This is a genomic window from Pseudonocardia sp. D17 (genome assembly GCF_036984265.1).
Taxonomy (GTDB): Bacteria; Actinomycetota; Actinomycetes; order Mycobacteriales; family Pseudonocardiaceae; genus Pseudonocardia; species Pseudonocardia benzenivorans.
Map to the genome: position 1 here is coordinate 1 of NZ_BPRG01000080.1, position 51418 is coordinate 51418.

The 51418-nt window shown below is 74.3% G+C and carries 40 protein-coding genes, 1 other RNA gene and 1 pseudogene; 27 read left to right on the forward strand and 15 right to left on the reverse strand.

The window, feature by feature from the left end; genetic code table 11:
• The first annotated feature begins 41 nt into the window (after positions 1–41).
• Genes cobC through PSD17_RS14495 form a run of 4 tightly spaced genes read left to right on the forward strand, consistent with a single transcriptional unit; the run spans position 42 to position 3707 of the window.
• Positions 42–1139, forward strand: coding sequence for an Rv2231c family pyridoxal phosphate-dependent protein CobC (cobC, locus tag PSD17_RS14480; protein ID WP_013675054.1), 1098 nt, complete (start codon positions 42–44; stop codon positions 1137–1139).
• Positions 1136–2287, forward strand: coding sequence for a Nif3-like dinuclear metal center hexameric protein (locus PSD17_RS14485; RefSeq protein ID WP_339122947.1), 1152 nt, complete (start codon positions 1136–1138; stop codon positions 2285–2287). The genes cobC and PSD17_RS14485 overlap by 4 nt, the downstream gene beginning before the upstream one ends.
• Positions 2284–3024 (forward strand): zinc ribbon domain-containing protein, encoded by a 741-nt coding sequence (locus PSD17_RS14490; protein WP_103384191.1) that lies wholly within the window; start codon positions 2284–2286, stop codon positions 3022–3024. Before PSD17_RS14485 ends, PSD17_RS14490 begins: the two co-directional genes overlap by 4 nt.
• Positions 3021–3707: a histidine phosphatase family protein gene (locus tag PSD17_RS14495; protein WP_013675057.1), complete on the forward strand. Its 687-nt coding sequence runs from the start codon at positions 3021–3023 to the stop codon at positions 3705–3707. Before PSD17_RS14490 ends, PSD17_RS14495 begins: the two co-directional genes overlap by 4 nt.
• 22 nt (positions 3708–3729) lie before the next feature.
• Here PSD17_RS14495 and PSD17_RS14500 read toward each other — a convergent pair whose 3' ends face one another.
• On the reverse strand, positions 3730–5124 hold the full coding sequence (locus PSD17_RS14500) for an ArsB/NhaD family transporter (RefSeq protein ID WP_339122948.1): 1395 nt from the start codon (positions 5122–5124) through the stop codon (positions 3730–3732).
• Positions 5121–5885 (reverse strand): sulfite exporter TauE/SafE family protein, encoded by a 765-nt coding sequence (locus PSD17_RS14505; RefSeq protein WP_013675059.1) that lies wholly within the window; start codon positions 5883–5885, stop codon positions 5121–5123. The genes PSD17_RS14500 and PSD17_RS14505 overlap by 4 nt, the downstream gene beginning before the upstream one ends.
• A 91-nt stretch (positions 5886–5976) precedes the next feature.
• Here PSD17_RS14505 and rnpB point away from each other — a divergent pair.
• The 3 genes from rnpB (at position 5977) to PSD17_RS14520 (ending at position 9901) form a co-directional block, all read left to right on the forward strand.
• Positions 5977–6377: RNase P RNA component class A (gene rnpB, locus PSD17_RS14510), an RNA gene on the forward strand.
• 574 nt (positions 6378–6951) lie between these two features.
• Entirely contained in the window at positions 6952–8280 is a 1329-nt protein-coding gene (locus PSD17_RS14515) for an HNH endonuclease (RefSeq protein WP_339122949.1), read from the forward strand.
• A gap of 382 nt (positions 8281–8662) precedes the next feature.
• Positions 8663–9901 carry a reverse transcriptase family protein gene (locus PSD17_RS14520; protein ID WP_339122950.1) on the forward strand — a complete coding sequence of 413 codons (1239 nt, stop codon included), beginning with the start codon at positions 8663–8665 and terminating at the stop codon, positions 9899–9901.
• 192 nt (positions 9902–10093) lie between these two features.
• On the opposite strand, the gene PSD17_RS14525 is transcribed toward PSD17_RS14520, so the two are convergent.
• Both PSD17_RS14525 and PSD17_RS14530 read right to left on the reverse strand, forming a co-directional pair.
• A complete protein-coding gene (locus PSD17_RS14525) occupies positions 10094–10822 on the reverse strand; it encodes a hypothetical protein (protein ID WP_339122951.1) in 729 nt (242 codons plus the stop codon).
• Between the two features lie 74 nt (positions 10823–10896).
• Positions 10897–11547 (reverse strand): HAD-IA family hydrolase, encoded by a 651-nt coding sequence (locus PSD17_RS14530; RefSeq protein WP_013675063.1) that lies wholly within the window; start codon positions 11545–11547, stop codon positions 10897–10899.
• A gap of 943 nt (positions 11548–12490) precedes the next feature.
• Here PSD17_RS14530 and PSD17_RS14535 point away from each other — a divergent pair.
• Positions 12491–12946 carry a MarR family winged helix-turn-helix transcriptional regulator gene (locus tag PSD17_RS14535; RefSeq protein ID WP_158511313.1) on the forward strand — a complete coding sequence of 152 codons (456 nt, stop codon included), beginning with the start codon at positions 12491–12493 and terminating at the stop codon, positions 12944–12946.
• Between the two features lie 10 nt (positions 12947–12956).
• On the opposite strand, the gene PSD17_RS14540 is transcribed toward PSD17_RS14535, so the two are convergent.
• Positions 12957–13931, reverse strand: coding sequence for a TetR/AcrR family transcriptional regulator C-terminal domain-containing protein (locus tag PSD17_RS14540; RefSeq protein ID WP_339122952.1), 975 nt, complete (start codon positions 13929–13931; stop codon positions 12957–12959).
• A gap of 178 nt (positions 13932–14109) precedes the next feature.
• Between PSD17_RS14540 and PSD17_RS14545 the strand changes: the two genes are divergently transcribed.
• The 3 genes from PSD17_RS14545 (at position 14110) to PSD17_RS14555 (ending at position 19892) form a co-directional block, all read left to right on the forward strand.
• On the forward strand, positions 14110–15327 hold the full coding sequence (locus PSD17_RS14545; RefSeq protein WP_339122953.1) for an FAD-dependent monooxygenase: 1218 nt from the start codon (positions 14110–14112) through the stop codon (positions 15325–15327).
• 64 nt (positions 15328–15391) lie between these two features.
• Positions 15392–18055: a PEP/pyruvate-binding domain-containing protein gene (locus tag PSD17_RS14550; protein ID WP_339122954.1), complete on the forward strand. Its 2664-nt coding sequence runs from the start codon at positions 15392–15394 to the stop codon at positions 18053–18055.
• A 220-nt stretch (positions 18056–18275) separates the two neighbouring features.
• A complete protein-coding gene (locus PSD17_RS14555) occupies positions 18276–19892 on the forward strand; it encodes a peptide chain release factor 3 (RefSeq protein WP_103383568.1) in 1617 nt (538 codons plus the stop codon).
• Between the two features lie 16 nt (positions 19893–19908).
• Here PSD17_RS14555 and PSD17_RS14560 read toward each other — a convergent pair whose 3' ends face one another.
• Positions 19909–21456 carry a GDSL-type esterase/lipase family protein gene (locus tag PSD17_RS14560; RefSeq protein ID WP_013675069.1) on the reverse strand — a complete coding sequence of 516 codons (1548 nt, stop codon included), beginning with the start codon at positions 21454–21456 and terminating at the stop codon, positions 19909–19911.
• A 274-nt stretch (positions 21457–21730) separates the two neighbouring features.
• On the opposite strand from PSD17_RS14560, the gene PSD17_RS14565 reads away from it, so the two are divergent.
• Entirely contained in the window at positions 21731–22411 is a 681-nt protein-coding gene (locus PSD17_RS14565) for an HAD family hydrolase (protein ID WP_339122955.1), read from the forward strand.
• A 26-nt stretch (positions 22412–22437) separates the two neighbouring features.
• Here the strand turns inward: PSD17_RS14565 and PSD17_RS14570 are convergent, their stop codons facing one another.
• The 5 genes from PSD17_RS14570 to PSD17_RS14590 all read right to left on the reverse strand — a co-directional run bounded on the left by PSD17_RS14570 (position 22438) and on the right by PSD17_RS14590 (position 28023).
• On the reverse strand, positions 22438–23673 hold the full coding sequence (locus PSD17_RS14570) for an acyl-CoA dehydrogenase family protein (protein ID WP_013675071.1): 1236 nt from the start codon (positions 23671–23673) through the stop codon (positions 22438–22440).
• Between the two features lie 172 nt (positions 23674–23845).
• On the reverse strand, positions 23846–24757 hold the full coding sequence (locus PSD17_RS14575) for an AraC-like ligand-binding domain-containing protein (protein ID WP_013675072.1): 912 nt from the start codon (positions 24755–24757) through the stop codon (positions 23846–23848).
• A gap of 114 nt (positions 24758–24871) precedes the next feature.
• Positions 24872–26041, reverse strand: coding sequence for a winged helix DNA-binding domain-containing protein (locus tag PSD17_RS14580; RefSeq protein ID WP_013675073.1), 1170 nt, complete (start codon positions 26039–26041; stop codon positions 24872–24874).
• Positions 26042–26161: 120 nt separating this feature from the next.
• The gene (locus PSD17_RS14585; RefSeq protein ID WP_339122956.1) at positions 26162–27343 is read right to left on the reverse strand and encodes a CaiB/BaiF CoA transferase family protein; all 1182 of its coding nucleotides are present in this window, start codon (positions 27341–27343) and stop codon (positions 26162–26164) included.
• Positions 27340–28023 carry an SRPBCC family protein gene (locus PSD17_RS14590; RefSeq protein ID WP_013675075.1) on the reverse strand — a complete coding sequence of 228 codons (684 nt, stop codon included), beginning with the start codon at positions 28021–28023 and terminating at the stop codon, positions 27340–27342. The genes PSD17_RS14585 and PSD17_RS14590 overlap by 4 nt, the downstream gene beginning before the upstream one ends.
• A 180-nt stretch (positions 28024–28203) precedes the next feature.
• Between PSD17_RS14590 and PSD17_RS14595 the strand changes: the two genes are divergently transcribed.
• From PSD17_RS14595 to PSD17_RS14640, 10 genes are all read left to right on the forward strand, one after another.
• Positions 28204–30261 (forward strand): hydantoinase/oxoprolinase family protein, encoded by a 2058-nt coding sequence (locus PSD17_RS14595; protein ID WP_339122957.1) that lies wholly within the window; start codon positions 28204–28206, stop codon positions 30259–30261.
• Between the two features lie 2 nt (positions 30262–30263).
• Positions 30264–32156 carry a hydantoinase B/oxoprolinase family protein gene (locus tag PSD17_RS14600; protein ID WP_103383576.1) on the forward strand — a complete coding sequence of 631 codons (1893 nt, stop codon included), beginning with the start codon at positions 30264–30266 and terminating at the stop codon, positions 32154–32156.
• A 121-nt stretch (positions 32157–32277) separates the two neighbouring features.
• Positions 32278–33117, forward strand: coding sequence for an IclR family transcriptional regulator (locus PSD17_RS14605; RefSeq protein ID WP_132975463.1), 840 nt, complete (start codon positions 32278–32280; stop codon positions 33115–33117).
• Between the two features lie 213 nt (positions 33118–33330).
• A complete protein-coding gene (locus PSD17_RS14610) occupies positions 33331–34803 on the forward strand; it encodes a sugar ABC transporter ATP-binding protein (protein ID WP_013675079.1) in 1473 nt (490 codons plus the stop codon).
• Positions 34804–34805: 2 nt separating this feature from the next.
• Positions 34806–35828: an ABC transporter permease gene (locus PSD17_RS14615; protein ID WP_013675080.1), complete on the forward strand. Its 1023-nt coding sequence runs from the start codon at positions 34806–34808 to the stop codon at positions 35826–35828.
• A gap of 43 nt (positions 35829–35871) precedes the next feature.
• Positions 35872–36894 carry a sugar ABC transporter substrate-binding protein gene (locus tag PSD17_RS14620; RefSeq protein ID WP_013675081.1) on the forward strand — a complete coding sequence of 341 codons (1023 nt, stop codon included), beginning with the start codon at positions 35872–35874 and terminating at the stop codon, positions 36892–36894.
• A gap of 69 nt (positions 36895–36963) precedes the next feature.
• Positions 36964–37836, forward strand: coding sequence for an FAD binding domain-containing protein (locus tag PSD17_RS14625; RefSeq protein WP_013675082.1), 873 nt, complete (start codon positions 36964–36966; stop codon positions 37834–37836).
• Positions 37833–38387, forward strand: a complete 555-nt coding sequence (locus PSD17_RS14630) for a (2Fe-2S)-binding protein (protein ID WP_013675083.1) — start codon at positions 37833–37835, stop codon at positions 38385–38387. The genes PSD17_RS14625 and PSD17_RS14630 overlap by 4 nt, the downstream gene beginning before the upstream one ends.
• A gap of 3 nt (positions 38388–38390) precedes the next feature.
• Positions 38391–40793, forward strand: coding sequence for an aerobic carbon-monoxide dehydrogenase large subunit (gene cutA, locus PSD17_RS14635; RefSeq protein ID WP_013675084.1), 2403 nt, complete (start codon positions 38391–38393; stop codon positions 40791–40793).
• Positions 40794–40815: 22 nt separating this feature from the next.
• Positions 40816–41646 carry an SDR family oxidoreductase gene (locus tag PSD17_RS14640; RefSeq protein WP_013675085.1) on the forward strand — a complete coding sequence of 277 codons (831 nt, stop codon included), beginning with the start codon at positions 40816–40818 and terminating at the stop codon, positions 41644–41646.
• A gap of 39 nt (positions 41647–41685) precedes the next feature.
• Here PSD17_RS14640 and PSD17_RS14645 read toward each other — a convergent pair whose 3' ends face one another.
• A complete protein-coding gene (locus PSD17_RS14645) occupies positions 41686–43170 on the reverse strand; it encodes a carboxyl transferase domain-containing protein (protein ID WP_013675086.1) in 1485 nt (494 codons plus the stop codon).
• A 237-nt stretch (positions 43171–43407) separates the two neighbouring features.
• Here PSD17_RS14645 and PSD17_RS14650 point away from each other — a divergent pair, with 237 nt between their 5' ends.
• From PSD17_RS14650 to PSD17_RS14670, 5 genes are all read left to right on the forward strand, one after another.
• Positions 43408–44880 carry an amidase gene (locus PSD17_RS14650; protein WP_339122958.1) on the forward strand — a complete coding sequence of 491 codons (1473 nt, stop codon included), beginning with the start codon at positions 43408–43410 and terminating at the stop codon, positions 44878–44880.
• The gene (locus PSD17_RS14655) at positions 44877–45668 is read left to right on the forward strand and encodes a creatininase family protein (protein WP_013675088.1); all 792 of its coding nucleotides are present in this window, start codon (positions 44877–44879) and stop codon (positions 45666–45668) included. Before PSD17_RS14650 ends, PSD17_RS14655 begins: the two co-directional genes overlap by 4 nt.
• Positions 45669–45906: 238 nt before the next feature.
• A complete protein-coding gene (locus PSD17_RS14660; RefSeq protein ID WP_013675089.1) occupies positions 45907–46992 on the forward strand; it encodes an aromatic ring-hydroxylating oxygenase subunit alpha in 1086 nt (361 codons plus the stop codon).
• A 35-nt stretch (positions 46993–47027) separates the two neighbouring features.
• Positions 47028–47237, forward strand: a complete 210-nt coding sequence (locus tag PSD17_RS14665) for a ferredoxin (protein WP_339122959.1) — start codon at positions 47028–47030, stop codon at positions 47235–47237.
• An 11-nt stretch (positions 47238–47248) separates the two neighbouring features.
• Positions 47249–48442: an NAD(P)/FAD-dependent oxidoreductase gene (locus tag PSD17_RS14670; RefSeq protein ID WP_013675091.1), complete on the forward strand. Its 1194-nt coding sequence runs from the start codon at positions 47249–47251 to the stop codon at positions 48440–48442.
• Between the two features lie 4 nt (positions 48443–48446).
• On the opposite strand, the gene PSD17_RS14675 is transcribed toward PSD17_RS14670, so the two are convergent.
• The 3 genes and pseudogenes from PSD17_RS14675 to PSD17_RS14685 all read right to left on the reverse strand — a co-directional run.
• The gene (locus PSD17_RS14675) at positions 48447–49895 is read right to left on the reverse strand and encodes a LuxR C-terminal-related transcriptional regulator (RefSeq protein ID WP_339122960.1); all 1449 of its coding nucleotides are present in this window, start codon (positions 49893–49895) and stop codon (positions 48447–48449) included.
• 14 nt (positions 49896–49909) lie between these two features.
• Positions 49910–51124 (reverse strand): AAA family ATPase, encoded by a 1215-nt coding sequence (locus tag PSD17_RS14680; protein WP_339122961.1) that lies wholly within the window; start codon positions 51122–51124, stop codon positions 49910–49912.
• Positions 51125–51218: 94 nt separating this feature from the next.
• A pseudogene (locus PSD17_RS14685) lies at positions 51219–51418 on the reverse strand (aldo/keto reductase); the annotation flags it as partial.

Consider the following 51418-nt stretch of genomic DNA (forward strand, 5'->3'; position numbering starts at 1 on the left):
GGCTCGGTCCGGGCGCGAGCCGATCACCGTAGGGTGCAGCCATGGTGGGAGAGCCCGGCCCGGACCAGACCGGTGCCCAGGACGGCGATCGCGACCCGTTGCGTCACCACGGCGACGTCGAGGTCGGACCCGGCCTGGTCGACCTCGCGGTGAACGTCCTGGGTGAGGCGCCGCCGCCGTGGCTGCGCGCCCGGCTCGCCGCCGCGCTCGACGACCTCGCCGCCTACCCGTCGGCCGCCGACGACGCCGCCGCCCGGGAGGCCGTGGCGCGCCGGCACGGCCGGTCCGCCGACGAGGTGCTGGTGCTCAACGGCAGCGCGGAGGGGTTCGCCCTCCTCCCGCGGCTCGCCCCACGGCACGCGGTCGTCGTGCACCCGGGGTTCACCGAGCCCGAGGCGGTGCTGCGCGACGCGGGAGTCCCCGTCACCCGGGTGCTCACCGACCAGGCCGACGGGCACCGCCTCGACCCGCACGCCGTCCCCGCCGACGCGGACCTGGTCGTCGTCGGCAACCCGACCAACCCCACCGGGGTCCTGCACCCGCGCGCCACCCTGCGGACGCTCGCCAGGCCGGGCCGGGTGCTCGTCGTCGACGAGGCGTTCGCCGACGCCGTCCCGGGGGAGCCGGAGTCGCTCGCGGACGCCGCCGACGTGCCGGGCCTGCTGGTGCTGCGCAGCCTCACCAAGACGTGGGCGCTCGCCGGGCTGCGGGCCGGGTACGCGCTCGGCGCCCCCGAGCTGCTCGGCCGCCTCGGGGCCGGCCGGCCGCACTGGCCCGTCGGGACGCTGGTGCTGGCCGCGGTGCGGGCCTGCGTGGAGCCGAGCGCCGTCGCCGAGTCGGCGGAGGCCGCCCGGCGGCTCGCGCGGTTGCGCGCCGACCAGGCCGCCGCGCTCGGGGCCCTGCCGGGCGTCCGGGTCCAGGACGGCGTCGCGCCCTACCTCCTGCTCACGCTTCCCCCCGGAACCGGCGTCGACGTCCGGGAGCGCTTGCGCGCCAACGGGTTCGCCGTCCGCCGCGGCGACACCTTCCCCGGACTCGGGCCCGACCACATCCGAGTGGCGGTGCGCGGACCGCAGGTGGCGGCGGCGTTCACCCGCGCGCTGGCCGACGCCCTGCGGGCCGGGGCGGTGGCCGCGTGAGCGTCCGGCTGCGCGACGTCGTCGCCGCGCTCGAGGCCGCGTACCCGCCGCGGCTGGCGGCCGACTGGGACGCCGTCGGGCTCGTCTGCGGGGACCCGGACGACGCCGTCGCCCGGGTGCACGTCGCGGTCGACCCCGTCGTCGAGACGGTCGAGGAGGCCCTGCAGGCCGGTGCCGACCTCCTGGTGACCCACCATCCGCTGCTGCTGCGCGGCGTGCACGGCGTCGGCGCCGACACCCCCAAGGGGGCGTTGCTGCACAAGCTGATCCGCGGCGGCGCCGGCCTGTTCACCGCGCACACCAACGCCGACAGTGCCGACCCGGGCGTGTCCGACGCGCTCGCCGCCGCGATCGGGCTGACCGTCACGGGGCCGCTGCAGCCCGCGGCGGGCCCGGCCCTGGACAAGATCGTCGCGTTCGTCCCGACGGGACCGGTGCTGGCGACGGTGCACGAGGCGCTGTCGCAGGCCGGAGCGGGGGAGATCGGGGACTACAGCCACTGCTCCTTCGCGACGGCCGGCACGGGGCAGTTCCTCCCGCACGAGGGCGCGAACCCGACGATCGGCGCCGTCGGCAGGCTCGAGCGGGTCGCCGAGACCCGCCTGGAGATGGTGCTGCCGCGGCACCGCCGGGCCGACGTCGTCGCCGCCCTGCTGGCCTCGCATCCGTACGAGGAGCCGGCGTACGACGTGTTCGAGCTGGCGGCCCTGCCGTCGACGACGGGCCTGGGCCGGATCGGGCTGCTCGACGAGGCGGAACCGTTGTCGGCCTTCGCGGACCGTGTCGCCGCGGGACTGCCCTCGACCGCCTGGGGGGTGCGTGCGGCCGGCGACCCCGACCGCCTCGTGCGCCGGGTCGCGGTCTGCGGGGGAGCGGGCGACTCCGCGCTGGAGGCGGTCGCCGCGGCGGACGTCGACGCCTACGTGACGGCCGACCTGCGCCACCACCCGGCGTCGGAACACGTGCTCGCCGGCACCGGCCCCCGCGCGCCCCGGCCGGCGCTCGTCGACGTCGCGCACTGGGCCTCGGAGTGGCCCTGGTGCGAGCAGGCGGCGGGCGTCGTGCGCGCCGCGCTGGGGGGTAGCGTCGACGTCCACGTCTCGCGGCTGCGGACCGACCCGTGGACCATCGGAAGGAACCCCTCATGAAGGCCGACCCGGCTGACCAGCGGCGCCTGCTCGATCTCGCCGAGGTCGACGCCGAGCTGGCCAGGCTCGCCCACCGTCGTCGCAGCCTGCCCGAGGACGCCGAGCACGCGCAGGCCGAGACCGCCGTGCGGAGCGCCAAGGACAAGCTCGTCGAGGTCGAGACGTCGGCGGGCGACCTGGACCGCGACATCCGCAGGCTCGAGCGCGACGTCGAGGCCGTCCGCGCCCGTACCGTCCGCGACCAGCAGCTGCTCGCCGGCGCCGGGATCGGGGCCAAGCAGGCCTCCGACCTGCAGCACGAGCTCGAGACGCTCGCACGTCGTCAGGGTGTGCTCGAGGACGAGCAGCTCGAGGTGATGGAACAGCGCGAGGCCGTGGGGATCGACCTCGACCACGCCCGTGGCGACCTCGCCCGCGCGGAGCAGACGCTCGCCGACGTCGGTGCCCGCCGCGACTCCGCGCTCGCGGACATCGCGGCCGCCGAGGCCGGGCGGGAGCGCGCCCGCACCGAGGTCGTCGCGCAGATGGGCGCGGCGGACCTGCTCGCCGCCTACGAGGCGCGCCGGTCCCAGGGCAAGGTCGGCGCCGGGCTGCTGCGCGAACGTCGTTGCGGCGCATGCCGTCTGGAGCTCGACCGCACGTTCATCGGGCAGCTGCGCGCCGCCGCGGCCGACGACGTCGTGCCCTGTGAGGAGTGCGGCGCGATCCTGGTCCGCACAGCGGAGTCCGGCCTGTGAGCGCGACCGACTCCGCGGCCGGCGCCCGGCAGCAGCCGGCGAGCGCGACGTGGACCGGTCAGGTCGGGTCGCCCACCCGGCTGCTGTTGCTGCGCCACGGCCAGACGGCGTTGTCGGTCGAACGGCGATACTCCGGCCAGGGCGACCCCGAGCTGACCGAGCTCGGGCTGCGGCAGGCGGCCGGCGCGGCGGCGCGGCTCGCGACGGACGGGTCGATCACCGCGGTGCTGACCTCCCCGTTGCGGCGCACCCGGCAGACCGCGCAGGCGGTGGCCGACGCGACGGGCGTGCCGCTCGTCGTGCGCGACGGACTGATCGAGACGAACTTCGGGGAGTGGGACGGGCTGACCTTCGCCGAGGCCCGCGACCGCGACCCCGAGCTGCACGCGCGCTGGCGGGGTAGCCAGGACGTCGCGCCGCCCGGCGGGGAGAGCTTCGCCGAGGTCGGGGAGCGGGTCGCCGCCGAGCGCGACGCGATCCTCGCGGCCCACCCGGGCGAGACGATCGTCGTCGTCAGCCACGTGACGCCGATCAAGCTGTTGCTGCAGCAGGCGCTGGCCGCGGGGTCGTCGATCCTCTACCGGCTGCACCTGGACACCGCGTCGCTCTCGATCGCGGACTTCTATCCCGACGGCGGCGCGTCGGTCCGCCTCGTGAACGACACCTCGCACCACCCCGCCTGAGGGACGCGCCCGGGCTCCGGTCTCAGCCGCCCGTCAGGCGCAGGCCCACCCACAGCGCGCAGGTCGCCGCGGCCAGGCCCAGCGGCACGGAGACAGCGCCGAGCCGGGTGAACTCGCCGACCCCGACCCGGACGCCGCGCCCGCCGAGGACCTGCCGCCACAGCAGCGTCGCGAGCGAACCGACGAACGTCAGGTTCGGGCCGATGTTCACCCCGAGCAGCACGGCGAGGACGAGGCCGGTCCGCGCGTCCGGGGCGGCGGTCGCGACGACGTCGAGCAGCACCAGCGTCGCAGGCAGGTTGTTGACGACGTTGGCCAGCACCGCGGCGATCCCGGCGACGGCCAGCAACGCGAGCAGGTCCGGGCCCTGTGGCGCCGGGACGACCGCGCGCAGCAGGTCGGTCAGCCCGTGGGCGCCGACCGCCGCGACGACGATCCCGAGCGCCAGCACGAACAGGCAGAACAACGGGTCGATCGCGCGGACGACACCGGCGAGGTCGATGCGCCGGTCGGACAGCGCCCGCACGGCCAGCACGACCGCGCCGGCGGCGGCGACCCACACCGGCTCGATCCCGATCGTGGACGACACCGCGAACCCGGCCAGCGTCAGCCCGAGCACGACGAGCGCGAAGCGGGGTGTCGCCGCGGGTCCGGCCGCCGGGCCCGCGGCACCGGGACCGCCGACCGCGGGGTCCGTGGCGGCGCCCGGGCCGGTCACGCGCGTCGGCGGGTCGGCGGGAACGAGGTCGGCATGAGCGACGTCGGCGGCAACGGGGTCGGCGGGAACGGGGTCGGCGGGAACGAGGTCGGCGCGGAAGAACACGCGCAGGACGACGTACTCGACGCCGATCGCGACCAGCCACGGCAGCGCCATCAGCCCGGCGAAGCCCAGGAACGACAGGCCCGTGGCACCGAACGCGAGCAGGTTGGTCAGGTTCGACACCGGAAGCAGCAGTGACGCCGAGTTCGACAGGTGCCCGCACGCGTAGGCGTGCGGCCGGGCCCGGATGCCGAGCCGGCGCGCGGTCAGCAGCACGACCGGCGTCAGCAGCACGACGGTCGCGTCCAGGCTGAGGACGACCGTCGTCGCCGAGGCCGCGACGAACACCACCCCCAGCAGCCGGACGGGCCGTCCGTGCGCGCCCGCGCCCAGTCGGGCGCCGAGCCAGTCGAAGACCCCCTCCGCGTCGGCGAGCCGTCCGAGCAGCAGGATCGCCGCGAGGAACCCGACCGTCGGCCCGAGCGCGCTCACCTCGCTCTGCGCGGCCGGCAGCGGCAGCAGCCCCGTCGCGACGACGACCCCCGCCGCCGGGACGGCCGCGACCGCCTCGGGCAGGCCACGCGGGCGCACCGCGGCGACGACCAGCACGACGACGAGCAGTGCCGCCGACGCGGCCGCACCCACCGCCGGACTCATTGCTCGACGAGCAGCCAGATGCCGACGGCCACGCCCAGCAGCACGACGCACCAGCGCAGCACGTTCTCCGGCAGCCGCCGCGCGACACGGGCGCCGAGGAAGCCGCCGACCAGCGTCGTCGGCGCCAGCAGCGCGACCGCCAGCCAGTCGACCGGCGCGCGCAGCGAGAAGACGAGGACCGTCACGGTCGCGACGACCAGTGACAGCAGGCCCTTGAGCGCGTTGAGCCGCACGAGCCTGTCGTGCGCGAGCAGCGACAACGTCGAGATCAGGATGACGCCGAGCGCCCCGCCGAAGTAGCCGCCGTAGACGGCCGCGAGGAAGACCGCGGGCAGCAGCACGCCCATCCGGTCGCCCGCGCCCTCCTCGGGGCTGCCGATCTTCCTCTTGAGCCACGGCCCGAGCGCCATGACGACGCTGGCCAGCAGCACGAGGATCGGGACGACGGCGTCGAACACCGACTGGGGCAGCAGGAGCAACAGGACACATCCGACTGCCGCACCGACGACCGCGACGGCCGACGTCAACACGATCCGGCGGCCCTGCCCGACGAGCTCGCGGCGCTGACCTGCCACGTTGCCGAGGTAGCCCGGCCATTGCGCGATCGAGTTGGTGACGTTCGCGTTGAGCGGTGGCAGCCCGACCGCCAGCAGGGCGGGGAAGACCAGCAGCGAGCCACCCCCTGCGACGGCGTTGACCGCGCCGGCCACCAGACCGGCGACGAGAAGGAACGTCAGCCCGCCGGGCGTCACCTGCAGCACGGGCAGACGTTAATCCGCGTTAACGGTTCCCGCCGGGTCGACCCCGTCGTGCTCGCGCGGTGAGGGGTGCCCGTAACATCGGCGGTGCGGACGAGTCGGTCGGGCGGCCGCGTCGACGACCTCCGGGTCGTCGCCGAGGAAAGTCCGGACTCCGCAGGGCAGGGTGGTTGTCAACGGCAACCCGGGGCGACCCGCGGGACAGTGCCACAGAGAACAGACCGCCGTCGGCGCGAGCCGGCGGTAAGGGTGAAACGGTGGTGTAAGAGACCACCAGCACCCCGGGTGACCGGGGTGGCTCGGTAAACCCCACCCGGAGCAAGGCCAAGAGGCTCCCGCCTGCGGGAGCTGCGCAGACGTTCGAGGGCGGCCCGTCCGAGTCTGCGGGTAGGCCGCAAGAATCCGCCGGCGACGGCGGATCGAGATGGATGGTCGCCGAACGGAGCACCGCAAGGTGCCCGGGAACAGGATCCGGCTTACAGACCGGCTCGTCCGCCCTGTTCGACCGCGACCTCGTCCGGCCGGTGCTGGTCGTCGTCTCGTGCCGGGGCGCGCGCCGCGTCGAGCCGGAGGGGCGGCCAGCAGTGTCGAGGGGAGCTGCTGCGGTACCCGGCCGCGCCGACTCGGGACCAGCCGGAGCCCGTTGCCCACGGTACGGCCCGACCGACGTCCCGGCGAAGCGCGTGCTCGCGGCGACGACCTCCGGCGGCGAGGGTTGATGGTGGATGCGTCTCCCGGTGCCGGCGCGAGGAGCCCCGGCCGCACAGCCGGCCGCCACGACGGCAGCGGCACGAGGAACGGGGCGCGATGGTCGACGCCCGCTGTGGCGGGGTGCTCGGGACGCCCGCGCGCGGTGGCGTCGAGCGAGGGTGGTGCGCAGCGGAGGTCGTCCCACCGGACCCTGCACCGCGCTGTGGCGCGCCGCGGTGACCGACGTCCTGGGAACCGGAAGCGGCCTGCTGCTCGACGAGGGCGTTGCCCCGGCCCACCACCTGCACGATCGCCGAACGGCCCGCTGACCTGCGCCGAACGGATCCTACTCGAACTTCTGTTCGAGTAGCATCGGATCATGCCCTCGGCACCGCTCGTCGCTGCGCACCGTCTCCTCCAGGAGGCGACCGTCGAGCTGACCATGGCATCCACGCCGGGCACCGATGCCGACGAGTTGTTGTCCGTCCTCACGATGTGCGAAGCGGCGGTGCGGGTCCTGGAACGAGTCTCGGTGGCCGCGATCGCCGACCTGCAGCGGCGCGGCATGTTCGCCGAGCGCGGCTACCGTTCCGCCGTCACCGCGTTGGCCGATCTGCTGGGCTGGGAGCGTTCCGAGGCCCGCCGCCGGCTCGCGGTGGCCGAGCAGGCCGTGGAGCGGACCGGCCTCGACGGTGCCCGGTTGCCTGCCCGGCTCTCCGCGACCGCCGCGGTGTTCGCCGCCGGGATGTGCTCGGCGCGGCACGTCGAGATCGTCGCCCGCGTGCTCGACGGCCCCGCAGCCCGCCGGCTGCCCCCGGACGTGTGGGCCGCCGCGGAAGCCCAGCTGGCGGCGAAGGCGGGCGACTACAGTGCTGCCGACCTGCACGCCTGGGCGACGGCGCTCGTCGAGACGCTGGACCAGGACGGTCCGGAGCCCGACGACCGTCCACCGGTCCCCGTGAACGAGCTGCTCCTCACCCGCAACCCCGACGGCGCCGGCGGCAGGCTCAAGGCTCGCATCGACGACCCCACGATGTACGACGCGATCGTCACCGTCCTCGACGCCCATGCCCGCCCGGCCACCGCCGACGACGACCGGCCCGACGCGCAGCGCAAGGCGGAGGCACTCGCCGACGTCTGCGCGTTCGTCCTCGACCACGGCGACGTCCCCGCCCGAGGCGGCGAACGCCCCCACCTGACCGTGGCGGTCAGGCTCGAGGACCTGGAGAACAGGGCCCGTGCCGCGTGCCTCGACCTCGGCGGGCCCCTCTCACCCGAGCAGCTGCGGCTGCTCTGCTGCGACGCCCGCGTCGTACCCGTCGTCCTCGGCGGCGCGGGCCAGCCACTCGACGTCGGACGCGCCCGCCGCGTCATCCCCGATGGGCTGCGCCGCGCCATCGCCGCTCGCGACCGCGGCTGCGCCCGCTGCGGACGCCCGCCCTCGTGGTGCGAGATCCATCATGTGGTCCCGTGGGAGTCAGGCGGCCCCACCTCGATCGACAACTGCGCGATGCTCTGCCGGGCGTGCCATCGCCTCGTCCATCACGGCGGATGGGACGTGCGGCTGCGCGACGGGCTGCCCGAGTTCCGCCCACCCCGATGGATCGACCGCGGCCGCCGACCACGGAGCCGCCCACCGCGGGCTCCGATCCGGTTCCGTGCCCCAGCAACCCGGTCGCCGTCCGCGAGGATGTTCGCCGACGCCTGAGATGCCGCCGACACGCACCGGACGATCCTGCGCGGGCCACGAGCGGTCCGTTGACCCGCGTTGCCGGGGTTGTGGCGGACGTGCCGAGAAGATCGGGGCGGGGCCGTCCGTCGGGTGCCGATCCCGGCGGGACAGGAACCGGCTCGGTGGCCGGTCGGCGCGCTACGGTGATCGCGATGCGGCGGGGGGCGGACGAGTCGGCGGTCCGGTGTGGTGGTCTCGGCCACCACGGCGCGGACCGCGGCTCCGGGGCAACCCCGGGGTGCACCTTCTCAGCGGGACTCGGCGTCCCGCGCGCGTGGTCACTGCTCCCGCGTGAGTCTGCGCGCGGCGGACAGGAACCCAGGTCGACCGTGCCCCGCCGCATCACCAGGGCGCTCCCATGAGGCGACGCCGGCCCGACCCCGAGGCGGTGCTCGTCGCCGTCCTCCGGGTGCCGTGGCGGGCGGACGCCCTCACCGCGGCGGTCGCGGGCGAGGTCGGCGCCGACGCGGCACCCGAGCTCGTCGCGCGGCTGCTGGAGCGCTGGCCCGTGGCGCCCCGCGACACCCACGCGGCGATCGTCGCCGGGATCGGCGCGTCGCTCGGGCAGCGGATCGTGCTCGACCCGCTGCCGCCGCCGCGCCGGCGCTGGCCCGTGCAGCCGTGGGAGGACGTCGAGGCCCTCGCCGCCGGCCTCGACCTGCGTGCCGGCGAGCTGGACTGGTTCGCCGACCCCGGCGGCTGGCTCGACCGGTCGGCGTCGCCGCGGCTCGCGCACTACCGCAGACGCTGGCACGGGCAGCGGCTGATCGAGACCCCCGCGCCGCGGCTGGCGGAGCTGCAGCGTCGGGTGGGGCGCCGGGTGCTGGCGCACATCCCGGTGCACGACGCGGCGCACGGTTTCGTCGCGGGCCGGTCGCCGCTCACGCTCGCGCGCGAGCACAGCGGGCGGCAGTGGGTGCTGCGGCTGGACGTCGAGGGCTTCTTCAGCCGGATCGGCCCGGCGCGCATCGCGGGGCTCCTCGGGGCGGCGGGCTACCCGGCCGCGGTGGCCGGGGCCCTGGCAGGGCTGCTGGTGACGTCGACACCCGCCGCGGTGCTGCGCCGCGCACCCGAGCGACCGGCCGACGCCGTCCGGGACCGGTTGCGCGCACCGCACCTCCCGCAGGGCGCGCCGACGTCACCGGCCGTCGCCAACGTCCTCGCCCACGGACTGGACCGGCGGCTCTCGGCGCTCGCCGCGGCCGCCGGCGCGCGCTACGGCCGCTACGCCGACGACCTGGTCCTGTCCGGCGACGGCCCGCTGCCCGTGCAGGGGCTGCTGCGCCGGGCGCGGGAAATCGCCGCCGACGAAGGGTTCGACGTCCGGCCCGCGAAGACCAGGGTGATGCCCGCACACCATCGCCAGCGGGTGGTCGGGCTCGTCGTCAACAGCGCGCCGCGGGTGCCCCGCCACGAGTACGACGCGTTGCGCGCCCTGCTGCACAACTGCGCCCGCACCGGCCCGGCCCGGCAGAACCGCGACGGGCATCCCGACTTCCGTGCGCACCTGCTGGGCCGCATCGGGTGGGTCGCGACGGGCAGCCCGGCTCGGGCGCAGCGCCTCCGCGCGCTGTTCGACGCGATCGACTGGGCGTGAGGCGATTGACCGGGCGTGGCATGAGCACCAGGCCTGACGCGGCTGGGGGTGACGTGGCTGGGGGTGACGCGGCTGGGCGTGGCGCGGCTGGGTGGGACGCGATCTCCCGGGCCTGCCGAGACCGGGCCTGAGGCGGCGGCCGTCGTGCGGACCGGCGCCCGTGGCGGCGGCCGCCGTCGGAAGAGCGGGGTCTCAGGCGGCGCGGGCGAGGGCGTCGCGGATCGCCGTCGCCAGGACGGTCCGCCCCGCGGGCGTCGGGTGGACGTGGTCGGTGCCGAGGATCCCGGCGCCCGCGGACCGTACGACCGACGCCCAGTCGAGGAACACGACGTGCGACCCGGCCCTCGCGGCGGCGGCGGCCTCGAGGATCGCGTTGTTGCTGTTCTGCCACACCCGTGGGACGCAGGTGCCGACGAGCACGACGGGCCGGTCGCCCGCGGCATCGAGGACGGCATCGACGTCGGCGGCGGAGACGGTGCCGTTGGCGCCGAGGTCGACGACGATCGGGCCGGGGTTGCGCGCCGCCCACGCTCTCACCTTCGGCACACCGGTGGCGAACTGCCGGCCGACCTCCGCGTCGACGGTGGTGTCCGCGCCCAGCGCGGCCTTGAGCGCCGCGGTGCTGCCGAGCGAGATCGAGTCCCCGACGACGAGTACCGGCCCGTCGTGCCGGGCGGGCGCCGGCTCCTCCGACGTGGCCGGCGGCCGTGTCACGGGCGCTGCGGCGAGGGCGGGCTCGACGCTCGGCGGGGAGGTCGGGGTCGGGTCGACAGGGGCCACGGCCGCGGCGGCGGGCATCGCCTCCTGCGGGGCGGGGGAGGACACCGACGCGGCGACGATGAGACCGCCGACGGCGACCGCGGCCGAGGCCAGCGCTGTCGCCCCGACGGCCGCGGGGCCGGGTCGGAGTCTGGGGAGCATCCCTGCGATTGCACCACGGCCGCGTGGGCGGGCCGACACCGGTCCCCGTGCCGGTCAGGACGGGTGCCGGCGGTTCAGGCGGCGACCCGGATCCCGGTCGGGCCCGACGCGAAGCGCACGTGCGACAGGTCGGGCACGCCGGCGTCGGCGTCGAGATCGGCCAGGGCGTGGGTGCCGGCGACGGCGAGCGTCGCCATCCCGGCCGCGCGTGCCGCCGCCAGGCCGGCCGGCGCGTCCTCGACGACGAGGCAGCGCGCGGCCACGACCTGCAGGTGCTCCGCGGCCAGCAGGAACGGCTCGGGGTCGGGCTTGCCGGCGGTGACGTCGTCGGCCGTGACGACGACGGCCGGGGCGGGCAGCCCGGCCGCGGCGATGCGCGCCCGCGCGAGCGCACGGGTGCAGGAGGTGACGATCGCGGCGCGGGAACAGGCGCGCAGGGCCTCGACCGCTCCGGGGAGGGGGACGACGCCGTCGGTGTCGGCGAGCTCGAGCGCGACGATGCGGTCGAGCGCCGCGGGGACACGCCCGGCCGGCAGGACGTCGGCGATGATCTCGACGGCCGGGCGGCCGTGGCTGTTCACCAGCGCGCGGGGCGCGACGTCGTGCTCGACCGCCCAGGTCGCCCACGAGCGGGCGACGGCGGGCGTGGAGTCGATCAACGTGCCGTCCATGTCGAACAGCACGGCGTCGAAGAAGCGGTCCTTCAGGGCGGGTGGGAACGGCACCCGGCGAGGTTACGTCCGTCCGGCCGGCGAACCGCCGCCCCGGCCGCTCGACGAAGCCGCTCCGGACCTGGTTCTGTCCCGCTAATGTTTTTCACAGGTTCGCGGGGCCGGCTGCGAAATCCCCTGCGAAATCGTAATTCCGGCGCTACCAAGAGCGACATCGCCGTCGGCGGAACTGATTTCCGCCGTCGTGATCTTGCGTGCATGGGATCCGTCCCCCGGCGGCGCGGGAGGCCCCGGCCGGTGTGATCCTGCACGAATGCTCAGCGCATCCGTGACCCGGTCGGTGGCGTCGCCGGCGCATCCGGTGGTCGCGGAGGGCGACGGGGACGGGCGCCCGGGTCTGCACGAGCTGACCACAGTGGCCCGTCGCAGCGGTCGCTGGACCATTCGGCCGTCGCCGCGTCCGGATTCAGCCGTCCGCGCCGGTCCACGTCACCGATCCGGCACTGCTCCCCGGCCGTGCCCGGCAGTCCGACGACCGGGGTGCGGGCGGTGCCGACGATCGGCAGCGGCCGGCGAGAGTGGACCGTGCGGTACGGCGCGTGCTCACGCAGAGTGGTCGTTCGCCGCGACTCGGTGGCCGTTCGTGTCCGCAGTGACGCTGCGGGCACGGCTCGTCACGCGCACGATAATAGCTGGACGACCGTTCAGTCCATTCTGGAGAATCCGCCGGTGTCGGCGGATTACCGCAGCGTCGAGATCGTCGCTCGACCTGCGCTGAGCCGCCAGTCACGAAACGGTGCCCGATGCCCCCCGGCCCGACGCTCGGCATGCGTTTCATGGTTATTATCCGGGCATGGCAGGCAGTTCTTCACAGCGGCGGGCGCGGCCCGGGTCGGAGGTCAGGACGGGACCCGCGCTCGCGGGGGAACCGCCTGTCGACAGATCCGCGGCCGACATCCTCAGCGAACGCGAGATCCCGGCGGAGACCGTCGCCGCGATGACGACCATCGCGGCGATCCAGCGCGTCGCGATGCGCATCCGCCACCATCTCGAGCAGGGCGTCCTCAAGGACAGCGAGCTCACCTGGACGGGTTTCCTCGTCCTGTGGGTGCTGTGGCTCTTCGGCGAGATGCAGACGCGCTACCTCGCCGACGAGGTCGGGGTGAACCGCAGCACTCTCAGCGGGGTGCTCTCGACGCTCGAACGCCGCGGGTTGCTCACGCGCCGCGGGCACGAGTCCGAGGGCAGGTTGGTGCTGGTCGAGCTGACGTCGGAGGGCGGCGCGCTCGTCGACAAGCTGTTCCCGCGCTTCGGGGCCGAGGAGGCCTTCGTCGTGGGGTCGCTGAGCCCGGACTCGATGCGCCGCCTCGGCAACTCGTTGCGCTCGGTCCAGCAGCAGCTCGACTCCGACGAGGGCCGCCGCCGCCGCGCCACCCCACTGCGCGAGAGCTGACCCGGGGGGCCTACGGCTCCAGCGCCGGGACGAGCCCGTCGAGCACGCACTGCAGCCCGAACTCGAACAACGCGTCGAGGTCGAGGTCGTAGCCGCTTTCGAGGATCCGCTCGAACCGGGGGTGGGCGCCGGGAGAGAGGATCGCCCGTAGCACGCCCTCGTTGGCGTCCATCCACTCCTCGTTGTCCATGCCCGTCTCCGCCTGCGCCTCCCGCTCCGGTTCGAGGTTGATCGCGATGCCGCGTGCGAGATTGAAGAGCATGAGGTGTGTGCTGAACGCCGTCGCCGCGTCGACACCGTGCTCGTCGAGGATCCCCAGCAGCCACTCCGCGTAGCGCAGCCCGTTGGCGATGGGCTGCGGTCTGGTGAGCGACATCGCCGGAGCCACCCAGGGGTGCCGGCGGAACGTCCGCCAGATCAGTCGCGCGCCCGTCTCGAGGCCGGCGCGCAGGTCGCGGGGCCGCGTCGTCGGGACGGTCATCTCGCCGAGCGCCGAGTCGAGCATCTGCAGGACGAGGTCGTCCTTGTCGGCGACGTGGCGGTACAGCGACATCGTCGCGACGCCGAGCGCCGCCGCGACCCGGCGCATCGACAGTCCGGACAGGCCCTCGGCGTCGGCGATCGCGACCGCCGCCGCGACGAGCGTGGCGCGGTCGAGGGTTCCGTCGCTCGCCCGGGTCGCGTGCGACGGCGGTCGGGCAGTGGGTGTTGCCGCCCCGGTGATCACCGTGTCCACGGCTGCGGTGCCCACGGCCGCGGTGCCCACGACTCCGGTGCCCGCGACCACGGTGCCCACGCCCGGCCGGGTGTCGACGAGGCCCTCGCGGCGCAGCGTGGTGAGGACCTTCGTCGCGGTCGCCATCGCGACGCCGTGCCGGCGGACGATCTCGCGCGTCGACGGCACCCGGGCGCCGGGAGGCAGCTCGCCGCTGCGGATGCGCTCGCGCAGTGTCGCGGCGATGCGTTCCGATGCCGACGCCGTCATCCGGGCCTCCTGGTGCACTAGTGCGGTGCAGGACGCGGGGCGCCGCCGCAGGTCGTTGACATAGTGCACTAGTGCGACGCCGTTTTCCAGCAAGAAATCCTTGAGGAGTGCGCTCTGTACGCCGTACGGTCCGTATCACCCAGGCCGACCGACGGCGGGGACGACCAAGGAGCGTACGGTGCACGAGAAGACGGATGTCCTCATCTCCGGGGCGAGCATCGCGGGCCCGGCGCTGGCCTACTGGCTGCGCCGCGCGGGCCATCGGGTCACGATCGTCGAGCGCGCGCCCGTGCTGCGGCCGGGTGGTCAGACGGTCGACCTGCGCGGCGCGGGCCGGACGGTCGTCGAACGGATGGGGCTGCTCGACGCGGTGCGCGCGGTGCAGGTGCACGAGCGCGGGCTCGTCTACGTCGACCGCGACGGCCGCCATCTCGCCGAGGTCCCGGCCGAGGCGTTCGGCGGCGAGGGGATCGTCGCCGAGATCGAGGTGCTGCGCGGCGACCTGGCCGAGGTGCTGCACACCGCCACCCGCGACGACGTCGAGTACCTCTTCCGGGACCGGATCGTCTCGCTGACCCAGGACGCCGACGGCGTGGACGTCGAGCTCGCGAGCGGGACGCGGCGGCGGTTCGGCCTGGTGGTCGGCGCCGACGGCCTGCACTCCGGGGTCCGTGGCCTCGCGTTCGGCCCCGAGGACGAGTTCGTGCACCCCCTCGGGCTCGCCATGGCGTTCTTCACCGTTCCCGACCACGGCGGGCTGGACGACTGGTTCGGCATGCACCACGTGCCGGGCGGCGTGGTCGCGCTGCGCCCGGACCGGGTACCCGGGCAGGCGAAGGCGATGGTCGCGACGCACACCGCCGAGCCGCTGCACCGGCTCCCGCGCGAGCGCCAGCTCGCGGTGTTGCGCGCCGCGCTGGCCGACGCGGGATGGCTCGGCCCGCAGGTCCTCGACGACATGGCCGCCAGTCGTGACTTCTACGTCGAGAGCATCGGCCAGGTGAGGATGACGTCGTGGGCGCGCGGGCGCGTCGCGCTGCTGGGCGACGCGGCGTTCTGCCCGTCGCCGCTGACCGGGCTCGGCACGAGCCTCGCGCTCGTCGGGGGCTACGTGCTCGCGGGCGAGCTGGCGGCCGCGGGTGGGGACCACGTCCGTGCCTTCGAGGGGTACGAGCAGCGGATGCGCGCCTATGTGGACCAGGCGCAGGAGCTGCCGCCCGGGGGCACCGACGGCTTCGCCCCGCGCACCCGCGCGCGGATCGCGCTGAGCCGGGCGTCGATGCGCTGGATGACGCGTTGGCCGGTGCGCCCGCTCGTCGCGCGGATCTTCGCCCGTGCCGACGCCATCGACCTGCCCGACTACCCGCTCGGCGCCGGCGCCGCCGTCCGGGCGTGACCCCGATCGACGCAACTATTCATCAGACGTTGAGATCGGTGCGCCGCGGCGCTACCGTTCCTGGATGGTCGCCCTCACCAGCATCGATCGCGCACTCGCCGTCGATCTCGCGAGCCTGGACCGGGCGGCGCTGCCGGTCGCCGGGGGCAAGGCGGCCAACCTCGGCGAGCTCCTCGCCGCGGGGCTGCCGGTGCCCGGCGGGTTCTGCGTCACCACCGCCGCGTACCGCCTGGCGACGGCCGACACGGCCACCGCCGCGGCGGGCATCGACCCGGCCGCGGCGCGGGCGCAGGTCCTGACCGCTCCCGTCCCCGCGGCGGTCGCCGCCGCCGTCCGCGGTGCCTACGCCGCGCTCGGTGACGACGTGCCCGTCGCCGTCCGGTCGTCGGCCACCGCCGAGGACCTGCCCGAGTCGAGCTTCGCGGGCCAGCAGGACACCTACCTGAACGTCGTCGGTGCCGACGCGGTCGTCGATTCCGTCCGGCGGTGCTGGGCCTCGCTGTTCACCGACCGCGCGGTGGCCTACCGCGCCACCGCGGGCGTCGACCCGGCCGGGGTCGCGATCGCCGTCGTGGTGCAACGCATGGTCGACGCCGCGGCCGCCGGGGTGATGTTCACCGCCGACCCGCTGACCGGCAGCCGGTCGCGCACCGTCCTCGACGCGGCTCCCGGGCTCGGGGAGTCGGTCGTGTCGGGCGCCGTCGACCCCGATCACGTCGTCGCCGATCCCCGGGGCCGGGTTCTCGACTATCACGTCGGCCGCGCGGGCACCGCGGTCCGTGCCGTGGCCGGCGGCGGCACCGTGCGGGTGCCGCACGGGGCCGAGCGCGGCCGCTGCCTGACCGACGCCCAGGTGAAGGAGCTGGTCGCGCTGGGAGAGCGGGCACAGGCGCACTTCGGTGCCCCGCAGGACCTGGAGTGGGCCATCGACGCCGCCGGCGGCGCGTGGCTCACCCAGTCGCGCCCCATCACGACGCTGTTCCCGCTGCCCGAGCCGGTCGAGGCGGGGCACGTCTACTTCTGCATCAGCCTCGCGCAGGGCCTCGTGCGGCCCATGACGCCGATGGGGATCGCCGCGGCCCGGCGGATCGCCACGGCCGCGGTCGCCGGGATGACCGGCCGCCCGCCCGCCGACCCCGACGTCGGCCCGCGCGGGCTCGTCGTCGCGGGCGGGCGCCCCTTCGCCGACGTCACGACGCCGCTGCGCACCGCGCCCGGCCGTGTCCTGCTGCCCCGCATCCTCGACGTGATGGAGGCGCGCTCGGCCGTCGTCCTGCGCGAGCTGATCGCCGGCGACGGCGACCCCGCGCACCTGCTCGGGGCGCCGGCGGGACGCCGCAGCTGGCTGCCGTTCCTGCGCGGCGTCGCCCGCATCGCGGTGCGGTTCCGGGTCCCGCCCAGGATGCTCGTCGCGCTCGTCCGGCCCCGCTCCGCGCTCGCACACGTGCAACGGGTCCGCGCGCGGGTCGCGCCGCTGTGCGTCGTCGACCCGGCGCTCGCCCCCGGCGACCACCTGCGCCGCGCCGAACGCCTCCTCGACAGCGTCTTCCCGATCCTGCCGACGGTCGCGCCCGTCGCGGGCGCCGGCTTCGTCGGCCTCGGGCTGGCCCGGCTGCTCGCCCGTGGCGACCTGCCTGCCGCCGACGTCCACGAGGTGCTGCGGTCCTTGCCGCACAACGTCACCACCGAGATGGACCTGCGGCTGTGGGCCCTCGCCGCGACGTTGCGCGACGATCCGGCGTCGGTCGCGGCGCTGCGCGACCGGGAGCCGGCCGCACTGGCCGCGGCGTTCGGCCGCGGAGAGCTGCCCGGGCGGCTGCAGGGCGGCCTGGGCGCCTTCCTCGCCGAGCACGGGCACCGGGCGGCGGCCGAGATCGACGTCGGTGCCCCGCGCTGGTCCGACGACCCGGCGCCGGTGCTCGCGGTCCTCGCCGGGTACCTGCGACTGCCGGTGGAGGAGCGTCCCGGCACGGCCCCCGACGTCCAGTTCGCGCGGGGTGCCCGGGCCGCGGAGGCGGCGCTGGCCCGCGTCGTGACCCGGCTCCGGCGCCGGTCGCGGGTACGGGCGGCGCTCGTCGGGTTCGGGTTGCGCCGGGCGCGGGCCCTGGCCGGGCTGCGCGAGGAGCACAAGGACCTGCTCGTGCGGCTGCTCGCCGCGGTCCGGGCACACCTCGGGCACGTCGGGGCCGACCTGGCCGGGCGCGGACTGCTCGCCGTCGCCGACGACGTCCACCTGCTCGACCTCGCCGAGACGGCCGCGGCCCTCGGTGGCGTCGACCAGCGCGACCTCGTCGCCCGCAGGCGGGCCGACCACGACCGCGAGCTGCGCCGCCGGCACGTGCCGCGGGTGCTGCTCGCCGACGGCACCGAGCCGGAGGCCGTCCGCGCCCCCGGTCGCGGGACCGAGCCGGGCACGCTCGTCGGCAGCGCGGCGTCGGCGGGCACGGTGACCGCGCCGGTCCGGGTGGTGTTCGACCCGGCCGAGGCTGCGGTGCAGCCCGGCGAGGTGCTCGTCGTGCCCTCGACCGACCCCGGCTGGACGCCGCTGTTCCTCACCGCCGGCGCGCTCGTGATGGAGATGGGCGGGTCGAACTCGCACGGCGCCGTCGTCGCCAGGGAGTACGGCATCCCGGCGGTCGTCGGCGTCCCCGGCGCGACGACCCGGCTGCGGACCGGCCAGATGGTCCGCGTCGACGGCGCCGCCGGAACGGTCACCCCGCAGCCGTGAGCCGCGCCCCGCGGCCGCGCGGCCGCGGCCAGAGCTCGGGCGCGGCGTCACCGGCCACGGCCGGTGTCATGGCCGGCAACGCCACTCACGGGGGTGGAGCCCCGGGGACGTACCCTGGACCACGCCGGGACGTCCCCGGCGACACCCCTGACGTGGAGGTCCTCGGCGTGCCGGTCCCATCCTGTGTCCACCGCCCGCACCGCGCGGCGGCGGTGCGCCGGTGACCGCCGTCGCCGACCAGCCCACGTCGCCAGTCCTCGCCGAAGCCGCCCGCCGCCGGACCTTCGCGGTCATCAGCCACCCCGACGCGGGCAAGTCGACGCTCACCGAGGCGCTCGCCCTGCACGCGGAGGTCATCGACTCCGCGGGAGCGGTGCACGGCAAGTCCGGGCGCCGCGGCGTGACGTCGGACTGGATGGAGATGGAGCGCAAGCGCGGCATCTCGATCACCTCGGCGGTGCTGGAGTTCACCTACGGCGACGCCGTGATCAACCTGCTCGACACCCCGGGCCACGGCGACTTCTCCGAGGACACCTACCGGGTGCTCGCGGCCGTCGACGCCGCGGTGATGCTGCTCGACGCGGCCAAGGGCCTCGAGCCGCAGACCCTCAAGCTCTTCGACGTCTGCCGCAGCCGCGGCGTCCCCGTGCTGACGTTCGTCAACAAGTGGGACCGGCCGGGGCGCGAGGCGCTCGAGCTGCTCGACGAGGTGGAGCAGCGGATCGGGCTGCGGCCCATGCCGGTGACCTGGCCCGTCGGGTTCGCGGGCGACCTGCGCGGCCTCGTCGAGGTCGCGACGGGTGACTTCACCCGCTTCCGCCGCACGGCGGGCGGCGCGACGCGGGCCGAGGCCGAGCACGTCCCCGCCGAGCGCGCGGCCGCCGAGGAGGGCGCCGCCTGGTCGACGGCGCAGGACGAGCTCGCGCTGCTCACCGAGATCGGCGCGGGGTTCGACGAGAAGGACTTCCTCGCCGGCACCGCGACGCCGGTGCTGTTCGGCGCGGCGCTGTCGAACATCGGCGTCGCCCGCCTCCTCGACGCGCTCGTCGCGCTGGCGCCCGGCCCCGGCGAGCGCGACGACGTCGACGGCCGGCCGCGCCCGCTCGACGCGCCGTTCTCCGGATTCGTGTTCAAGGTGCAGGCCGGGATGGACCCGTCGCACCGCGACCGGATGGCGTTCATGCGGGTCTGCTCGGGACGGTTCGAACGCGGCATGGTGCTCACCCACGCCGCGACGGGCAAGCCGTTCGCCACGAAGTACGCGCAGGCCGTCTTCGGCCAGCAGCGGACGACGCTCGACGAGGCCTACCCCGGCGACATCGTCGGCCTGGTGAACGCGGGCGCGCTGCGCCCGGGGGACACCCTGCACGACGGGCCCCGCGTCGAGTTCCCACCGATCCCGAGCTTCGCGCCGGAGCACTTCGCGGTCGTGCGCAGCGCCGACTCCGGCAAGCACAAGCAGTTCCGCCGGGGCATCGACCAGCTCGACGGCGAGGGCGTGGTCCAGGTGCTGCGTTCGGACCTGCGCGGCGACCAGGCGCCGGTGCTCGCCGCCGTCGGTCCGCTGCAGTTCGAGGTCGCGACGCACCGGCTCGAGTCGGAGTTCCACGCGCCGGTCACGCTGGAGCCGCTGGGCTACTCCGTCGCGAGGGTCACCGACGCCGAGGGCGCGGCGACGCTGCAGGGCCAGAGCGAGGTCGAGGTCTTCACCCGGCGTTCCGACGGCGCGTTGCTCGCGGTGTTCGCGCACCCGTGGCGGCTGGAGTCGGTGCGCCGCCGCTATCCCGACCTGCGGCTCGACGCGATGCCGGCCGGGACGGTGGAGTCGGCGGGCTGAGCCCGCGGCCGGCCGGTCAGGACGGCCGTTCGTCGAGGTCGAGCAGCCGCGCCGTCGCCGCCGCCACCCGCAGCGACCCGACGCCCGTCGGGTGGAACGGGTAGCGGTCGGCGAGCCCCTGCAGGTCGGGCCCGAGCCCGTCGGCCGCGCCGGGGCTGCACAGCGGTTCGAGTGGCGGGTCGACCACCGTCATGTCGTACTTCGCCGCGCCGGCGCGCAGCACGTCGTTGAGCGCCTGGTTGCGCTCGTGCATGAGCTCGGTCTTGGCGGCGTCGAGCCCCGGGACGCCCGCCGGGCCGCGACCGTCCGGGCAGGCGCCGGGGTCGGTGCCGGGCGCGAACACGTCGTACGACGTCATGATCACGATCTGTGGCCGGTCGGGGAGCGCAGCGAGGTCCTGCAGCAGGTCGCCGTAGTCGCGGTCGAAGGCGGCGAGCCGGTAGTCGAACTCGCCCGCGGTGAACCGGTCCGCGCAGTCGGGGACGCCGTAGCAGTAGGTCAGGAAATCGCTCCAGCCCAGGTCGTTGGGCCCGATCTCGACGACGACGTAGCGCAGCCCGGTCATCTGCTTGAGCAGGCTGACCTGGGCGGGGACCGACGACGGGCCGCGCGCCTGCGGTCCGCGCAGGCCCTGCGCGATCGTGGCGCCCGAACAGGCCAGGTTGCGCACCGACGTCGCGGTGACCGCACCGAGCTCGGCGGCCAGCGAGTCGGCGCTGCGCTCGCAGGCGATGTCGTCCGACGTCGCCTCCGGGACCGGCGGCCCGCCCACCCGCGCGGCGCGCGAGTCCCCGATGACCGCGCCGGTGTAGCCGGAGACCGCGGGCCCGACCGGTGACGGCGAGAGGTGGTAGGACCCGACGAGCTGGGTCAGCGAACGGACGTCGGACAGCCCGCGCGTCGCGCCCGACCACGCGAACCAGCCGCACGCACCCCAGGCCAGCAGCGACACGGCGACCGCGAGCACCGTCGTGCGTCCGACGGTGCCGGCGCTGCGGTGCCACAGCTCGGCGACGGTGATGTGTCCCTCGTGGGCCCGGCTCTGCCGGCGCAGCAGGGCGAGCATCCGCGCGCAGCCCGCGACGGCGCAGATCGCCAGGCACAGCCCGACCATGCCGAGCGCGCCGAAGGCGTACCAGCGGACGAACCCGCCGACGAGGGTGTCGGTGGCCTGGGCGCGGGCGGCGGCGGTGCGGTCGGGATCGAGCACCTCCGCCGCGGCGGCGTTGCGCTGGACGGGCCCGAGGGTGAGCTGCGGCCGCATCGGGCCCCACACCTGCAGCGGGGTGATGTCGAGGCGGGTGTTGCCGATCTGCACCAGCTGCGCCGGGCCCGAGAGCGTCGGCGTCGGCACCCGGGCCCCCAGCTCGACGTGCTGGCCCAGGATCGTGACGTCCTGCGCCGGGGTCAGCGCGATCGCCGTCGGCAGCCCGCCCAGCAGGCAGACCACCAGCAGCAGCACGGTCTGCCACGAGCGCAGCTCCCGCCACAGCGCCCGCGGCCGCAGCCCTCTCCGCCGGGTCGTCGGCGGTGCGTCGGGCAGGCGCTGGTCGGTCGTCGCCATCTCGGAGGGGTACCCCCAGGGTGGTGTCGGCGCGTGTCGGGTCGACCCAGGATGCGTGACGACCGGCCCCCGCGTCACCACCGCTCGCAGCCGGTGACACTTCTCACCGCCGGTACGCGGCGTCCCGGCCGTGCCGCGGCCCCGTCCGGGAGCCGCCGGGGCCGGGGCCGGGTGGACGCCCGTCGTTCATCCGGGCGCCATCCCCGGGTCGGGCGCCGGACATCGCGGCCCGGTGAGCTTCCCGGATGCGGTCCGAGGCTGCGGGAGGGCGCCGGTGACGCTGCGGCTCGCGGTGCTCGATCTGGCAGGGACGACGGTGTGCGACGACGGCCTGGTGCTCGACGCCGTCCTTGCCGCGCTCGGGGCGGTCCGGGTGCCGTGCGCGGGGCCGCGGTTCCCCGCGCTGCGCCGGCAGGCCGAGGCGACGATGGACCGGGCCTCGCTCGCGGTGTTCGGCGACCTGCTCGACGGCGACATGCACCGGGCCCGGCACGCCGACTCGGCGTTCGCCGCGCGGCTGCGCAGCCGGGTGCGCGCCGGCGTGCTGCGCGAGATCCCGGGCGCCACCGCGGCGATGACCGCGCTGCACGACGCGGGCCTGTCGGTGTGCCTGTGCAGCGGGTTCGAGCCCGCGCTGCACGCCGAGATGGTCGAGGCCCTCGGCTGGACCGAGCTCGCCGATCTGCTCGTCTGCCCCGCCGATGTCGACGGCCGCGGACTGCCGGACCCGGCGATGCTGCTCACCGCGGCTGCGCGGGCGGAGGTCGAGCCGTCCGGCGTCGTCACCGCGGGGGACGCGACGTCGGCGATGACGGCGGGCCGCCGCGCGGGCGCCGGGCTGACCGTCGGCGTGCTGACCGGCGCGCACCGCGCGGCGCCGCTGCGGGCCGCGGGCGCGGACGCGATCGTCGACTCCGTCGCCGACCTCCCCGCGCTGCTCGGCCTGCCCTCCTGAGGTCCTTCGGCGCCCGGCGGCGCAGCTCAGGCCAGGCCGGACGCCGCGAGCGGGTCGTAGCCGGGGGCGGCGAGCATCGCCTGCAGCTGCCGTCGGCGCAGCCCGATGTTGCTGCCCTCGATGACAGGGTAGGCCAGTGCCTCGTTGAGGTGGCGGACCAGCGGGAACGCCCGGTCGTACGCGGTCACCCCGACGACCTTGACCAGGTCGTTGATCACGTCGACGGCGGTCTCGGAGCCGAACACCTTGGAGTGCAGGGCCAGCTCGGGCCCGGCCGGGTCGCCGGACAGGACGGCGTCGAGCGCCCGCCACGACAGCAGCCGGACCGCCTCGATCCGGCCCTTGGCGTCGGCGAACACGTCGGCCACGGACTGGTGGGCGATGATCGGGACACCGCCGCCACGGGTCTGCGTCGTCGCGAACCGGTGGGCGACGGCGAAGGCCTGCCGCATCGCGGCCGTGGCGAACGTGCCGATCGAGGCGCCGCTGGCGAAGAACGCGTTGCGCGTCAGCTCGCCGCCCTGGCCCTCGGCCCCCAGCAGGTTCTCGCGCGGGACCCGGACGTCGTGCAGGGCGATGCGGGCGGTGAGGCACCCGGTGAGGCCGGGCAGGTCCAGGTACTCCTCGACCTCGATGTGGCCGGCGAGGTGCTCGCGCTCGGCCACGACGAGGGACACCCCGCCCGGGGTGCGGCAGACGATGGTCATGACGTCGGGACCGTCGCCGTCCCAGCCCGGCAGGTGCGAGGCCCACTGCTTGCGCCCGTTGACCACCCACTGGTCGCCGTCGAGGACCGCGGTGGTGCGGATGCCCTCGGCGGGCGGCGGGGCGTCGAAGTTGACGCTGCCGTCGGGCTCGGAGAAGGCCATCGCCGCGACCGGTGCGCCGGAGTCGGCGAGGAAGGGCGCGACGAAGCGCCGGATCTGCTCGGGCGTGCCGACCTGGTAGACCGGCATCAGGGCGATCAGCGGCCCGGCCATCGAGATGACGAAGTCGGGGCTCTGCGCCGCCCACTCCTCGACGAGGATCGCCGCGTCGACCCCGCTGCCGGCCGTGCCGCCGAACGGCACGGGAATCAGGCCCTTGAGGAAGCCGGCGCCGACCGCCTTCTCGAACGTGGGACGGGCCAGCAGCGCCCGGCGCAGCGGGTCCGGCTCGGCGCGCACCTCGTCGGCGAGCGGGCGCAGCTCCTCCTCGGCGAACCGACGGGCGATCGCGACGAGCCGGCGCTGCTCGGGGGACAGGGAGAAGGAGACGGCCACGGGATGCTCCTGCGCTGCGACGATCCGACCGGGGTCGGATCGGGTCGGGTCGGACGCCCGCCACTGTCGGGCGTCGACGCGGTCGCCGTCCCGGCCGTTCGTGCGCGATCCCTGTGCAGAACGTGCGCGGCAGAACCTGCGCGGCAGAACGTGCGCGGCGGAACGTGCGTGCTCAGCCGCGCGCGTCGCGTGGTGCCGTGCCGTACTCCCGGCGGAACGCCCGGCTGAAGGCCGACGGGTCCCGGTAGCCGTAGCGGGCCGCGATCTCGGTGATCGTGCCCCGCTCGGCCGGGTCGGTGAGCGCGCGGGCGCAGCGTTCGAGGCGCATGGTGCGCACGGTGGCGGCGAACGTCGTCTCGTGCTCGGCGAAGGCCGCGTGCAACGTCCGTGGGGAGACGGCGAACCGGCGCGCCACCGAGGTCACCGACAGGTCCGGGTCGCCGAGCCGGCTCGCGACGTGCCGCAGGACGGCGGCCCGCAGCCCGGCCCGCGCCGGTTGCTCGACCGGACCGCCGATCGCCGCCGACACGACCGAGGCGAAGGACCGCTCCAGGTCGTCGGGCGCGGCCCCGGTCTCCTGCCACCGCCACAGCGAGCGCATCAGCGTCGAGACCACGAGTCCGGTCCCGGTGGCGCCGTCGACGACGTGCCCGAGGCCCGCCTGCCGCGGCCTGCCGCCGAGTGCGCGGTGCGGGACGCGGAACGACAGCATCCGCCACGGTTCGTCGAATGCCAGGTGGTAGGGCTCCGTGGTGTCGAGGACGACGAGCCGGCCCGGGCCGACGGTCGACTCGACCGCGCCGGTCCGGACGTGGCAGCGGCCCGCGAGCTGCAGGTTGACGAAGACGTACTCGCCGTCGGAGCGGGCGACCTCGCGCGGCCCGTGCGCGGTCAGCTGGGGCTGCGAGTCGATCAGGGCGCGGTTGACCGCGCCCAGCCCGCGGGTCTCGACGCGGGCGGCGAAGCCCGGCACGTCGGTGGCGGTGCGGGTGGGGGTCAGCGGGACGAAGGCCTGGCAGATGACCTCGTGCCAGACCGCGAACTGCTCGGCGACCGGGCGCGCGGCGATGTCCCAGGTCGGCATGCCACCTCCCGCGCGTCGTGGAGAGCAGGGCCGTCGTGCAGAGCAGGCCGTGAACAGCAGGATGGCCCGCACGCCGCGCGCGGGACAAGCCCTCGGGTCGGGTGCTCGGGAGCGTCAGCCCTCGGTCAGCTCCTTCTCCAGCGGCGTGCGGAACCGCGGCGTGACGCGGGTGCCCGCGAGCTGCGTCGCGACGCGATGCGCCGCTGCCTCGATCGCCGCGGCGGCCTCGGCGCCCACGTCCTCCAGGCAGCGCACGACGACCTCGCCGCCGGCGCCGCGCTGGGCCCACCCGCCGACGACCCGCCCGGCCCACCACACGGTCGGGCCGATGTTGCCCGTGCGGTCGAAGAGCCGCTCGCGGTGCGGGCCGAGGAACCAGTCCCGCGACTGCCAGCCCATCGGCGTCGGGTCCAGCGCCGGCAGCAGCACGGCCTCGGCGGGCGGCTCGTCGTCGGCCACGGGGTCGTCGGCGAGCACCAGGCCGGGCACCCCGTCGAGGTCGACCTCGACGGTGTCGAGCGCGGCCAGCGCCCGCGTCGTCTCGCGGGCGGTCCAGCCGGTGAACCAGCGCAGGTCGCTCACCGGTGCCGGCCCGAACGCGGCGAGCCACCGGCGCGCCAGCCCGGCCTGTGCCTCCTCGACGGGCAGCGGCGTGAGCTCGCCGCCGAGCCACGCCGCCGTCGGCGACCAGCGGTACTGCGTGGAGGTCCACGACCCGCGAGGGCGTCCGCGGACGATGTGGCCGTCGGCGGCCAGCTGCAGGAGCACCCGCGTCGTCGCGTTCTGGCCGGTCGCCGCGATGCGGGTGCGCAGCCGAGGGACGTCGGCGGTCAGGTCTGCGGCGAACGCCTCGCCGCGGGCGTGCAGCGCCGCGAGCGTCTCGGCCTCGACGTCGGCCAGCCACGACGCGGCGTCGTCGACCCCGGACTCGGCGAGGTGCCCGACGAGCCGCCTGCGCGCGGTGGCGGCGACGGTGTGCGCGCACCCGTGCTGGACCCGCGCCGCGGTCTCCCGGTCGAGCACCCAGACGGTGCGCCGCATGCCGAGCATCCGCACCAGGGTGCGGTCGGTGTAGAGGGCGTGCTCGACGTCCGCGACCGCTGCCCCGTCGGTGCGCGCCATGGCCGAGAGGTGCACCGTCGCCGGGTCGGTGGCGTGCAGCCCGAGCACCGAGCGGGCCGCCTCGACGACCCCGGCCGGGTCGCCTGCGGCACGCGTCCCCGCGCTCAGGCGATGACGTGCGACGAGCCGCGCCCGGCGCGCGGTGACCCCGATCTTGTCCACGCCGTGCAGTCCACCACGGCGCCCCGACGCTCCTGCGGTGGCCGGTACTGTGCCGCGCTCGCGTGGCGAGCTGCGTGCTCGGAGGGGCCGACGCGGAGCGGAGCGCTCAGGCCCGGCGGGTCATGTCACCCATTCGCGGATCGAGCGGTCGTGCTGGCCGAGCAGGGGTGCGGCCGCCCGGATCGCGGGCGTCGTCTCCCGCTCTGCACCTTCGGGCAAGGGGTCGAAGAAGCGCAGTACGGGGCCCGGTACCGTGATCGTCCCGAGTGTCGGGTGCGCTACCTCCGTGACGAGCCCCTGCGAGCGGGTCTGCTCCCACTCGTACACCTCGTCGACGGTGCGGATCCGCCCCGCCGGGATGCCGGCGGCCAGCAGTCGCTTGAGCAGCACGTCGGCAGGGATGTCGGCGAAGGTGGCCTCCAGGAGGCTGACGACCTCCTCCCGGTTGCGGGTGCGGGTGGCGTTGTCGGCCCTGCGCGGTGCCGCGGGATCGAGGCCGAACTCGGCGCAGAGCCGCCGCCACAGTGCCTCCGACCCGCAGGAGAGCTGTACGTGTCCGCCGAGGCAGCGGAACATGCCGTACGGGGTGATCGAAGGATGGTGGTTGCCGCGGGCTCTGCCGATCTCGCCGGCGACGGTCCACCCGGTGCCGTGGAAGGCGTGGACGCCGACGGTCGCGGCGAGCAGCGAGGTGCGGACGACCTGCCCGCGCCCGGTGCGTTCGCGCTCGGCCAGCGCGGCGAGGACGCCGGTGATGCCGTAGAGGCCGGCGAGCAGGTCGCTGATGGGCACGCCGACTCGCTGCGGATCGTCGGGAGAGGGGCCGGTGAGCGACATGAGGCCGGCCTCGCCCTGGGCGATCTGGTCGTACCCGGCGCGTCCGGCCTCGGGGCCGTCGTGGCCGAAACCGCTGATGGACAGCACGACCAGCCGAGGGTTGAGCTCGAGGAGCCGGTCGTTGCCGAGACCGAGCCGGTCCATCGTGCCGGGCCGGAAGTTCTCGACGAGGACGTCGGCGCGGGTGACGAGGCGCGCGAGCAGGTCGAGGTCGTCGGGGGCCTTGAGGTCGAGCGCGATCGACTCCTTGTTCCGGTTGCAGGACATGAAGTAGGTGGACTCGCCGTCGCCGACGAAGGGGGGTCCCCAGCCACGGGAGTCGTCGCCGCCGTCGGGGTTCTCGACCTTGACGACGCGTGCGCCGAGGTCGCCGAGCAGCATGGCGGCATGCGGTCCGGCGAGGGCGCGGCTGAGGTCGAGCACGACGAGGCCGTCGAGGGGGCCGGCGTCGCTGCGGGGGCTCATCGGGCGCCGACCGTCCGCCGCCCCAGGACGAACGCGAACACCGCCAGCAGCAGCGCGGCGGTGCCCAGCAGGCCGCGACGGCCGAGCGGGCTGCTCCACACCAGGTCCAGCGCGTCGAGCTGGTCGGACGTGTCCGTGGCGGGGACGGGTACCGGCCCGGCGGTACGCAGCGGTACGGCACCGTCCCGGGGCGTCGCCGCTGCGGTTTCGGTCGTGCTCGCGGCATCGGGCTCGGGCTCGCCGAAGCTCTTCTCGAGGTTGCGGGCGAACTGGGTCAGGACCCGGTTCCCGATGTCGACGACGAGCCCGCGCCCGAACTGGGCGGCCTTGCCGGTGATCTCCAGGTTGGTCCGCAGCGCGCAGACCGTCGAGCCGTCCGGGCCCGGGGTCAGCGTGGCGTGGACGTCGGCCGAGGCGTTGCCGTTGCCCTTGACGTCGGACCCGGACGCGACGATCGCGACGCGGTGCGCGGTCTCGTCGACCTCGGTGAACGTCGCCTTGCCGCGGTAGGTGAGCCCCACCGGGCCGAGCTTGACCTTGACGGTTCCGGTGAAGGAGTCGCCGGTGTGGTCGGTGAGGGTCGCGCCCGGGAAGGCGGCGGCGACCCGGGTGATGTCGAGCAGGCCTGCCCACGTCGTCTCGACGTCGACGGGGATCGTGAACTGCTGGTCGAGCTGCACGGAGCACTCCTCTGGCCGGGACGGTGCGAGGGCGGTGGCTTGCGGCGGGGTGGACGTGGCGGCCGGGTCGGTGGCGATTGACACCGTGTTCGGCGAGGTCCTACTGTCCCCGGACAGCGGATATCGTGTCCGCCCACCGGATACGTGTCAAGCGTGGTCCGATCGAAGGGAGAGAGGCCCATGCCGGGAAGTCTGCGTGTGTCGGTCGACACCGGCGGCACGTTCACCGACGTCATCGCGGTGGACGCCGAGAGCGGCGACCTGTACGCGGTCAAGACCGCGAGCGACCGGGAGGACCCCAGCCGGGCACTCGTGACCGGCGTCGAGAAGGTCCTCGGCCTCGCGGGACGTGGGTTCGACGACGTGAGCCTGCTGGTCCACGGCTCGACGACGGCGACGAACGCGGTACTGGAGCACGAGTTCGACGGCATCGGGCTCCTGGTCACCCAGGGGTTCCGGCACCTGATCGAGATCGCCCGCCAATCGGTCCCCGACGGCTACGGCAACTCGTTCTTCTGGGTCAAGCCGCCACGGCTGGTGCCGCTGCACCTGGTGCGGGAGGTACCCGAGCGCATCCTCTACGACGGTGCCGTCGCCCGTGAGCTCGACGAGGACGCGGTCGTCGCCGCCGCCGAGGAACTCGTCGCCGAGGGAGTGAACCGGCTGGCCGTCTGCCTGCTGCACTCCTATGCCAACCCCGCCCACGAGCGCCGCATCGGCGAGCTGCTCGCGCAGCGGTTCCCCGAGCTGTTCGTCTCGCTCTCCAGCGTCGTGCTGCCCGAGTACCGCGAGTACGAGCGTGCGATGACGACGCTGCTCGACGTCATGGTGAAGCCCTACTGCCGCACCTACCTGGGCAACGCCGAGGCCGAGCTGGCACGCCGGGCCGGCCCCCGGCCCTTCCTGATCATGCAGTCCAACGGCGGTGTGGTGACCGCCAAGGCGGCGGGCGAGCGTCCCGTCAACATGCTGCTGTCGGGCCCTGCCGGGGGCGTGCTCGGCGCCGTCGAGGCCGCCCGTGCCGCCGGGATCTCCGACATCATCACCCTCGACGTCGGTGGCACCTCCACCGACGTGGCGCTCATCGAGGACCTCACCGTCCGGCTGACCAGCGAGTCCGTCATCGAGAGCTACCCGGTGAAGATCCCGATGATCGACATCGCGACCGTCGGTACGGGCGGCGGGTCGCTGGCGTGGGTGGGGCCCAACCAGAGCCTGAAGGTCGGGCCACGCAGTGCGGGCGCCGTGCCCGGGCCCATCGCCTACGGCCGCGGTGGGACCGAGCCGACCGTGACCGACGCCGCGACGGTGCTCAACCGCTTCCCGGCGAGCCTCGTCGGCGGCGAGCTGGTGCTCGACCGCGACTCGGCGCGGGCGGCGTTCGAGGAGTTCGGCCGCCGGTTCGGGCTCGACGCGGACGAGGCGGCGGCGGGCGTCCTGGAGGTCGCCGCGGCCGGGCAGGTCGCCGGCATCCGTCAGGTCTCGACGAGCAAGGGCCGCGACCCGGCGGCCTACACGCTGGTCGCGTTCGGGGGAGCGGGCCCGTTGCTGGCCGCGCAGGTCGCCGACTTCCTCGGGATGACCCGGGTGCTCGTGCCGCCCTACCCGGGCAACCTGTCGGCGTTCGGGCTGCAGGTCACCGACATCAAGCGAGACCTCGTCCGCACCTACGTCAGCCCGCTCGAACCGCGCGTGGCCGACGACCTCGACGTGATCTGGAGCGAGCTGGAGCAGGCCGGGACGGCCGAGCTGCGGGCCGAGGGGGTCGAGGACCACGACGTCGAGGTGATCCGTGGCGCCGACGCCCGCTACGTCGGTGAGGGCTACGAGGTGGCGGTGTCGGTCCCCGCCGGCCTCACCGGGCGCGAGGCGCTCGACGCGACCGTCGCCGCGTTCCACGCCGAGCACCACCGCATCTACGGCTTCTCCTACGACGGCAAGCAGGACGTCGAGGTGGTCAACCTGCGGGTCCAGGCCGTGGGCAGGCTGCACCGGCCGCCGCACCGCTCCCGGTACGACACGGCGGGCACGGCCCCCTCGGCCCCGACGACGCGCGACGTCTACTGGCCGGGCGAGGGCTGGCGCTCCTGCGCGATTCACGACCGCGCCGCGCTGACGCCGGGGGTGTCGGTCGCGGGACCGAGCGTCGTCGAGGAGTACGGCGCGACCGTCGTCGTCCCACCGGGGTGGCAGGTCACCCGCGACACCGCCGCCAACCTGATCCTCACGAAGGGCTGAGCATGGCAACCACGGTTCTGGGGCCGATCGAGCTCGAGGTCATCACGGGCACGATCCGCTCCGCGGAGGTGGAGATCGAGGCCGCCGTCGAGCGGGCCGCCCGGTCCCCGATGATCCGCGACCAGCACGACTACCGCGTCGGTCTCTACGACGCCCGCGGACGCAAGCTCACCGGGCGCTCGTACGGGTCCCTGATCGAGCCGGTGTTCGAGTTCTTCGGCGACGACATCCACCCCGGCGACGTCTTCTTCTGGAACGACCCCTACAACAGCGCCGGGTCCTGCGGACACGTCCCCGACCTGTGCACGACGGTGCCGATCTTCCACGGCGACGAACGGTTGCTCGGCTTCGCGCAGGTCTTCGGTCACCACGACGACGTGGGCGGGTGCGTGCCGGGCAGCCTGCCGGTGCAGGTCCACGACCAGTGGGGCGAGGGCCTCGTCGTCCCACCCATCAAGCTCTACGACCGCGGTGTCCTCAACGAGACCGCGTTCCGCATCCTCGAGCGCAACTCGCGGCTGCCCGAGCACCTGCGCGGCGACATCGACTCCGAGATCGGCGCCTGCCGCCTCGGCGCGCGCCGGCTGACCGAGCTGGCCGACCGCTACGGCGTCGACGTGCTCGAGGGCGGGTTCGACGCGATCATCGAGAACTGCGCCCGGACCGTCCGCGACGAGCTGCTGCCGAAGATCGCCGACGGCGTCTACACCTTCGAGGACTACGTCGAGTGCGACGGGTTCACCCGCAAGCTCTACGCGATGCGGTTGACCATGACGAAGACCGCGGACCGGATCCTGCTCGACTTCACCGGTACCGACCCGGAGGCCGAGGGGCCGATCAACTGGGCGATCGACTACTGCGAGGGCAGGTTCGTCCGCAAGTGGATGGGGCCGGTGCTGCGGTGCCTGGCCGACTCCCCGGAGCGCGCCGCGGAGATCGACATCAACGAGGGCATCCTCGACGTCATCGACGTGGTGTTCCCCCCGAAGGGCACCCTCGTCACGCCGCACTTCGGGCGCCCGACCGGCCTGCGGTTCTTCATCCTCATCCGGGCGCTCGGCATCTTCGCGGGTGCGCTGGCGAAGGCCACGGGCGGGCGGATGCCGGCCGACCACGAGACGATCCGGATCTGGGGCCTGCACAGCCGCGACGCCGAGGGGAGGCTCTCGCTGTTCCGGGAGGTCCTCGGCGGTGGCGGGCCGGGCCGGCCGTGGGCCGACGGGAGCGACGTCGTCCACATCGTCCCGAACTCGCGCAACCTGCCCGCGGAGTTCTCCGAGCAGCGCTACCCGGTGCTGGTCGAGAGCCTGGAGCTGCGGTCGGACTCCGCGGGCGCGGGAGAGTTCCGCGGCGGGTTCGGCTACCAGAAGAAGATCCGGTCGCTGCGCTCGTCGACGTTGCTGTCCAACGCCGACCGCTCCGAGCTCGCGACCTACGGCGTCAACGGCGGGAAGGCCGGGTGGCCGTACGGCATCGAGGTGGCCCGGGCCGACGGCAGCACCGAGAGCCTGCCGGGGATGATCGACGGCGTCCCCATCGCGCCGGGCGACCTCGTCACGGTGTGGACGACCGGCGGGGGCGGCTGGGGCGACCCGTTGCGGCGCGACCCGGAGCGGGTCCGCTACGACGTGGCGGTCGGCCTCGTCACCGAGGAGGCGGCACGTCGCGAGTACGGCGTCGTCGTCACGCGGGTGCAAGGAAAGGTCGAGATCGACGAGGTCGCGACGTCGGAGCTGCGTGACGCACTGCGGGCCGGGCGCGGCGCGGTGCCGATGTTCGACCGCGGCGCCTACTTCGAGTCGGTCAAGGCCGGTGGCGGCCTCGTCCGGCCGGAGGGCTGGTCGGACCCCGACGACGTGCACGCGGTGGCCGATCCGGCCACCCCCGCGGGCTAGGTGACCGTCGTGTGCCGGCGGGCCGGAACGGTCGCGCGCGATCGGGGTCGGGCCGGGGCCGCGCCCCGGACCGTCCGGTACCGTCGTGCAGGACTGAGGGGGTGGCGTGGTGCCGTCGGAGATGGACGGCCCCCCGGGGCGGGTTCGTTCCGAGGGCGAGGAGCGGCCGAAGGCGACGCTGCAGGGTGTCATGCGCGCCCTGCGCGTGCTGGAGCTCCTCGCGGAGCGACCCATGCGAGCCACCGACGCCGCCGAGGCGCTGCAGATGTCGTGGGCGACGCTGCACCGCACGCTGTCGCAGCTCGAGAGCGCGGAGTTCATCACGCGCGACAACGCCGGCGTCTTCCGGATGGGCAGGCGGACCTGGCTGCTGGGCTCCACCTATCTCGTCGGGCACCCCCTGCTGGAGCTGGCCATCCCGCTGTTCCGGGAGGCGGCCGAGGAGACCCCCTCGGGGGTCTACCAGCTGGCCGAGCGCAGCGGGAACCTCGTCGTCACGCTCTACGCCCGCGACGCGATGTCGGGCGAGACGATCACCCGAACCACCTACGGCCACCACTTCCCGATGCACTGCGGCAGCAAGGGTCTGGTCCTGCTGGCCCACCTGCCCCCGGCGGAGATCGACGAGTACCTGGCCGGTCCGCTGGCCCGGCTGACACCGGAGACCGACACGGACCCGGCGTCGATCAGGGCGAAGCTGGACGTGATCCGTCAGCAGGGCTACTCGCGGACGGTCGGCGACGTGCAGTCGTTCACCGGGTCGCTGTCCGCGCCGGTCCACAACTCGGTCGGCGAGGTCGTGGCGTGCGTGTGCCTGGTGATGGCACGCACGGAGTTCGACGACGGCCCGGCCGAGGCGACCGCGCTGCAGAGCGTGCAGCGCGTCGCCCGGACCATCTCGCTGGGCACCGGATGGCAGCCCATGCACTGGGCCACGTACGAGAACGGCCGGCGTTCCTGACGGATTTCCGGCTCCGGTCGGGGTCGTGCCGGACTCCTGCGCCCCGGAGGGGTCTCCGGTGCGCGTCATCAGGTCACCGCGCGTGGCCGGACCGTGCCGTTGCTCGCACGGCCGGGTGACCCGGCACCGCTCTTGACAGGGCCGACGTGGCCCAAGACACTCACCGCTGACCGTTGAGCGGTTATGGTATCCGCTCACCGAATACGAGGTGTCATGATCGAGCTCCAGAACGTCAGCAGGTCGTTCCCGGGGGCACGGGCCCTGACCGACGTCTCCGTCACGTTCCGGCCCGGACGGGTGCACGCCCTCGTCGGCGAGAACGGTGCCGGCAAATCGACCCTCATCAAGGTCGCGTCAGGGGTGCTGCAGCCCGACTCCGGTGAGATCCGGGTCGACGGCCGGCCGGTCCGGCTGACCCCGCGCGACGCCCGTGAGCTGCAGATCCGCGTCCTGCACCAGGAGCGCCAGGTCGCGCTGACCCGGTCGGTCGCCGACAACGTCGTGCTCGGCGAGGCACCCCGCAACCGGTTCGGGCTCTCGGGCCAGTGGCTCGTCGAGCGCGAGGCGCGGCGGCGGCTGCAGCGGGTCGGCGTCGAGCTCGACGTGCGAGCACCCGTCGCGACGCTCTCGGTCGCGCAACGCCAACTGCTCGAGCTGGCCCGTGCCGTCACCTTCGAGGCGCGCTGCCTGATCATGGACGAGCCCACCGCGTCGCTGCACCCGGAGGAGATCGAGCAGCTCTTCGAGGTCGTCCGCCGCGTACGCGAGCACGGCGTCGGCGTCGTCTACATCAGCCACCACCTGTCCGAGGTGATCGCCCTCGCCGACGACTACACCGTCCTGCGCGACGGCCGCCGGGTCGGTGGCGGCCTCGTCGCCGACACGACGACGGACGGGCTCGTGGCGCAGATGTTCGGGTCCGAGGTCTCGCTGCGCCGCGAGGACATCCACGGCGGCGGCACCCGGCCCGGCGACGTCGCGGCCCGGCTGCGCGGCGTGCACTTCGGTCGCCGGCTCAAGGGCGTCGACCTCGACCTGCGGTTCGGCGAGACGGTGGTGATCAACGGTCCGGTCGGTTCCGGAGCCGCCGAGCTTGGCCGGCTTCTGAGCGGTGCCGCACGACCGACCGCCGGTGTCGTCGAACTGATGGGCGAACCCGGTTCGACCCGCCGCCGGGCCGCGATGCGCGGCGTCGCGCTGATCCCGGCCGACCGCAAACGCGAAGGGTTGCTGCTCGACCGTCCGATCCACGAGAACAGCGAGCTCGCGGGCGACGCGGCGCACCCGATGACCTGGTACTCCGCCGCACGCGCGGCCGACCGGTGCCGGCGCGGCGGCCGCGCACTGGGGCTCAAGGCCGCCGACGTCCGGCTGCCCGTGCGTGGGCTCAGCGGCGGGAACCAGCAGAAGGTCCTGATCGACCGCTGGCTGCGCGTCGACGCCCGGGTCCTCGTTCTCGACGAACCCACCGTCGGGATCGACATCCCCAGCAAGGCCGAGATCTACCGGCAACTGCGCGCCCTCACCCGCGCGGGCGCCGCCGTCGTCGTGTTGTCCACCGAGTACCAGGAGATCCGCTGCGTCGCCGACCGGGTGATCGTCATGCGGGACGGTGTCGTGGCGGGGGAGATACCCGGCGTCGACGCGACCGAACAGGCACTGTTCGCCCTCGGAGCCAGGAGCTGACCATGACCACCACCGACGTCCCGCCGGAGGTCGGCGCGGCCACCCCACCGCTGCAGCGCCGCGGCCTCTCCCCGCTGATGCGCGAGCACCTGCGGGTCTACGCACCGCTGGTCCTGATCGTCGTCGCGCTGGGCGTGGTGACGACCGCGTACAACCCGGCGTTCCTCAGCGGCGCCAACATCGGCCGGCTGCTCGCCGCCAACGCCGTGCTCGGCGTACTCGTCGTCGGCCAGACGCTCCTGCTGGTCGGGGGGCAGCTCGACCTGTCCGTCGGCAGCCTCGTCTCCGTCGCCGGGGTCGTCACGGCGAGCTTCGTGCTGCACGGGCTGCCGACCGTCGTCGTCGTGGCCGTGTGTCTCGTGGCCGGGGCGCTCATCGGGCTCTGCTGGGGCCTGATCGTCGCCTACCTCAAGGTGCCGCCGTTCATCCTCACCCTCGGCGGGCTCGCGGTGTTCGCCTCGCTCGCCCTCACCCTCGCGGCCAGCACCCCCATCCCCATGCCGACCGGCATGACGTGGGTGCGCGCCGAGGTGCTCGGCGTGCGGGTCGGGGTCATCGTGTGGGCCCTGGTCATCGTGCTCGGTGCCCTCTTGCTGCACTTCACGCGCTTCGGTCGCAACGTCTACGCCGTCGGGGCCAACGAGGAGGCAGCCTTCCTGGCCGGCGTCCCGACGGCCCGGATCAAGATGGCCCTCTACTCGGTGAACGGCCTGCTCGCCGGGCTCGCGGGCGTCATGTTCGCCGGCCGCGTCGGCGCGGGCGACCCGCGCGGCGGCGTCGGCCTCGAGCTCACCGTCGTGGCAGCGGCCGTGCTCGGCGGTGCGTCGCTCGCCGGCGGCCGCGGCAGCATCGTCGGCGGCGTGCTGGGGGTGCTCGTCGTCGCGATGGTCACCGACTCGCTGTCGTTCCTGGACGTCCCCGACACCTACAACCAGCTGGTGCTGGGCGTGATCCTCATCGGCGCGGTCGCGGTGACGGCGACGTCGGAGATCCGCCGCATCCGGGCGGCGCGCCGGACCGGCTGACGCCCTGTCCCGCGCCGGCCCGCCCACCCCCCAAGGAGACATCATGGCCAAGGACCCCGTTCTGCTCTCCCGTCGCTCGTTGCTGGGTGGCCTCGGCGCGCTCGGCGGCATCGCCCTCGCCACCGCCGCGTGCGGCTCCGGCAGTGCTGCCGGTGCCGCAGGCACCGGCGCCGGCGGCGCCTCCAAGACGATCGGCCTGTCGCTCAACGGCGTCGTCGACTACACGAAGTACGTCGCCGAGGGCGTCGCGATGGGCCTCGACGGCGGCAACTACCAGATCAAGGTCGTGCAGGCGAACTTCGACGGCCCCACCGAGCTGCGCAACATCGAGAGCCTGCTCTCGCAGGGCGCCGCGGGCGTCGTCATCAACCCGAACACGATCGAGACGACGCTCAACGGCGTCCGGGAGGCGAAGAGCTCCGACATCCCCGTCGGCCTCGCGCTGTGGGCCGGCCCGGGGCCGCTCGACCCCTACGTCAGCGGCGTCGCCCACCTCGACTCCGTCAAGGGCGGGACCCTGGTCGGGGACTGGCTCAAGGCGAACGTCAAGCCCGGCAAGGTCATCGTCGTGCAGGGTGTCGTGGGCCAGGGCTTCTCCGAGCGGATCGACGAGGGCCTCGACGCCTCGCTGAAGGGCAGCGGCTTCGAGGTGGTCGTGCGCGAACAAGGCATGTTCGACCGCAACACCGCCGTCGGTGTCGTCGAGCGCGGGCTGCAGGCCCACCCCGACGCGAAGATCGTCGTCTCCTACGCGGCGACGATGGGCGACGGCATCGCCGCCTACCTGAAGCAGAACAACGTCACCGACGTCACCCACGTCACCAGCGACGCCGACGAGGAGATGCTGACGTGGTTGGGCACGCCGTTCCTGCGCGCGTCCCGCTTCTACTCGGCCGCCGAGACCGGGCTCATCGCCGCGAAGATCGTGCGGACGGCCCTCGAAGGCGGCTCGCCGCAGTTCCAGAACGCCGTCTTCCAGGACATCATGACGGCCGAGAACAAGGACGCGATCCTGGCGCAACACCCGATCAGGTACCCGCAGTTCGCCTCGAAGCTCGCGCTGTGACCCGCGCGACGCGCCGTGGCCGGGCGACCGCGCACGGACCGGCGGTACGACGAAGGAAGAAGGTCGGCGATGAAGCCACCCTGCTATGAGTACGTCGCGCCGGACACCCTGGCCGGCGCGTTGCGAGTACGGGCGGAGAGCGAGGACTCGGTGGTCCTCGCGGGTGGTCAGAGTCTCGTCCCCACCCTGAACTTCCGGCTCGCCAACCCCGACACCGTCATCGACCTGCGACGCGTCGCCGAACTGGCGACGATCGACACCCGTGACGGGATGATCCGCGTCGGCGCGATGACCCGCCAGCGGACGTTGGAGCGCAACGACGCCGTCCTGGCCCGCAACCCGCTGATCCGGGAGACGATGGAGTACATCGCCCACCCGGTGATCAGGAACCGCGGGACGGTCGGGGGCAGCGTCGCGCACGCCGACCCCGCGTCCGAGCTGCCGTGCCTGCTCACGCTGCTGGACGGCGAGCTGACCGCCCGGTCGTCGGCGGGCGCGCGGACCATCCCCGCGGCCGAGTTCTTCGAGTTCGTCTTCACCACCGCCCTCGAACCCGAGGAGTTGCTGGTCGAGGTCGCCTTCCCGGTCCTGGAGCCGGGGGAGGGCTGGGCGTTCCGAGAGTTCGCCCGTCGGCACGGCGACTTCGCCGTCGCCGGTGCCGGCGCCACGCTGCTGCTCGACGATGCCGGCCGCATCGCGCGGGCCCGGCTCGCGGCCTGCGGCGTCGCCACCACCCCGGTGCGGCTGCGCGCGGCCGAGGAGGCGCTGCGGGGGGTCGAGCCGGGCAGCGAGGCGTTCCGGGCAGCCGGCGAGCTGGCCCGCGACGCCGTGACCACCGTCGACGACACCGCCGCGAGTGCCGACTACCGGCGGCACCTGCTGAGCGGGCTGGTGAACGACGTCCTGACGCGGGCGGCCGCGCGGGCGGGAGGGCCACGATGAACGGGAACCACGGCACGAACCACCTGGACGCGGAACCGGTCGACGGCGACACCCGCTACGGCCCCGACGACCGGATCGCGATCTCGCTGACGGTCAACGGGGAGAAGGTCGAGGCGGCGGTGTCCCCCCGCCTGCTGCTGTCGGACTTCCTGCGCGGGGACCTCGGCCTGACCGGGACGCACGTCGGCTGCGAGCACGGCGTCTGCGGCGCGTGCACCGTCCACCTCGACGGGGTGCCGGCCCGATCCTGCCTGACGATGGCCGTCCAGGTCGACGGCATGGAGGTCCGCACCGTCGAGGGCCTGGCCGGGTCCGACGGCACGCTGCACCCGGTGCAGCGCGCGTTCCGGGAGTGCCACGGCCTGCAGTGCGGGTTCTGCACGCCCGGGTTCCTGATGGCGGTGACCCACCTCGTCGAGAACGAGGAGCTGGCCGAGACCGACGACGGCGTGCGCGCCCAACTCGCCGGAAACCTGTGCCGCTGCACGGGCTACATGGGCATCGTCGCGGCCACCCGCCGGGCCGCCGCCGAGATCGCGTCGAAGGGATAGTCGATGTCCACCCGCCAGTTCGGTGCCCGCGTCCAGCGCAACGAGGACGCGCGCCTGATCACCGGCCGCGGCCGTTTCGTCGACGACCTGCCGCTCGACGGCGTGCTGCACGGCGCCTTCGCGCGCAGTGCCGTGGCCCGCGGCCGCATCACCCACCTCGACACCACCGCCGCGCGGGCCCTGCCGGGGGTGCACCGCGTCTACACCCACGCCGACCTCGGCGAGCTCGACGTCACGATGCCGCTGCTGATCCCGCACCCGTGCATCGGCCATCCGCGCACCCAGTACCCGCTCGCCCACGAGGACGTCTACCACGTCGGGCAGGCGATCGCGTTCGTCGTCGCCGACGACCGCTACATCGCCGAGGACGCCGCGCGGCTGATCGAGATCGACTACGACATCCTGCCGGTCGAGGTCGACCCCGCGAAGGCCGCGCTCGACGGCGCACCGCTGGTCCACGAGGACGTCCCGAACAACATCGCGGCGCACCTCGTGCAGGTCAGCGGCGATCCCGACGCCGCGTTCGCGGCCGCCGACCACGTGACCCGCATCCAGGTGCGCGTCGACCGCAGCACCGCCGCGCCGATGGAGTGCCTCAGCACGGCGGCGCGCTGGGACGCGGTCTCCGGCGAGCTCACCGTGTGGGACGGCACCCAGGCTCCGATCGGCCTGCGCGGCGCCCTGTCGAGCCTGTTCGACCTCGACGAGGACAAGGTGCGTGTCGTCGCCCCCGACGTCGGCGGCGGCTTCGGGCCCAAGATCGTGTTCCCGTACAGCAACGAGATCCTCGTGCCGTTCGCGGCCAAGGACCTGCGCCGGCCGGTCAAGTGGGTCGAGGACCGCTCCGAGAACTTCGTGCACATGACCCACGAGCGGACCCAGATCCACGACATCGAGCTCGCCGCGACCAGCGACGGCGTCGTCCTGGGCCTGCGGGACACCTTCCTGCACGACACCGGGTCGTTCATCCCCTACGGGATCGCCGTCGCCCAGGTCGCGTCCACCCAGATCGCCGGCCCGTACCGCATCCCGGCGATCCACGTGACCTTCGACTGCGTCTACACCCCGACGGTCCCCGTGACGCCCTATCGCGGCTGCGGCCGCCCGCAGGCCAACTTCGCCATCGAACGCGCGATGGACCAGCTCGCGGCCGAGCTCGGAATCGACCGCTTCGAGATCCGGCGACGGAACTTCATCACGCCCGACGAGTTCCCCTACACCCGGCCGGACCTGGTCTTCGCCGACGGGCTGCCGGTCACGCTCGACAGCGGACGCTACGACGACGCGCTGGCCGCGCTGGAGAAGGCGCTCGACCTCGACGCGATCCGCGCCGAGCAGGAACAGGCCCGGGCCGAGGGCCGCATGCTCGGCCTCGGCCTGTCGTTCTACGTCGAGGGAACCGGGCTCGGCCCGTACGAGGGCGCGAAGATCCGGCTGCACCCGATCACCGGCAAGGCCTACGTCAACACCGGGCTCACCGCGCAGGGGCAGGGCCACGAGACGGCGTGGGCACAGATCGTCGCCGACCAGATCGGCGTGCGGCCCGAGGACGTGATCGTCGTCGAGGGCGACACCGGCGTCTTCGACTGGGGAGTGGCGACGTTCGCCAGCCGCGCGGCCGTCGTCAGCGGCAACGCAGTGCACATCGCCGCGGTGAGCGCGCGGGCCAGGATCGCGCAGGCCGCGGCCAACATGCTCGAGGCCGACCCCGACGACATCGAGCTGGCCGACGGGCGCGCCTTCGTGCGCGGCACGACCTCTCGCGGCGTCACGCTCGCCGAGGTCGCGACGATGAGCAACCCGCTGCGCTACGCGTTCAACAAGGCCGCGCAGACGGCCACCCAGTTCGCGCCGACCGCACGCAGCACCGGCAAGCCGCTGCCCGACGGGGAGCGTCCCGGCATCGAGGTCTCCGAGTACTACTCCCCGCCGCACGCGACCTGGGCCTACGGGGTGCACGCCGCGCTCGTCGAGGTCGACCCCGTCACCTGCGACATCGACGTCAAGCGGTACGTGTGCGTGCACGACTGCGGCAACATGATCAACCCGATGATCGTCGAGGGCCAGGTCGCGGGCGGTGTCGCGCAGGGGATGGGCGGCGCGTTCTACGAGAAGCTGGAGTACGACGAGAACGGCGTGCTGCGCAACGCGAGTTTCATGGACTTCCTCGTGCCCTACGCGACGGAGGTCCCGCACATCGAGATGATCCACCTGGAGACGCCCTCACCGCTGAACCCGTTGGGCATCAAGGGCGTCGGCGAGGCCGGCACCATCCCCGTCGGGCAGGTCATCGCGTCGGCGGTCGAGGACGCGCTGAGCCCGCTCGGCACGCCGCCCGTGCGGCAGGTCCCGTTGAGTCCCAGCGCGATCCACGACCTGCTGCGCCAGGCGCGGGTGAACGTGTGACCCGGCGGCCGGTGGCCGGCGGATGATCCTGGTGACCGCGGCCGGCGGGATGACCGGCCTCGCCGTGACCGCCGCGCTGCGGCGCCGAGGCCTGCCGGTGCGGGCGCTGGTGCGGGGCCGGCGCGCCGCCGCGGAACTGGCCGTGCTCGGTGCCGAGGTCGTGGTCGGCTCGCTGCGTGACGACGACGCGACCGCGGCCGCGCTGCGTGGCTGCGGCGCCCTGTACCTGATCTGGCCGAACTTCGACGCCGACGAGCTCGCCGGTGCGACCCGGCTCGCGCAGCGGGCCTGCGAGGCCGGGGTGGGCAGGCTCGTCTACCACTCGGTGCTGCGCCCGCAGCTGGAACGGATGCCCCACCACTGGCAGAAGCTGCGGGTGGAGGAGTTCCTCGACACCCTCGACGTGGACCGTAGGGTCGTCCAGCCCTGCGCCTACCTCGACAACGTCGGCGGGCAGCTCGACGTCGTGCGGCGGACGGGCCGCTTCCCCAGCCCGTGGGGCGTCGGGGCCCGACTGTCCTACGTCGATCTGCGCGACGTCGCCGATGCGGCCGCCGTCCTGCTCACGAGGGACGGACTCGACGGTGGCACCTTCGAACTGTGCGGGCCGCAGGCCCTCGACGCCGACGACATCGCCGCGGCCCTGGCGCGCCGGCTCGGACATGTCGTCCGCGCCGTCGACGCCCCACCCGCCGCGGCGGCGGACCACGCGGGCCGGTGCCTCGCGCTCATGTCCGACCACTACCGCGAGTTCGGGTTCACCGGGCCGCCGTTCGTGCTGGAGGCGCTGCTCGGCCGGCCCGCCCGCACGCTCGACGACTACGTCGCGACCCTCGCCGACCGGGCCGGCTGACCGCCGGTCCCGGCCGGCGCCGAGGGCGTGTTCCCGGCGTCAGGCGGGAGGCAGGGCGACGAGCCGGTGGCCCCGGGCGGCACGCCCGGTGCTGCGCAGGGCGGCGTCGCCCGTGCGCAGGTGCCGCAACTCCTCGGCGATCACGTCGGCGACGCGGCGGGCGAAAGCCGCCGGCTCGTCGGCGGCGTCCGGGAGCTCGTCGAGCACGCGGTCGACGACGCCGGCGCGGACGAGATCGGTTGCCCGGACGTGCTGCGCCTCGGTGATCTCGGGTGCGCGGGCCGGGTCACCGAAGCGGATCGTGGCAGCGCCCTCGGGCGGCAGCGGCCCGAGCCAGGCGTGCCGGGCGGCGACGACGCGGTCGGCCGGCAGCAGCGCGATCGCGGCGCCGCCGGTGCCCTGGCCGAGCAGCACCGAGAGCGTGGGTGCGGGCAGTTGCTGCAGGTCGGCGAGGCAGCGGGCGATCTCCCCGGCGAGGCCACCCCACTCCGCGGCCGGGCTGAGCTCCGCGCCGGCGGTGTCGATCACGGTGACGAACGGAAGGCCGAGCTCGCCGGCGAGCCGCATCCCGCGGCGCGCGGTGCGCAGGTCGGCGGGTGTCGGCGGCCGGGAGACGGTGCGGTCGTGGCCGGCGAGCACACAGGCCGTGCCGCCGAACCGGACGAGCGCCAGGACCAGCGCCTCGCCGCGCTCGCCCGCCCCGGTCCCGCTGAGGGGGAGCGCGTCGTCGGCGTGGCGCAGGACGGCGTGCAGCCCCGGCCGGCCCGGGTGGCGGGTCCGGCGGACGGACTCCCACGCGGGGGGCTCGGGCACCGGGCCTCGGGGCGCGGGAGCGGGGGTGGCGGCGTCGGTGGCGGGCGGTTGTGGCGCGAGCAGCGCGAGTGCGCGCGCGGCGATCCCGCGCAGCAGCGACGTCGGCAGCACCGCGTCGACGAGGCCGTGGTCGTGGAGGGCCTCAGCGGTCTGGACGCCGGCAGGGAAGGGGCGTCCGTGCAGCGCCTCGTAGACCGTCGGCCCGAGGAAGCCGATGAGGGCGCCGGGTTCGGCGACGGTGACGTGGCCGAGCGACCCCCACGAGGCGAGCACGCCACCGGTGGTCGGGTGCCGCAGATGGACGAGGTAGGGCAGGCCCGCGGCCTTGTGCGCGGTCACCGCGGCGACGATCGGCGCCATCCGCACGAATGCGGGCGTCCCCTCCTGCATCCGGGTTCCGCCGGAGGCCGCGGAGGCGAGCAGCGGGAGCCGGGCGGCGGTGGCCCTCTCGACGGCGGCGACGATCCGGTTCGCCGCCGTCGCACCGATCGAGCCGCCGAGGAACCCGTACTCGCTGCAGACGACGGCGACCGCCCGCCCGGCGATCCGGCCCTGACCGGTGACGATCGACTCGTCGGTACCGGCGCGCCGGGCGGCGGCCGTGAGCGCGGCGCGGTAGGCGTCGTCGGCGACCGGCGGTGGCGGAGCGTCCCAGCCGACGAAGCTGCCGGCGTCGAGCACCGCGGCGATCAGGGACGCGGACCCGGGCATCACCCGGCCCTCCTCGGCGTCCGGGCGATCGTGGGGCGAACGACCGCTCGGCGGGACGTGCCGGGACGCGCTGTGGCCATCGCTGATCGTCTCCTCGGTCCGGCGGTGGGGGACCTCCGACGGCGTTGACGGTCGGCGGCGCCACCTGCTTGACTGTCCGCGAGAAGGATGACATATCCGCTCAGCGGACAGGAGAGGGCTTATGTCACACCCGCTTCGCAACTCAGGACCTCCACCGTGACGGCCGACGAGCTGTGCTTCCTGACCGCTCGGGAGATGGCCGACCTCGTCCGCACCGGGCAGGTGTCGGCGGTCGAGCTGGTCCGGGCGCACCTGGACCGGATCGACGCGGTGAACCCGGCCGTCAACGCGATCGTGACCCTCGTGCCGGAGCAGGCGCTGGCCGACGCCGCCCGGGCCGACGAAGCCCGCAGCGCCGGCCGCCCGCTCGGGCCGTTGCACGGGATACCGGTGGCGCACAAGGATACCCACCGCACGGGCGGTATCCGCACCACCTACGGCTCGCGCATCTTCGCCGACCACGTCCCCGACGACGACGAGCTCGTCGTCACCCGCATCCGGGCAGCGGGCGCGATCACGATCGGCAAGACCAACGTCCCCGAGTTCGCGGCCGGATCGCACACGTACAACGAGGTATTCGGACTCACGCGCAACCCCTACGCGCTCGACCGGTCGGCGGGCGGCAGCTCCGGCGGGGCGGCCGCGGCGCTGGCCTGCGGGATGCAGCCGCTGGCCGACGGGAACGACATGGGCGGTTCGCTGCGCAACCCGGCGTCGTTCTGCAACGTCGTGGGCCTGCGACCGACGGCCGGACGGGTGCCCCAGTACCCGTCGGTGCTGCCGTGGTCGAGCCTGACCGTTCCCGGCCCGATGGCCCGCTCGGTCGACGACCTCGCGCTGCTGCTGTCGGTGATCGCCGGGCCGGACCCGCGGTGCCCGATCAGCCTGGCCGACGACCCCCGAACGCTCGACGGCCCGCTCGAGGTCGACCTGCACGGGGTGCGGGTGGCGTGGGCGCCGGACCTCGGCGGCGCGGTGGCGCTCGATCCGGCCGTCGCGGACGTGCTCGCACGACAGGTGGGCGTCCTCGAAGGCCTCGGCTGTGTGGTCGTCGAGGACCACCCTGACCTGTCGGGCGCCGACGAGGTGTTCCGCACCCTGCGCGCGTGGCAGTTCCAGCTGGCCTACGGCGAGCTGCTCGACGCGCACCGGGACCTGGTCAAGCCGAGCCTGGCTGCCAACATCGAGGCCGGACGTGAGCTGCGTGCCGAGGACGTCGCCCGCGCCGAACGCATGCGCGGTGAGCTGTGGGAGCGGATGCACGCGTTCTTCGCCGGCTACGACGTCCTCGTCGCCGCGGTCAGCCCCGTGCCCCCGTTCGACGCCCGGCTCGAGTACCCCTGCCTCCCGGCGGCCGGCGACGGCGGCGCGGCGGGCGGGGCCGGCTACCTCGACTGGATGCGCCTCGCCTACTGGATCAGCGCGACGGGATGCCCGGCGTTGTCGGTACCGGCCGGTTTCTCCGGCGACGGGCTGCCCGTCGGCATGCAGATCGTCGGCCCGCCCGGCGCCGACCGGCGGGTCCTCGAGATCGGCCACATGTTCGAGACGTCCACCGGGCACGGCCGCCGGCGGCCGCCCGTCGTCGACGCGACGGCTGCGGCCGTCGCGGGAGGAGAGTCCCGATGAAGATCGCCCACATGAGCTGGCGGCAGGTCCAGGAGGCCATCGACCGCGAGGCGCTGGTCATCCTGCCCACCGGTGCCACCGAGGCGCACGGGGCGCACATGCCCAACGACGCCGACACCCACCAGGCCGAGCACGTCGCGACGCTGGTGGCGGAGCGGCTCGGTGCCGTCGTCGCCCCGCCGTTGCCGTACGGGATCTCGAAGACCTTCGAGTCGTTCACCGGCACGATCTCGCTGTCGGTGCCGCTCTACCAGGAGCTCGTCTACGAGGTCGGGACGGCGCTGATCAAACAGGGGTTCCGCAGGCTGCTGATCCTCAACGGGAACCGGCCCAACGGCACCGCGAACGACGCGGTGGCCCGGCGGCTGATCGACGACCTCGACACGACCTACGCCCCGACGGTGACCGCCGTCAGCTACTGGGAACCGGCGGCGGCCCGGATCCACGCGCTGCGCCGGTCGGAGGTCGGCGGCATGGGCCACGGCTGCGAGTTCGAGACGTCGTTCCAGCTCGCCGTCCGTCCCGAGCTCGTCGACATGGCCGCGATCGAAGGGGTGGCGACGCCGCTCGTCGGCTGGGATCTCGTCGCTCCGGTCACGCCGTCGCGGACGTACACGACGCGGCCGAGCCCCGCGACCAACGACACCTCGATCTTCGGCGACCCGCACGTGGCGTCCGCGGAGAGCGGCCGCGCGTTCCTCGACGCGGTCGTCGACGAGCTCGTCGCGATGATGACCGACATCCGGCCGTCCTACGCCGACCGACGGGTGCCCGCCGGTACGCCGTAGCGGGAGGTGTCCACGCATCGCGGGCCGCGGCCGACCAGCCGCCGCGGCCCGCGTCGGCATGTCCGGACCCGTTCGCGCGCAGACGGTTCTCGGGCGAAGGGTCACCCGTCACGGGTGAGGGGGACCGGCCCGGGGGATCACCCGCCACGTGTGTCGACTCGATCTTCGCGACGTCCGACACTGCGAAGGCAGCCGGACACGACGCCCCACCTCACCGCCGAGAAAGGGACCTCCCACCATGACGCTCACCGACCTCCCGGACGAGTCGGCGTTCACCTCGCGGGTCAACGAGTTCAACGCCGACGGCGAGGCGCGGATCTACCGCTCCCTGCGGCACTTCTGGCATCCCGTCGCCTACGCCGAGGATCTCGGGGACACCCCGATCCGGGCGACGCTCATGGGGCAGCAGCTGGTCGTCGTACGGTTGGACGGCGAGGTCTGCGTGTTCGACGACCTGTGCGCGCACCGCGGGTCGGCGCTGTCGATCGGCGCGGTGATCGGCGGCCGTGAGCTGCAGTGCCCGTACCACGGTTGGCAGTACGACAGCAGCGGCCGGTGCACCCTCGCGCCCCAGCGCCCCGACCTCGCGGGCCACCTGCGGGCGGGCGTGCACAAGTACCTGTCGGCAGAACGCTACGGGCTGATCTGGGCCTGCCTGGTCGACGAGCCGTACTACCCGTTGCCGGAGTACCCGCAGTTCGACGACCCAGGGTTGCACCACATCGCGTGCCGGCCGCTGACCGACTGGGAGTGCAGCGCGCCGCGCCGGGTCGAGAACTACACCGACTATTCCCACTTCGCGATCCTGCACGACGGCTACCTCGGCGACGCGACGCAGCCGGCGGTGCCGGGCCACGACGTCTGGCGCGACGAGAACCGTCTCGAGAACCTGCAGGACAAGAAGACGTTGGTGCGGGTACCGGTCGACTCGGCGGCGTGGGGCGGCAAGGACCTGCCCGAGGACCCCTACGTCTACTTCTCGATCGACTGGCGGGTCTTCATGCCGCTGACCTGCATGCTCAACATCGTCTTCTCCGACGGCAACAAGTACAACCTGCTGTTCCACCCGACGCCACTGGGGCCGCGCAGCATCCGCAACTTCACCATCGCCGGTCGCGACTTCGGCGACCCGGCCAAGGCCGACGAGGAGCTGGGCGGGTTCGTCCACTTCATCTACGAGCAGGACCGGCCCGTCGTCGAATCGCAACGCCCCGAGGAGCTCCCCGAGGACCTGTCGGAGGAGATGCACCTCAAGGGTGTCGACAAGTACTCCATCGAGTACCGCCGCTGGTTGTTCGAGCTCGCCGAGAAGCTCGGCAGCTGAGCCCGCACGGACCGAAGTACGGACGAGGAGGAGCCATGGCGGACGTGACGATCGACTGGGACCGGTGCATCCACTCGGGGATGTGCACCACGATCGCGGGGAACGTGTTCGGGATGGGACCCGATGCGCGGTTGGTGGTGCTGCACCCGACCGTCACCGGTGCCGACCTCGACAGCGTGCACGACGCCGCGGCGTGCTGTCCGGTCGACGCCATCGCCGTCGACGTCGTCGCCGCGGACGGCTGAGGGCGGACGGGATGCGGACGCGGCGGGTGGTCGTCGCCGGCGGGGGACTGGCGGCGGTACGGGTGACGGAGTTCCTCAGGCGGCGGGGCTTCGACGGGGCGGTCGTCGTGCTCGGTGACGAGCCGCATCTGCCCTACGACCGCCCGCCGCTGTCCAAGGACGTCCTGACCGGGAAGTCCCGGCCGCAGGACGTCACGTTCAAGGACGGGCAGGCCTTCGCCGACCTCGACGTCGAGCTGCGCACGGGCTGCGCGGTCCTCGGGCTCGATCCCGTGCGCGGCGTCGTCGAGACCGTGGCGGGTCGCGTCCCCTACGACGACCTGGTCGTCTGCACGGGCGCACGCCCGCGGCCGGTCCCGTGGCAGACCCCGCCGGAGGGCGTGCTCGTGTTGCGGACCGTCGACGACGCGGTGGCGATCCGCGCGGAGCTCGAACGGCGCCCGACCGTCGTCGTCGCGGGCGCCGGGTTCGTGGGTGCCGAGGTGGCCTCCAGCGCGCGGGCGCTGGGGCTCGACGTCACCGTCGTCGAGGTGCAGCCCACGCCGCTCGCGCGGGCCGTGGGGCCGCTGGTGGCCGCGGCGTTCGTGTCGATGCACCGCGCCAACGGCACCGACCTGAGGTGCGGGGTCGCCGTCGCCGAGGTCCTCGGCCGCGAGCGGGTCGAGGCGGTCCGGCTCACCGACGGCAGTGTGCTCCCGTGCGACCTGCTCGTCGCCGGGCTCGGTGTGGTGCCCAACGTCGAGTGGCTCGCGGGGTCGGGCCTGCGCGTCGACGACGGCGTGGTCTGCGACGGCCAGCTGTGCGCGGGCCCGTCGAACGTCCACGCCGCCGGCGACGTCGCGCGCTGGACCGACCCGCGGACCGGGCGGTCGGCGCGGGGTCAACAGTGGATGGTCGCGGTCGAGCAGGCCCGCCACGTCGCGAACCGGCTCACCGGCGGTGCGCCCGCCCCGTTCACCACCGGCCGGTACTTCTGGACGCACCAGTACGGCCACCACTTCCAGTTCGCCGGCGACGCGGGCGCCCGGGAGGTCCGCGTGCTGTGCGGTGCGCTGGAGGCCGACGAGTTCGTGGTCGGCTACGGCGACGGCGGCCGCCTGGTCGGGGTGCTGGCCAAGAACCGGTCGGCCGCGTTCGTCCGCGCCAAGACGGCGATGGACCGGGGTGTCGCGTGGGACGACGTCCACGCGACGGTCCTCGGCTGACCCGTCACATCCGGCCGGGGCCGGGCCGCACGATGCCCAGCTCGACACCTCGGGCCACCGCCTGCCGTCGGCTGCTCACACCGAGCTTGCGGTAGATGCTCTTCAGGTGGGTCTTCACGGTGTTGACCGACACGAACATCTCGGCGCCGATCTCGGCGGCGGTGAGCATCGCCGCGAGGTGGCCGAGGACCTCGACCTCCCGGTCGGAGAGCACCTCGGCGCCGGGGCCGGCCGCCCCGGTCACGGGCGCGTCGTCAGCCCCGAGCAGATCCGCCACGAACCGCCGGTGCGCCGGGCAGCCGCGGTGGGCCTCGAGCAGCGTCCGTGCCTCCCCGAACTGCAGGAACGGCTGCCGGTAGTGGCCGGGCAGCGCGAGGTCGAGGGCCTCCTCCAGGATGCGGTCGGCGTCGTCGGGACGGCGCAGCTCGGCGGTCAGGACCGCCGACAGCACGCGGGCCTGCAGGTGCTGGTCCAGGAACCCGCTCCCCGTGCCGCCGGGTGCCGACTCCACGACGACCAGTGCCGCGGCGGCGTCGCCGCGGGCCCACGCCAGCTCGGCCTCGGCGACGGCGAGGCTCACCGACGGTTGCCCGTCGCGGTGCGCGGCGAGGCGGCGGTCCGCCTCATCCAGCCGGCCCGTCGCGACCAGGAGCCGGACGACCTCGGCCTGGATGTAGGAGCGGAAGACGAAGCGGTCGATGACGTCGCCGAGGTCGCGCTCCGCGGTGGTCAGGAGCGCGAGCGCGGCGTCGTGGTTGCGGCGCAACGACTGCACCAGACCCTGCACCATGTGGATCACGGCGAGGAGGGCGGCGTCACCGCTCGGCGCGGCCAGCTCGGCCCGGTCGAGGTACAGGTCGGCCTCGTCGAGCCGGTTCCACAGGAAGTGCGCCCAGCCCAGGGCGTGCCACGTGACGGCCATCTGCGGCGTCGCGCCCCAGCCGCGCCGCTGTGCGAGCGCGACGGCCTCCTGCGCCGCGTCGACGGCCTCCACGGGCCGGTCCTGTGCCGTCAGTACCACGGCGAGCTGGCTCAGGAAACCCGTGACCAGGTAGTCGTGGCCGGTCGTCCGCGCGATCCGCAGGCCCTCGCGCAGGATCTCCTGCGCCGCGGCACGTCGGCCCGTGAAGTACTCGCATACGCCGAGACCGAGCAGGGCCATGGCCCGCAACGGGTCGTCGACCTCGAGGGCGGGCGACGACAGCACCGCCTCGCCCGCGTGCCGCGCCCCGTTGATGTCGCCGCCGAGCTGGGCCAGCCGGAGCCGCACTGTTGCCGCCACCGCCGCGGCCCGGGCCCGGTCGGCGCCGTCGAGACGGTGGATCAGTCGCTCCCCGGTCTCGACATCGGCCAGCGCGCGTCGGTGGCGCCCTGACTCCAGATGGAGGACCGCCCGCACGAGGACGAGCTCGGCGTCGGCGGACACGGTGTCGCGGGGGAGCAGGTCCAGCACTCGGTTGAGAGTTGTCAGCTCACCGTCGAGCACCAGGCGCAGCCATACCCGGCCGAGGGCAGCCGTGCCGTAGCGAGATCGCCGCCGTCGACGGCGTGCCGGACCGCAGCCACCGCGTCGCCGTGTTCGAGGTGCCAGCGTGCCGCGGTGCGGTGCTGGGCCCGCATGCGCTGCGGGTCCTCGCGTCGCAGCGTCGAGCGGAGAGTCTCGGCGAAGAGCTGGTGATAGCGGTACCAGGGACGACGTCCCTGGATCCCGATGAACGTGTTCGTCCTGGCCATCGTCTCGAGCAGCTGCTCGGAGTCGTTCCGGCCGGTCAGTGCGTCGGCCAGGTCGGCCGTCAGCGCGTCGGTCACGCACGTGTGGAGCAGGAACTCGCGTGTCGCAGGGTCCTGCCGGTCGAAGACCTCGGTGCCGAAGTACTCGGCGACGACCGACTCCTCCCCGGTCAGGTCCGTCAGCGCGGCCGTCGCGCCGACGGTCCCGGACATCGCCAGCTGCGCAAGCCGCACGCCCGCGGGCCAGCCCTCCGTTCGTTGCAGCAGCCTCGCGGTGTCCTCAGGCTCGACGGAGTGGCCGGCGCCGTCGAGGACCGTCGTGAGCTCGGTGTCCGTGAAACCGAGCGCGGCCGCGTTGATCTCCAGGACCTCGTCCAGGACGCGCATGCGTCCTAGCGGTATGCCGGGCAGGAACCGTTCCGACAGGACGAGCCGAAAGTTCGGGGGCGTGTGTCCGACCAGGTAGGTGAGCCCGGCCGGGATGCTCGGCTCGGTGATCTCGTGCACGTCGTCGATCACGAGGCAGACCTGCTCGGGGAGGGCGGCCAGTACGTCGATCATCTCGGCGACGAATCGCACGTCGTTCGATGTGGCCCGGGTCGGGCGTAGCGTCGGGAGTGCGTGGTCGGGAGGCAGCGCCAGCGCGTGCGTAACTGTCCTGATCACCTGCGACCAGAACCGGACCGGGTCGTCGTCCTCCTGGTCGACCGACAACCACGCGACGACACTGTCGTCGGCGCGCTCGGCCAGCCAGGTCGACAGCAGGGTGGTCTTGCCCCAACCGGCCGGCGCCACGACCGTCACCAGCGGGTAGCGGCTCCCGTCGTCGAGGAGGCGGAACAGTCGCGGTCGCGCCACCACGACGCCGCGCTGCGTCGGGACGACGATCTTGCGCGCGATCAACGCGTCGGTCGTCAGCGGATCGACCTGCCGGTGCGCCGCGTCGCGCATGGCTGCTCCTGGGAGGGGGTGCACGTGCCGCAGCGAGGTTCGAGGCCCGAACCTTATCCGATCGCCGGCGGATGTTCTGCGGATCCGGTACGTCCTAGGTCCAGGACCGCGCCGACCGGGTCGCCCAGTACTCCTCGGCCGGGACGGCCAGGGCCGCGAGCTCCTCGAGGATCGACGTGTCGACGGCGCGCAGGTCGACGTTGGCCGCCGCGGCGTTGCTGCGCAGCTGCTGCGGGTCGACGGCGCCGGAGAGCACGCGCCACGCCCACGGGCGGGCCAGCGCCACGGCGATCG

Excerpts from the sequence above, each read along its gene's own strand:
- cobC (WP_013675054.1), top strand. The coding sequence starts at position 42 with ATGGTGGGAGAGCCCGGCCCGGACCAGACCGGTGCCCAGGACGGCGAT.
- PSD17_RS14490 (WP_103384191.1), top strand. The coding sequence starts at position 2,284 with ATGAAGGCCGACCCGGCTGACCAGCGGCGCCTGCTCGATCTCGCCGAG.
- PSD17_RS14500 (WP_339122948.1), bottom strand. The coding sequence starts at position 5,124 with ATGAGTCCGGCGGTGGGTGCGGCCGCGTCGGCGGCACTGCTCGTCGTC.
- PSD17_RS14515 (WP_339122949.1), top strand. The coding sequence starts at position 6,952 with ATGCCCTCGGCACCGCTCGTCGCTGCGCACCGTCTCCTCCAGGAGGCG.
- PSD17_RS14520 (WP_339122950.1), top strand. The coding sequence starts at position 8,663 with ATGAGGCGACGCCGGCCCGACCCCGAGGCGGTGCTCGTCGCCGTCCTC.
- PSD17_RS14525 (WP_339122951.1), bottom strand. The coding sequence starts at position 10,822 with ATGCTCCCCAGACTCCGACCCGGCCCCGCGGCCGTCGGGGCGACAGCG.
- PSD17_RS14535 (WP_158511313.1), top strand. The coding sequence starts at position 12,491 with ATGACGACCATCGCGGCGATCCAGCGCGTCGCGATGCGCATCCGCCAC.
- PSD17_RS14540 (WP_339122952.1), bottom strand. The coding sequence starts at position 13,931 with ATGACGGCGTCGGCATCGGAACGCATCGCCGCGACACTGCGCGAGCGC.
- PSD17_RS14550 (WP_339122954.1), top strand. The coding sequence starts at position 15,392 with ATGGTCGCCCTCACCAGCATCGATCGCGCACTCGCCGTCGATCTCGCG.
- PSD17_RS14560 (WP_013675069.1), bottom strand. The coding sequence starts at position 21,456 with ATGGCGACGACCGACCAGCGCCTGCCCGACGCACCGCCGACGACCCGG.
- PSD17_RS14575 (WP_013675072.1), bottom strand. The coding sequence starts at position 24,757 with ATGCCGACCTGGGACATCGCCGCGCGCCCGGTCGCCGAGCAGTTCGCG.
- PSD17_RS14585 (WP_339122956.1), bottom strand. The coding sequence starts at position 27,343 with ATGAGCCCCCGCAGCGACGCCGGCCCCCTCGACGGCCTCGTCGTGCTC.
- PSD17_RS14595 (WP_339122957.1), top strand. The coding sequence starts at position 28,204 with ATGCCGGGAAGTCTGCGTGTGTCGGTCGACACCGGCGGCACGTTCACC.
- PSD17_RS14600 (WP_103383576.1), top strand. The coding sequence starts at position 30,264 with ATGGCAACCACGGTTCTGGGGCCGATCGAGCTCGAGGTCATCACGGGC.
- PSD17_RS14605 (WP_132975463.1), top strand. The coding sequence starts at position 32,278 with ATGGACGGCCCCCCGGGGCGGGTTCGTTCCGAGGGCGAGGAGCGGCCG.
- PSD17_RS14610 (WP_013675079.1), top strand. The coding sequence starts at position 33,331 with ATGATCGAGCTCCAGAACGTCAGCAGGTCGTTCCCGGGGGCACGGGCC.
- PSD17_RS14615 (WP_013675080.1), top strand. The coding sequence starts at position 34,806 with ATGACCACCACCGACGTCCCGCCGGAGGTCGGCGCGGCCACCCCACCG.
- PSD17_RS14620 (WP_013675081.1), top strand. The coding sequence starts at position 35,872 with ATGGCCAAGGACCCCGTTCTGCTCTCCCGTCGCTCGTTGCTGGGTGGC.
- PSD17_RS14625 (WP_013675082.1), top strand. The coding sequence starts at position 36,964 with ATGAAGCCACCCTGCTATGAGTACGTCGCGCCGGACACCCTGGCCGGC.
- PSD17_RS14630 (WP_013675083.1), top strand. The coding sequence starts at position 37,833 with ATGAACGGGAACCACGGCACGAACCACCTGGACGCGGAACCGGTCGAC.
- cutA (WP_013675084.1), top strand. The coding sequence starts at position 38,391 with ATGTCCACCCGCCAGTTCGGTGCCCGCGTCCAGCGCAACGAGGACGCG.
- PSD17_RS14640 (WP_013675085.1), top strand. The coding sequence starts at position 40,816 with ATGATCCTGGTGACCGCGGCCGGCGGGATGACCGGCCTCGCCGTGACC.
- PSD17_RS14645 (WP_013675086.1), bottom strand. The coding sequence starts at position 43,170 with ATGCCCGGGTCCGCGTCCCTGATCGCCGCGGTGCTCGACGCCGGCAGC.
- PSD17_RS14655 (WP_013675088.1), top strand. The coding sequence starts at position 44,877 with ATGAAGATCGCCCACATGAGCTGGCGGCAGGTCCAGGAGGCCATCGAC.
- PSD17_RS14660 (WP_013675089.1), top strand. The coding sequence starts at position 45,907 with ATGACGCTCACCGACCTCCCGGACGAGTCGGCGTTCACCTCGCGGGTC.
- PSD17_RS14665 (WP_339122959.1), top strand. The coding sequence starts at position 47,028 with ATGGCGGACGTGACGATCGACTGGGACCGGTGCATCCACTCGGGGATG.
- PSD17_RS14670 (WP_013675091.1), top strand. The coding sequence starts at position 47,249 with ATGCGGACGCGGCGGGTGGTCGTCGCCGGCGGGGGACTGGCGGCGGTA.
- PSD17_RS14680 (WP_339122961.1), bottom strand. The coding sequence starts at position 51,124 with ATGCGCGACGCGGCGCACCGGCAGGTCGATCCGCTGACGACCGACGCG.